At 64.4% G+C, this 56,006-nt stretch carries 53 protein-coding genes and 5 tRNA genes (2 of these 58 only partly in view); 35 read left to right on the top strand and 23 right to left on the bottom strand.

Features of this window, described 5'->3' with window-relative positions:
* The 3 genes from lon to AB0T83_RS06185 form a co-directional block, all read left to right on the top strand.
* Positions 1-574, top strand: partial view of an endopeptidase La gene (gene lon / locus AB0T83_RS06195; RefSeq protein ID WP_366192168.1) — the end only. It extends 1,835 nt beyond the left edge of the window; 574 of the gene's 2,409 nt are visible here — the last part of the coding sequence; the start codon falls outside the window, past its left edge; it ends in the stop codon at positions 572-574.
* Positions 575-731: 157 nt separating this feature from the next.
* Positions 732-806: transfer RNA gene (locus tag AB0T83_RS06190), tRNA-Val, on the top strand.
* Positions 807-868: 62 nt separating this feature from the next.
* Positions 869-944, top strand: a tRNA-Val gene (locus AB0T83_RS06185).
* Between the two features lie 120 nt (positions 945-1,064).
* Here the strand turns inward: AB0T83_RS06185 and AB0T83_RS06180 are convergent.
* Entirely contained in the window at positions 1,065-1,514 is a 450-nt protein-coding gene (locus AB0T83_RS06180; protein WP_366192167.1) for a DUF302 domain-containing protein, read from the bottom strand.
* Between the two features lie 107 nt (positions 1,515-1,621).
* Here AB0T83_RS06180 and AB0T83_RS06175 point away from each other — a divergent pair, with 107 nt between their 5' ends.
* The 3 genes from AB0T83_RS06175 (at position 1,622) to AB0T83_RS06165 (ending at position 3,604) form a co-directional block, all read left to right on the top strand.
* Positions 1,622-3,121 carry a tetratricopeptide repeat protein gene (locus AB0T83_RS06175; protein ID WP_366192166.1) on the top strand — a complete coding sequence of 500 codons (1,500 nt, stop codon included), beginning with the start codon at positions 1,622-1,624 and terminating at the stop codon, positions 3,119-3,121.
* 98 nt (positions 3,122-3,219) lie between these two features.
* Positions 3,220-3,296, top strand: a tRNA-Asp gene (locus AB0T83_RS06170).
* A gap of 231 nt (positions 3,297-3,527) precedes the next feature.
* Positions 3,528-3,604, top strand: a tRNA-Asp gene (locus tag AB0T83_RS06165).
* A gap of 109 nt (positions 3,605-3,713) precedes the next feature.
* Here the strand turns inward: AB0T83_RS06165 and AB0T83_RS06160 are convergent.
* Positions 3,714-5,087, bottom strand: a complete 1,374-nt coding sequence (locus AB0T83_RS06160; protein ID WP_366192165.1) for a M20/M25/M40 family metallo-hydrolase — start codon at positions 5,085-5,087, stop codon at positions 3,714-3,716.
* A gap of 229 nt (positions 5,088-5,316) precedes the next feature.
* Between AB0T83_RS06160 and hemA the strand changes: the two genes are divergently transcribed.
* The 3 genes from hemA (at position 5,317) to ispG (ending at position 9,147) form a co-directional block, all read left to right on the top strand.
* Positions 5,317-6,540, top strand: coding sequence for a 5-aminolevulinate synthase (gene hemA, locus AB0T83_RS06155; RefSeq protein WP_366192240.1), 1,224 nt, complete (start codon positions 5,317-5,319; stop codon positions 6,538-6,540).
* A 194-nt stretch (positions 6,541-6,734) separates the two neighbouring features.
* A complete protein-coding gene (locus AB0T83_RS06150) occupies positions 6,735-7,934 on the top strand; it encodes a helix-turn-helix domain-containing protein (RefSeq protein WP_366192164.1) in 1,200 nt (399 codons plus the stop codon).
* Positions 7,935-8,013: 79 nt separating this feature from the next.
* Positions 8,014-9,147 (top strand): flavodoxin-dependent (E)-4-hydroxy-3-methylbut-2-enyl-diphosphate synthase, encoded by a 1,134-nt coding sequence (gene ispG, locus AB0T83_RS06145; protein ID WP_366192163.1) that lies wholly within the window; start codon positions 8,014-8,016, stop codon positions 9,145-9,147.
* Between the two features lie 7 nt (positions 9,148-9,154).
* On the opposite strand, the gene AB0T83_RS06140 is transcribed toward ispG, so the two are convergent.
* Positions 9,155-9,910, bottom strand: coding sequence for a DsbA family protein (locus tag AB0T83_RS06140; RefSeq protein WP_366192162.1), 756 nt, complete (start codon positions 9,908-9,910; stop codon positions 9,155-9,157).
* A gap of 3 nt (positions 9,911-9,913) precedes the next feature.
* Positions 9,914-11,260, bottom strand: a complete 1,347-nt coding sequence (locus AB0T83_RS06135) for a M48 family metalloprotease (protein ID WP_366192161.1) — start codon at positions 11,258-11,260, stop codon at positions 9,914-9,916.
* A 54-nt stretch (positions 11,261-11,314) separates the two neighbouring features.
* Here AB0T83_RS06135 and AB0T83_RS06130 point away from each other — a divergent pair, with 54 nt between their 5' ends.
* From AB0T83_RS06130 to AB0T83_RS06115, 4 genes are all read left to right on the top strand, one after another.
* Positions 11,315-12,469: a pyridoxal phosphate-dependent aminotransferase gene (locus AB0T83_RS06130; protein WP_366192160.1), complete on the top strand. Its 1,155-nt coding sequence runs from the start codon at positions 11,315-11,317 to the stop codon at positions 12,467-12,469.
* 61 nt (positions 12,470-12,530) lie between these two features.
* Entirely contained in the window at positions 12,531-15,050 is a 2,520-nt protein-coding gene (locus AB0T83_RS06125) for a penicillin-binding protein 1A (RefSeq protein ID WP_366192159.1), read from the top strand.
* 93 nt (positions 15,051-15,143) lie between these two features.
* Positions 15,144-16,271, top strand: coding sequence for a peptide chain release factor 2 (gene prfB, locus AB0T83_RS06120; RefSeq protein ID WP_366192158.1), 1,128 nt, complete (start codon positions 15,144-15,146; stop codon positions 16,269-16,271).
* 96 nt (positions 16,272-16,367) lie between these two features.
* Positions 16,368-17,150, top strand: a complete 783-nt coding sequence (locus AB0T83_RS06115) for a DUF2189 domain-containing protein (protein WP_366192157.1) — start codon at positions 16,368-16,370, stop codon at positions 17,148-17,150.
* Between the two features lie 75 nt (positions 17,151-17,225).
* Here the strand turns inward: AB0T83_RS06115 and AB0T83_RS06110 are convergent, their stop codons facing one another.
* The 4 genes from AB0T83_RS06110 to bcp all read right to left on the bottom strand — a co-directional run bounded on the left by AB0T83_RS06110 (position 17,226) and on the right by bcp (position 20,512).
* Positions 17,226-17,738, bottom strand: a complete 513-nt coding sequence (locus AB0T83_RS06110; RefSeq protein WP_366192156.1) for a bactofilin family protein — start codon at positions 17,736-17,738, stop codon at positions 17,226-17,228.
* Complete coding sequence (locus tag AB0T83_RS06105; RefSeq protein ID WP_366192155.1) at positions 17,728-19,062, bottom strand: DUF5930 domain-containing protein; 1,335 nt, start codon at positions 19,060-19,062, stop codon at positions 17,728-17,730. The genes AB0T83_RS06110 and AB0T83_RS06105 overlap by 11 nt, the downstream gene beginning before the upstream one ends.
* Before the next feature lie 149 nt (positions 19,063-19,211).
* Positions 19,212-20,048: a ferritin-like domain-containing protein gene (locus AB0T83_RS06100; RefSeq protein ID WP_366192154.1), complete on the bottom strand. Its 837-nt coding sequence runs from the start codon at positions 20,046-20,048 to the stop codon at positions 19,212-19,214.
* Positions 20,045-20,512, bottom strand: coding sequence for a thioredoxin-dependent thiol peroxidase (bcp, locus tag AB0T83_RS06095; RefSeq protein WP_366192239.1), 468 nt, complete (start codon positions 20,510-20,512; stop codon positions 20,045-20,047). Before bcp ends, AB0T83_RS06100 begins: the two co-directional genes overlap by 4 nt.
* A gap of 112 nt (positions 20,513-20,624) precedes the next feature.
* On the opposite strand from bcp, the gene AB0T83_RS06090 reads away from it, so the two are divergent.
* From AB0T83_RS06090 to AB0T83_RS06070, 5 genes are all read left to right on the top strand, one after another.
* The gene (locus tag AB0T83_RS06090) at positions 20,625-23,915 is read left to right on the top strand and encodes an AsmA-like C-terminal region-containing protein (RefSeq protein ID WP_366192153.1); all 3,291 of its coding nucleotides are present in this window, start codon (positions 20,625-20,627) and stop codon (positions 23,913-23,915) included.
* Between the two features lie 21 nt (positions 23,916-23,936).
* Entirely contained in the window at positions 23,937-24,998 is a 1,062-nt protein-coding gene (gene queA / locus AB0T83_RS06085; RefSeq protein ID WP_366192152.1) for a tRNA preQ1(34) S-adenosylmethionine ribosyltransferase-isomerase QueA, read from the top strand.
* 206 nt (positions 24,999-25,204) lie between these two features.
* Positions 25,205-26,545: an MFS transporter gene (locus AB0T83_RS06080; RefSeq protein WP_366192151.1), complete on the top strand. Its 1,341-nt coding sequence runs from the start codon at positions 25,205-25,207 to the stop codon at positions 26,543-26,545.
* Between the two features lie 52 nt (positions 26,546-26,597).
* Entirely contained in the window at positions 26,598-27,185 is a 588-nt protein-coding gene (locus AB0T83_RS06075) for a DUF924 family protein (protein WP_366192150.1), read from the top strand.
* Between the two features lie 63 nt (positions 27,186-27,248).
* A complete protein-coding gene (locus AB0T83_RS06070; protein ID WP_366192149.1) occupies positions 27,249-27,755 on the top strand; it encodes a GNAT family N-acetyltransferase in 507 nt (168 codons plus the stop codon).
* Between the two features lie 7 nt (positions 27,756-27,762).
* Here the strand turns inward: AB0T83_RS06070 and ptsP are convergent, their stop codons facing one another.
* From ptsP to AB0T83_RS06050, 4 genes are all read right to left on the bottom strand, one after another.
* The gene (ptsP, locus tag AB0T83_RS06065; protein ID WP_366192148.1) at positions 27,763-30,003 is read right to left on the bottom strand and encodes a phosphoenolpyruvate--protein phosphotransferase; all 2,241 of its coding nucleotides are present in this window, start codon (positions 30,001-30,003) and stop codon (positions 27,763-27,765) included.
* Positions 30,004-30,012: 9 nt separating this feature from the next.
* On the bottom strand, positions 30,013-31,254 hold the full coding sequence (locus AB0T83_RS06060) for an aspartate kinase (protein WP_366192147.1): 1,242 nt from the start codon (positions 31,252-31,254) through the stop codon (positions 30,013-30,015).
* 101 nt (positions 31,255-31,355) lie between these two features.
* Positions 31,356-31,826: a DUF1178 family protein gene (locus AB0T83_RS06055; protein ID WP_366192146.1), complete on the bottom strand. Its 471-nt coding sequence runs from the start codon at positions 31,824-31,826 to the stop codon at positions 31,356-31,358.
* A 52-nt stretch (positions 31,827-31,878) separates the two neighbouring features.
* Positions 31,879-32,355 (bottom strand): NUDIX hydrolase, encoded by a 477-nt coding sequence (locus tag AB0T83_RS06050; protein WP_366192145.1) that lies wholly within the window; start codon positions 32,353-32,355, stop codon positions 31,879-31,881.
* Between the two features lie 146 nt (positions 32,356-32,501).
* Between AB0T83_RS06050 and AB0T83_RS06045 the strand changes: the two genes are divergently transcribed.
* The 4 genes from AB0T83_RS06045 to AB0T83_RS06030 all read left to right on the top strand — a co-directional run bounded on the left by AB0T83_RS06045 (position 32,502) and on the right by AB0T83_RS06030 (position 34,982).
* A complete protein-coding gene (locus AB0T83_RS06045) occupies positions 32,502-33,020 on the top strand; it encodes a glutathione peroxidase (protein ID WP_435891146.1) in 519 nt (172 codons plus the stop codon).
* Complete coding sequence (locus AB0T83_RS06040) at positions 33,010-34,128, top strand: acetoin utilization protein AcuC (protein ID WP_366192144.1); 1,119 nt, start codon at positions 33,010-33,012, stop codon at positions 34,126-34,128. The genes AB0T83_RS06045 and AB0T83_RS06040 overlap by 11 nt, the downstream gene beginning before the upstream one ends.
* A gap of 112 nt (positions 34,129-34,240) precedes the next feature.
* Positions 34,241-34,774: a CBS domain-containing protein gene (locus AB0T83_RS06035; protein ID WP_366192143.1), complete on the top strand. Its 534-nt coding sequence runs from the start codon at positions 34,241-34,243 to the stop codon at positions 34,772-34,774.
* Between the two features lie 10 nt (positions 34,775-34,784).
* On the top strand, positions 34,785-34,982 hold the full coding sequence (locus AB0T83_RS06030; RefSeq protein ID WP_366192142.1) for a hypothetical protein: 198 nt from the start codon (positions 34,785-34,787) through the stop codon (positions 34,980-34,982).
* A 15-nt stretch (positions 34,983-34,997) separates the two neighbouring features.
* Here the strand turns inward: AB0T83_RS06030 and nqrM are convergent, their stop codons facing one another.
* Positions 34,998-35,261, bottom strand: coding sequence for a (Na+)-NQR maturation NqrM (nqrM, locus tag AB0T83_RS06025; protein ID WP_366192141.1), 264 nt, complete (start codon positions 35,259-35,261; stop codon positions 34,998-35,000).
* Between the two features lie 21 nt (positions 35,262-35,282).
* Positions 35,283-36,302, bottom strand: coding sequence for an FAD:protein FMN transferase (locus AB0T83_RS06020; protein WP_366192140.1), 1,020 nt, complete (start codon positions 36,300-36,302; stop codon positions 35,283-35,285).
* 301 nt (positions 36,303-36,603) lie between these two features.
* Here AB0T83_RS06020 and AB0T83_RS06015 point away from each other — a divergent pair, with 301 nt between their 5' ends.
* From AB0T83_RS06015 to nqrF, 6 genes are read left to right on the top strand one after another with little or no spacing between them, the layout of a single operon-like run.
* Complete coding sequence (locus tag AB0T83_RS06015) at positions 36,604-37,953, top strand: Na(+)-translocating NADH-quinone reductase subunit A (RefSeq protein WP_366192139.1); 1,350 nt, start codon at positions 36,604-36,606, stop codon at positions 37,951-37,953.
* Positions 37,954-37,955: 2 nt separating this feature from the next.
* Positions 37,956-39,152, top strand: a complete 1,197-nt coding sequence (locus AB0T83_RS06010) for an NADH:ubiquinone reductase (Na(+)-transporting) subunit B (protein WP_366192138.1) — start codon at positions 37,956-37,958, stop codon at positions 39,150-39,152.
* Positions 39,145-39,957 (top strand): Na(+)-translocating NADH-quinone reductase subunit C, encoded by an 813-nt coding sequence (locus AB0T83_RS06005; protein WP_435891145.1) that lies wholly within the window; start codon positions 39,145-39,147, stop codon positions 39,955-39,957. The genes AB0T83_RS06010 and AB0T83_RS06005 overlap by 8 nt, the downstream gene beginning before the upstream one ends.
* Positions 39,957-40,610 (top strand): NADH:ubiquinone reductase (Na(+)-transporting) subunit D, encoded by a 654-nt coding sequence (locus AB0T83_RS06000; RefSeq protein ID WP_193142190.1) that lies wholly within the window; start codon positions 39,957-39,959, stop codon positions 40,608-40,610. Before AB0T83_RS06005 ends, AB0T83_RS06000 begins: the two co-directional genes overlap by 1 nt.
* The gene (gene nqrE / locus AB0T83_RS05995; protein WP_366192137.1) at positions 40,610-41,218 is read left to right on the top strand and encodes an NADH:ubiquinone reductase (Na(+)-transporting) subunit E; all 609 of its coding nucleotides are present in this window, start codon (positions 40,610-40,612) and stop codon (positions 41,216-41,218) included. Before AB0T83_RS06000 ends, nqrE begins: the two co-directional genes overlap by 1 nt.
* A 12-nt stretch (positions 41,219-41,230) precedes the next feature.
* On the top strand, positions 41,231-42,451 hold the full coding sequence (gene nqrF, locus AB0T83_RS05990) for an NADH:ubiquinone reductase (Na(+)-transporting) subunit F (protein WP_366192136.1): 1,221 nt from the start codon (positions 41,231-41,233) through the stop codon (positions 42,449-42,451).
* Between the two features lie 36 nt (positions 42,452-42,487).
* Here the strand turns inward: nqrF and AB0T83_RS05985 are convergent, their stop codons facing one another.
* Complete coding sequence (locus tag AB0T83_RS05985; protein WP_366192135.1) at positions 42,488-43,291, bottom strand: hypothetical protein; 804 nt, start codon at positions 43,289-43,291, stop codon at positions 42,488-42,490.
* Positions 43,292-43,563: 272 nt separating this feature from the next.
* On the opposite strand from AB0T83_RS05985, the gene AB0T83_RS05980 reads away from it, so the two are divergent.
* A complete protein-coding gene (locus tag AB0T83_RS05980) occupies positions 43,564-45,417 on the top strand; it encodes a Na/Pi cotransporter family protein (protein ID WP_366192134.1) in 1,854 nt (617 codons plus the stop codon).
* 35 nt (positions 45,418-45,452) lie between these two features.
* Positions 45,453-45,701 carry a hypothetical protein gene (locus tag AB0T83_RS05975; protein ID WP_366192133.1) on the top strand — a complete coding sequence of 83 codons (249 nt, stop codon included), beginning with the start codon at positions 45,453-45,455 and terminating at the stop codon, positions 45,699-45,701.
* A gap of 33 nt (positions 45,702-45,734) precedes the next feature.
* On the opposite strand, the gene AB0T83_RS05970 is transcribed toward AB0T83_RS05975, so the two are convergent.
* Positions 45,735-45,811, bottom strand: a tRNA-Ile gene (locus AB0T83_RS05970).
* A 131-nt stretch (positions 45,812-45,942) separates the two neighbouring features.
* On the opposite strand from AB0T83_RS05970, the gene purM reads away from it, so the two are divergent.
* From purM to rnd, 3 genes are all read left to right on the top strand, one after another.
* Positions 45,943-46,992, top strand: coding sequence for a phosphoribosylformylglycinamidine cyclo-ligase (purM, locus tag AB0T83_RS05965; protein ID WP_366192132.1), 1,050 nt, complete (start codon positions 45,943-45,945; stop codon positions 46,990-46,992).
* A complete protein-coding gene (gene purN / locus AB0T83_RS05960) occupies positions 46,989-47,594 on the top strand; it encodes a phosphoribosylglycinamide formyltransferase (RefSeq protein ID WP_366192131.1) in 606 nt (201 codons plus the stop codon). Before purM ends, purN begins: the two co-directional genes overlap by 4 nt.
* A gap of 95 nt (positions 47,595-47,689) precedes the next feature.
* A complete protein-coding gene (rnd, locus tag AB0T83_RS05955; protein ID WP_366192130.1) occupies positions 47,690-48,847 on the top strand; it encodes a ribonuclease D in 1,158 nt (385 codons plus the stop codon).
* Positions 48,848-48,921: 74 nt separating this feature from the next.
* On the opposite strand, the gene infC is transcribed toward rnd, so the two are convergent.
* The 6 genes from infC to AB0T83_RS05925 all read right to left on the bottom strand — a co-directional run bounded on the left by infC (position 48,922) and on the right by AB0T83_RS05925 (position 53,799).
* A complete protein-coding gene (infC, locus tag AB0T83_RS05950; RefSeq protein ID WP_366192236.1) occupies positions 48,922-49,467 on the bottom strand; it encodes a translation initiation factor IF-3 in 546 nt (181 codons plus the stop codon).
* A 255-nt stretch (positions 49,468-49,722) separates the two neighbouring features.
* Positions 49,723-50,562: a ferredoxin--NADP reductase gene (locus AB0T83_RS05945; protein WP_366192129.1), complete on the bottom strand. Its 840-nt coding sequence runs from the start codon at positions 50,560-50,562 to the stop codon at positions 49,723-49,725.
* Positions 50,563-50,629: 67 nt separating this feature from the next.
* On the bottom strand, positions 50,630-51,049 hold the full coding sequence (locus AB0T83_RS05940; protein ID WP_366192128.1) for a DUF934 domain-containing protein: 420 nt from the start codon (positions 51,047-51,049) through the stop codon (positions 50,630-50,632).
* Positions 51,046-51,828 carry a phosphoadenylyl-sulfate reductase gene (locus AB0T83_RS05935; protein ID WP_435891144.1) on the bottom strand — a complete coding sequence of 261 codons (783 nt, stop codon included), beginning with the start codon at positions 51,826-51,828 and terminating at the stop codon, positions 51,046-51,048. Before AB0T83_RS05935 ends, AB0T83_RS05940 begins: the two co-directional genes overlap by 4 nt.
* Positions 51,791-53,467, bottom strand: coding sequence for a nitrite/sulfite reductase (locus AB0T83_RS05930; protein ID WP_366192126.1), 1,677 nt, complete (start codon positions 53,465-53,467; stop codon positions 51,791-51,793). Before AB0T83_RS05930 ends, AB0T83_RS05935 begins: the two co-directional genes overlap by 38 nt.
* A gap of 23 nt (positions 53,468-53,490) precedes the next feature.
* Positions 53,491-53,799: a DUF2849 domain-containing protein gene (locus AB0T83_RS05925; protein ID WP_366192125.1), complete on the bottom strand. Its 309-nt coding sequence runs from the start codon at positions 53,797-53,799 to the stop codon at positions 53,491-53,493.
* Positions 53,800-54,093: 294 nt separating this feature from the next.
* Here AB0T83_RS05925 and AB0T83_RS05920 point away from each other — a divergent pair, with 294 nt between their 5' ends.
* Positions 54,094-54,588, top strand: coding sequence for an Lrp/AsnC family transcriptional regulator (locus AB0T83_RS05920; protein ID WP_366192124.1), 495 nt, complete (start codon positions 54,094-54,096; stop codon positions 54,586-54,588).
* Here the strand turns inward: AB0T83_RS05920 and AB0T83_RS05915 are convergent.
* Positions 54,561-55,736 (bottom strand): cytochrome P450, encoded by a 1,176-nt coding sequence (locus AB0T83_RS05915; RefSeq protein WP_366192123.1) that lies wholly within the window; start codon positions 55,734-55,736, stop codon positions 54,561-54,563. The genes AB0T83_RS05920 and AB0T83_RS05915 overlap by 28 nt on opposite strands.
* Positions 55,737-55,828: 92 nt before the next feature.
* On the opposite strand from AB0T83_RS05915, the gene AB0T83_RS05910 reads away from it, so the two are divergent.
* Positions 55,829-56,006 carry the 5' portion of a sensor histidine kinase gene (locus tag AB0T83_RS05910; protein WP_366192122.1) on the top strand. 1,643 nt of this gene lie beyond the right edge of the window, so the window shows 178 of its 1,821 coding nt (coding positions 1-178); it begins with the start codon at positions 55,829-55,831; the stop codon falls past the right edge of the window.

Below are 56,006 nucleotides of genomic sequence, written 5' to 3'. Positions count from 1 at the left end.
GCTGCGCCTGCCGGGCAAGGGCCGGATGAAGACCACCGGCAAGCTGGGCGACGTGATGAAGGAATCCATCGACGCGGCCTCCAGCTTCGTGCGCTCCATCGCGCCCGAGATCGGGGTGAAACCGCCCAAGTTCGACAAGATCGACATCCACGTCCATGTGCCGGAAGGGGCGACGCCCAAGGACGGCCCGTCGGCGGGGGTGGCCATGGTGACCTCGATCGTGTCGGTGCTGACCCAGATCCCGGTGCGCAAGGACATCGCCATGACCGGCGAGGTTACCCTGCGCGGCAATGTTCTGGCCATTGGCGGGTTGAAGGAGAAGCTTCTGGCGGCCCTGCGCGGCGGCATCACCACGGTGCTGATCCCAGAAGAAAACGCCAAGGATCTGACCGAGATCCCCGACAACGTGAAGGAAGGGCTGGACATCATCCCCGTCAGCCATGTGCGCGACGTGCTGAAGATGGCGCTGGTGGATACGCCCGAGCCCATCGAATGGGATGAGGAAGCCGAAGAGGCCGCGGCCAAATCGGCGCTGGAACGTGGGGGCGACACCGTCGCGGCGCGCGCCCACTAACTGGAGTTCATCCGACCCAAGGCATCGGCCCGCATGGCAATCCCATGCGGGCCTTTTTCTTGGTCCGACCCAGGCAGTTCCTGAACCGCCAGACGCGCGAAAAACCCGGAAATTTGGTCTTGCACCTTGTGTCGGGCAGGGCTACACACCGCGCCACGGGTGATTAGCTCAGTGGTAGAGCGCTTCGTTCACATCGAAGATGTCAGGAGTTCAAATCTCTTATCACCCACCATTTCCCCCTGTCTGATACGGGCGGAAGACCCAAAGCGCGCTGTCGCGCCGCGACCCTTGCGTGGGTGATTAGCTCAGTTGGTAGAGCGCTTCGTTTACACCGAAGATGTCGGGAGTTCGAGTCTCTCATCACCCACCACGCAAGCCCTGCGTCTGCGGTTGGATACATGCTGTCTTCAGCATCTCGCGCCGCGCTCATGGGCATCAGCCCCCAGCCGAACCGGATCGGCCCGACCGGGGGCAGGATGAAGAATGCCGTTCAACTCCCTGTCGCGATGGCCGAAAACCTTGACAAGGCGGCCTGCATTCTCTGGATGGCGGCATTGTCGGCGGCAATGCCATGCGACGGCGCAACGGCGGTGGGATCGTCATAGGTTGCCCATGTCTGTCCGCTGGCATCTTCGAAAAACAGGATCCGCAAAGGCAGGTACAGCGCCATCGTCTGGCCTTCCTGCAGCGCGGTGGAGCCGATCTTGGGGCTGCCGAAAATCACCACCGTGGTGGGCCGCAGGGTTTCGCCCATCGTGGCGGCGCCCTGCGCGAAGTCTACCCTGGCAAACACCCGCGCGCCCGCGGCCTCGACCGCAGTAACAAGGCGGTCAACCGAGGTGGTCACATCGGCGTTGCTGGTGATGTTGATGCGCTCGGCCAGGGCCGGGGTGGCCGACAGGCCGATGACGGCGGCGGCAAGAGTTTTCAGGCGGGTCATGAGGGGTCTCCTTCCATGTGGTTGATGAAACAGGTTTGCCTTGTCCGCGCCCTTCGTGCTGGAGTGTGCCAAGGGCATTTCTGGAGGATTTCGGGAGGATCCGGCGCATGGCGCAGCACATCGGGCGGATCTGGCGGTTTGGTCCCTTCACCTTCGATACCGCGCGGGCAGAACTGACCCGCGACGGGGCGGCGGTGGAGATCGAGCCGCAAAGCCTGCGCCTTCTGGATCATCTGATCCGCAACCGCGACCGTGTGGTCAGTCGCGACGATCTGATAGACGCGCTGTGGCAGGGCCGGGCGGTGTCGGATTGGGCGGTGTCGGCGGCGGTCAAGGCGCTGCGCAGGTCACTGGGCGATACCGTTGTCCCCCGTCTGTATGTGCGCACGGTGCATTCACGCGGGTTTCGTTTCGTAGCCGAGGTGGAGGGTGAATTGTTGCCAGACGCCCAGGCGCGTGAGGGTCCGACAATTCTGGTGCGGATGTTTCGTTGCCCGCAGGCAGAAGAAGCCTACTTGGCCGACGGGTTGACCGAGGATCTGATCACCGATCTGTCGCGGCATCCGGCGCTGACCGTCCTGTCCTATCACACCAGCCGCGCACTGGGGCAAGAGGCGGTGCCGGCCAATCTGGGCGTATCGCGCGTGATCGGTGGCAGCCTGCGGCCCGTTGGAGCGCGGTACCGAATTACCCTGACCATCGAGGATACCAACGATGGCCGCCAGATCTGGGCCGAACGGTTTGACGTCGACCGGGCACGGCTTCTGTCGGCGCAGGACCAGATCTGCAACCGGCTGACAGGGGTGCTGATGCCCGGAGGTGCAGCGGTGGACAAAGCCTCGCACACGGCGCGTCCCTTCGAAGCCTATGACCACTATCTGCAAGGGCGCTATGCCTACTATCGTTACGATCCGGCGGGATTTGCCGACGCCCTGGCACATTTCGAGGCGGCCGCGCGCTGTGATCCGGGCTATGCCGAGGCCTATGCCCAGCAGGCCTATTGCCGAACCTCGCTGTTCGTCTTCGCGCGTCCGGATGGCGATGCGACGCTGGATCCGGCCGAGGCGCTGGCGCGCAAGGCGATTGCGCTGGATGCAGGCTCGGCGCTGGCGCATGCCCGATTGGGCTGGGTGCTGGGATTTCGGGATCGGCCCGACGCCGCAATCGCGGCCTTCGAGCAGGCCTTGGCCCTGTCCCCCGACAACGCCGAAGCGCTGGTGGCCTATGGCGAGACCCTGAACCGGCTGGGCCGCCCGGCACAGGCGCAACCGCTGCTGGAGGCCGCCATGGCGGGCGAGAGCTTTTGCCCGCCAAGCTGGGAATTTCCCCGTGGCCACAGTCTGGTGCTGCTGGGGGCACAAGAGGAGGCTGTTGTCAGGTTCCGAGCGGTGCTGGCGCGGGTGCCGGGCTTTGTTCCGGCGCGGGTGCAAATGATCCGGGCGCTGGTGGAACTGGGCCAGACGGAGGCGGCTTCGGGCGAGGTGGCGCATCTGCGCCGGCTGGCCCCGCGATATGGTCTGGTACAGGCTGCGCGCATGTTTCCCTATCCTGACCTGCAGGAGCGCGACCGCCTGCAAACGGCGCTGTCAGATGCTGGGATGACCTAGGCCGTGGGCCCCCAGCGCGTGATCTCGATTTCCTGAAACAAGCGTTGGATTGGCGCTTGACGGTCTGCGAAGTGGACCATAAACAGACACTCCATCGCGCGGTTGTAGCTCAGTTGGTTAGAGTACCGGCCTGTCACGCCGGGGGTCGCGGGTTCGAGTCCCGTCAACCGCGCCATGGCTTTCCCTCTCTTCGTGATCAGAGATTCCCTGCCTCGGGCGGGGTGTGTTCCGTGACTTTGGATCATTGTGAAAACCCGTGTTCTGCGGAGGGTCCCGGGCGCGATGCAGCGCCTTTCCCGCTGCCCGGATTTTTTGATTGCGGCGCGTGGAAACTGCTTGACGGCTCTGCCGTGGAGACTTAGACACCGCCCACGCCTAGGGACACAGCGTCCCGAACGCGAAAAGCGCGGTTGTAGCTCAGTTGGTTAGAGTACCGGCCTGTCACGCCGGGGGTCGCGGGTTCGAGTCCCGTCAACCGCGCCACTTTCTTTCCCTCATGAATTGATACAGACAATCCTGCCTTGGGCAGATATCTGTCTGCACCCATGAACCATGGGGGCGGCCCCGCAGGACGCGGGGCCGGGGGATGGGATCAGCCGTTCAGCCGGTCAAGGATACGAGCCCAGCTGCGGATGCCCTTGTGAAAGCTCTCCACATCGTATTTCTCATTCGGGGAGTGGATCTGGTCGTCATCCTTGGCGAAGCCGATCAGCATCGAATCCATCCCCAGCAGCGTCTTGAAGTAGCCCGCGATCGGGATTGAGCCGCCGCAACCGACGAAGGCCGCCGCATCGGGCCATTCATCGCTGAGGGCTGCGCGGGCCTGCTCGAAAGCCGGATGGTCGGTGGACATCTGGCTGGCGGGCGAGGCACCATGCGGGGCGAAGTCCACCGTGCAATCCTCCGGCAGGCGCGCCGTCACGAAGTCGTGGAAGGCCGCGCGGATGCGGTCGGGATCCTGCTGGCCCACAAGGCGGAACGACACCTTGGCCGAGGCCTTGGACGGCAGCACCGTCTTGAACCCGGCGCCGGTATAGCCCGACCACATGCCGTTGATCTCGCAGGTCGGTTCCGACCAGATCATCTCGACCGGCATCTTGCCGGTCTCGCCCGCAGGCACCGACAGGCCGACGCCCCCCAGGAAGGCGGCATGGTCGAAGTCCAGGCCCTCCCACTGCGCGCGCAGATCGTCGGGCAGGGGCGGCACCCCGTCATAGAAGCCCGGCAGGGTGATGCGCCCGGTGTCATCGTGCAGATCGGCCAGGATGCGCGTCAGCACCCGCGCGGGGTTGATGGCGATGCCGCCGAACATGCCCGAATGCAGATCCTTGTCGGGACCGGTGATGGTGATCTCTTCGCCTACCAGCCCGCGCAATTGGGTGACGATGGCCGGCACGCGGTCCGCGAACAGACCGGTGTCGCAAATCAGGGCGATGTCGGCAGTCAGTTCCGGCGCGTTTGCTTCCATGAAGGGCACCAGCGAGGGCGAGCCGCTTTCCTCTTCGCCCTCGAAGAAGATGGTGATCGGGCCGGGCAGGGTGCCATGCACCGCTTTCCAGGCCCGGCAGGCTTCGACAAAGGTCATCAGTTGGCCCTTGTCATCCGAGGCACCGCGGGCGCGGATCACCGGGCCGGTCGCGGTCTGTTCGATGCGCGGCTCGAACGGCGGGCGGTCCCACAACTCCAGCGGATCGACGGGCTGCACGTCATAATGGCCGTAGAACAGCACATGCGGACCAGCGCCGTCGGATTTGGCCACCACCATCGGGTGACCGGGTGTCGGGCGCTTTTCCGCCTGAAAGCCCAGTCCGGCCAGATCCGCCACCAGCCAGTCGGCGGCGGCATCGCAATCGTCCTTGTGGGCGGGATCGGTCGAGATGGACTGGATCTTCAGCAGGTCGGTCAGACGGTTCAGCGCAGCATCCAGGTTCGTGTCGATATGGTCGAGAACGGAAGCGAGGGTCATGGGGACTCCATTGATTGACGCGCGCCACCCTATCACCGGGGATCGGCGCGTCCAGATCAGCTGCCGCTTGCCGTAAAACGGAGTTTGACTTACATCAAAACGCGCCGGGACAGTATGCGCCATTAAGACTATTGCGTGGGGCAGCTATTCTGTGACACGCATATAAAAAACGCGATAGCCCGCCTGCGGGCCCGGACAGAACATGTCCACCATGTTGGAGGAAGACACGTTGGATTACTCTGCCAAGATCGATGCGGCGATCCAGAAATTGCACGACGAGGGACGCTACCGGACCTTCATCGACATCGAACGCCGCAACGGTCATTTCCCTCACGCGGTCTGGACTCGCCCCGATGGCACCCAGCAGGACATCACCGTGTGGTGTGGCAATGACTATCTTGGCATGGGCCAGCATCCGGCGGTTCTGGCCGCCATGCACGAGGCGGTGGACGCCACCGGCGCAGGGTCGGGCGGTACGCGCAACATCTCGGGCACCACGGTCTATCATCGCCGTCTTGAAGCCGAACTGGCCGATCTGCACCGCAAGGAAGCCGCGCTGGTGTTTACCTCGGCCTATATCGCCAACGAAGCAACGCTTTCGACCCTGCCCAAGCTGTTCCCCGGCCTGATCATCGTTTCGGACGAGTTGAACCACGCCTCGATGATCGAAGGCATCAAGCACGGCCGGTGCGAGAAGAAGATCTTCCGGCACAACGACGTGGCGCATCTGCGCGAGATCCTCGAGGGGCTCGATCTCTCGGCGCCCAAGCTCATCGCCTTCGAGTCCGTCTACTCGATGGACGGCGATTTCGGTCCGATCCGCGAGATCTGCGACCTGGCCGATGAATTCAACGCCCTGACCTATCTGGACGAGGTGCACGCCGTCGGCCTGTACGGGCCGCGCGGCGCCGGTGTGGCCGAACGCGACGGGCTGGCCGATCGGATCGACATCATCAACGGCACGCTGGGCAAGGCCTATGGCGTCATGGGCGGATATATTTCCGCCTCGGCCCGGATGGTGGATGCGATCCGCTCCTATGCGCCCGGTTTCATCTTCACCACCTCGATCCCGCCAGCCATCGCCGCCGGGGCCGCCGCGTCGATCCGCTTCCTGAAAGAGGATCAGAGCCTGCGTGCCCGGCATCAGACGCAAGCCCATATCCTGAAGACCCGTCTTAAAGGTATCGGCCTGCCGCTGATTGACTTCGGCTCGCACATCGTGCCCGTTCCGGTTGGCAACCCCGTGAAATGCAAGATGATTTCGGATCGCCTGTTGCAGGACGACGGCATCTACGTGCAGCCGATCAACTTCCCCACCGTGCCGCGCGGCACCGAGCGTCTGCGGTTCACCCCGTCGCCGGTGCACGGGCCCGACGATCTGGATCGGCTGGTCAGGGCGCTCGACAAACTGTGGTCGCATTGTGCACTGAGCCGCGAGTCGCTCTCGGCCTGATTTCACCCCTCCAGCCCTGAAACGGCCCCGGTGTGACCGACAGGTCCTGCCGGGATCCTTTATGTCTCGTTAAGTCACAGATGGGATGGTGCGTGCGCTTATCAGCGCATTGTGCTACGACTTTGGCAGCAAACCTTGCGCATCGAATCGCGGGGATGCGACGGGGATACGGGCAGGGCAGACAGGATTATTCCATGACGGGGCGTAGTCACGAACCCGGACAGACCGAGAACGTCAAGCTGAAGAGCTTCGACGATTTCGAACTGACCTTGGGCGACATCATGCGCGGAGAACGGGCCACGCTGGGCAAGTCCCTGCTGGACGTTCAGCGTGATATCAAGATCAAGGCGGAATACATCGCCGGGATCGAGGATACCGATCTGTCCGTCTTCGAAACGCCGGGCTTCATCAACGGATATGTCCGCGCCTACGCGCGCTACCTGGGTATGAATGCCGATTGGGTCTACCAGCGCTTCTGCGAGGAAAGCGGGTTTTCCCATGTGGCGGGGCTTGAGGCGCAGGTCTATACCAAGACAGCCCGCGGGGGCACGCGTCCGGCGCGGCGCAAGACCTCCAGCGTGGGCGACGACGTGTTGTCGCGCAGCCCGATCAGTTCCGCGCCGACCCACGGCCCTTTCCACGGTTTGCAGGCCAGCGCCATCGGCTCGCTGGCCGTGCTGTGCCTGCTGGTGGCGGGTCTGGGCTATGGCGGCTGGTCGCTTCTACAGGAAATCCAGCGTGTTACCCTGACCCCGGTCGAAACGCCGCTGACCGTGGCGCTGTCGCCCACCGAAGCGGTCGAAGGCGTGGGGCTGGCCATCGACAATGCCGCGCCCACTCCGGCTGCGCTGGAGCGTCTGTATCGCCCCAAGGCGCTGGACACCCCGGTACTGGTGCCGCGGGACGGTCCCATCGCCATGCTCGACCCGGATGCCCAGGGCGTCTATGCGCCGAAGTTCGAAAGCCCGCTGCTGGTGGCCGCATTCCCCGAGGTCGCGCCCGAGGTGGATGCGATTGCCGAACCGGAAGTTCAGGTCGTGGCGCAGGCCGCACCGGAACTGGTGCTGTTTGCCCGCCGCCCGGCCTGGGTGCGGGTCCGCGCCGCCGATGGCAGCGTGCTGCTGGAAAAGATCATGGAGCAGGGGGAGCGTTTCGTCCTGCCCGCCACCGAAGAACCGCCGACCCTTCGGGCCGGCAATTCCGGCTCGGTGTACTTCGCGGTCAACGGTGAAACGCTGGGTCCGGCCGGACCCGGCACCTCGGTGGCCAAGAACGTGGTGCTGTCGGCCGAGGCGCTGAGCACCTCTTACCAGGTCGCCGATCTGAAGGCGGACCCGGAACTCGCGCGCCTGGCCGAACTTGTGATCGTGCCCGAAGCCAGCCCCATCGAGTAGGTCACGCCGACCACGGTTGCAGCGTCGGCACCACGGGGCTATCTGTCACGCAACCGGATCGCAGCAACGGACGCCCCCCATGTCGCACAATCCCATCCGCCCCTGGCGCAACATCGACCGGCGCAGGTCGCGCCAGATCCACGTGGGCAAGGTGCCGGTGGGCGGCGACGCGCCGATCAGCGTCCAGACCATGACCAACACCGACACGTCGGACGTGAAGGCCACGGTTGCCCAGGTGCTGGCCTGCGCCGAGGCCGGGGCGGACATCGTGCGCATCTCGACCCCGGATGAGGCCGCCACCCGCGCCCTGAAAGACATCGTGGCAGAAAGCCCGGTGCCCATCGTCGCCGACATCCATTTCCACTACAAGCGCGCCATCGAGGCCGCCGAGGCCGGGGCCGCCTGCCTGCGGATCAATCCCGGCAACATCGGCGACGCCACCCGCGTGCGCGAGGTTATCAAGGCTGCCCGCGACCACGGCTGCTCGATCCGCATCGGGGTCAATGCAGGCTCGCTGGAAAAGCACCTGCTGGAAAAATATGGCGAACCCTGTCCCGAGGCGATGGTGGAATCCGGGATGGAGCATATCCGCATCCTGCAAGACAACGACTTTCACGAATTCAAGATTTCGGTGAAAGCCTCGGACGTCTTCCTGGCCGCCGCCGCGTACCAGGGCATTGCCGAGGCGACTGACGCCCCGATACACCTGGGCATCACCGAAGCGGGCACCCTGAACGCGGGCACCGTCAAATCCTCGATCGGGCTGGGTAATCTGCTGTGGGCCGGGATCGGCGATACCCTGCGTGTCAGCCTGTCCGCCGACCCCGTGGAAGAGGTGCGCGTCGGTTTTGAGATCCTGAAGTCGCTGGGCCTTCGGCACCGGGGCGTCAACATCATCTCGTGCCCGTCCTGCGCACGGCAGGGGTTCGATGTCATCAAGACTGTCGAGATCCTGGAACAGCGGCTGGAGCACATCAAGACGCCCATGAGCCTGTCGATCATCGGCTGCGTGGTGAACGGGCCGGGCGAGGCACTGATGACGGACGTCGGCTTTACCGGCGGCGGTGCCGGGTCGGGTATGGTCTATCTGGCGGGCAAGCAAAGCCACAAGCTGTCCAACGACAAGATGATCGACCACATCGTCGAACAGGTCGAAGCGAAGGCTGCCGAGATCGACGCGGCGGCCGCCGCAACAGAGGCCGCCGCCGAATAGACTTGGGTCAGTCGGCGGTGCGCGCCTGCGCCACCAGGTCCCGCATCTGGGCCAGTGGAACATAGCCGCGCAACATATCGCCCTGAAGGATGAAGGTCGGCGTGCCCGAGATTTCCAGCTTCTGGGCCAGTTCGCGGTTGCCGCGCAGTTCTTCCACCACCTTGTCGTCGTTCATCGCCGCCATCACCGCTTCCTGATCCAGATCCAGATCGCGGGCCAGACGGCTGAGAGCCGCATCATTGACGCCGCCGGTCATGGTGATCAGGCGGTCATGGGCGCGCTTGTAGGCGTCGTTGCCGTGGATCATGCGGGTGGCGATGGCAAAGCGCGAGGCCATCAGCGAGTCTTCGCCCAGGATCGGGAATTCCTTCATGATCAGCCGGATGTTGCCATCGCTGGAGACCAGTTCGGCCACTTCGTCATGGGCCTTGCGGCAGTAACCGCAGCGGTAATCCACGAATTCCACCAGCGTGATATCGCCGTCGGGGTTGCCGCCTTCCCACGACCAGCCGTCGTTATAGATCTCGTCCTGAAGGCCGGACATCATCTGCTGTTCCGCTTGGGCCTGCTCGGCGGCCTGACGCTGTTCCAGAATGCCGATGGCCTCCATCAGCACCTCCGGGTTGTCCAGCAGGTAGGCGCGCACCTCGGCGCGGAACGCGGTCCGCTCGGCCTCGGACAGATCCTTCAGGTCCAGCGCCGATGCCGGCAGGGCAAGGGCTGCGACCGCAAGGGCCGGGGCAAGCAGGTGTCTCAGGAACATGGGCTATCTCCGTTTGTTTTGATTGGCGGCATGGATCACATCCTGCGCCCGTGACCATCCCGGCGATCCCGTGGGCAGCGCGCCGGCGGCCCGGTGGGCGTGGATCGCCGCATCTTCAATCTGTCCATATAGGGCATAGCGCTCTGCCGTCGCCAGCGAGGCCATGCCCGGATTTCCAGTGCGGGCATAGGCGACCGACAGGTCGCGCAGCATCCGCGTGTCGTATTGATCGCGCGCGCGCGCTTCTTCCAGAACTTCCAGCGCCTCCAGATCGCCGGCCTTGGTGTTCTGGGCCAGCAGGGCGCGGCCATAACCGGCAAGGATCAGCGGCTCCCGGGGGGCCAGTTCGGCGGCGGTGGCATAGGCCTCGATGGCGCGCTGCACATGGCCCGATTCCAGCTCGATCCAGCCGCCGAGATCCTGCGCATAGGGATCGTCGGGACGGCGTTCGACAAGTATCGCCACCTGTGCCCGCGCCGCTTCTAGGTCGGATTTCTTGTAATAGGCCAAGGCCCGGCCAATCGCCGCCGCATCCGAGGTGTCGGAGGCCTTGGTGCGGGTCAGCGTATAGCTGGGCGACCGCAGATAGGCCGACAGCAGCGCCTTGGCGCGCCCGAACCAGTATTCGGCGTCGCCCCGGTCCACCTCAAGCGGTGAAAGAGCGTCCACCGTCATGCGGATCGCGCGCACCCGGTCGCGGGACAACGGGTGGGTGCGGGCATAGGGATCCTGCCGCCCCGGCAACAGGTCTTCCTGTCCCTTGAACAGCTCCATCACCTCTGCCAGGGCCACCGGGTCGATCCCGGCGCGCGCAAGAAACCGCAGGCCGGATTTGTCGGCGGCGGCTTCTTCCTCGCGGGTGTGGGCAAACAGGGTGCGCCGGGCCGAGGAATGAATGCCCATGATGACACCGGCCCCGGCGCCGGGATTGTTGGACGCGGCCCCTGCGGCCACTCCGACGAGGGCGCCGATGGCCGTGGCGCGCTGCATCGCCTGGGCATTCAGGCCGCGCCGCGCAAAATGGCCGTTGGCGATATGGGCGACCTCATGCGCGATCACCGCCTGCAATTGGTCGGCATTCTGCATCCGCAGCAGCAGGCCGGCGTTGATGAAAATGGTGCGGCTGTTGGCGACAAAGGCGTTCAGCCCCATCTCGTTGACCACCATCACCTTGGTGCGGTTGGCCGGCAGGCCGGCGGCGGTCAGCAGCGGGCGGGCCAGGATGTTCAGCGCATGTTCCATGCCGGCGTCGCGCAACAGCCCTTGTGCCATTGCCGGACCACTGGCCAGAATCGCCAAAAACGCCGTGAAAACACCGCCAAGGGCGGTACGACGCAGCAGGGTCAGCATTGACCTCGGGTTCCGCGGATGCAATCGCATGTGGGTCCGGTTTGGGAGAGTTTGATGAAAACTTCAAGGCGCAGTTCGGTCGATCCCTTCATCGTGATGGACGTGGCCCAGCAGGCCGCGCGCATGGAGGCAGAGGGCCGCCATGTGATCCATATGGAGATCGGCCAGCCCGCCACGCCTGCGCCCCGTGGCGCGCGTGCGGCCCTGTCACGGCAACTGGACGGCGATCCACTGGGTTACACCGTGGCGCTTGGCCTGCCGGCCCTGCGGCAAGGCATCGCCGATCTGTACCGCCGCTGGTACGGGGTCGATCTGGATCCCGCGCGGATCATCGTCACCTCGGGCTCGTCGGGCGCTTTCCTTCTGACCTTCACCGCGCTGTTTGACACCGGCGCGCGGGTCGGTGTGGCGGCCCCCGGCTATCCTTCGTACCGGCAGATACTGAAGGCGCTTGGCCTGACGCCGGTGGATATTCCCACCGATGCCGCCCATGGCCACCACATGCGGCCCGAGGATGTGCCCGCCGATCTGGACGGTCTGATCGTGGCCTCGCCCGGCAACCCCACCGGGACGATCCTGGATACGCCGCATCTGCACGCCCTGATGGACCATTGCGACGCCCATGACATCGCCTTCATCTCGGACGAGATCTATCACGGGCTTCACTATGACGGTCAGGCGGTCTCGGCGCTGGAACTGGGCGCGCCCTATGTCATTAACTCGTTTTCCAAGTATTTCTCGATGACCGGCTGGCGCGTCGGCTGGATGGTGGTGCCCGAGGATCATGTGCGCACCGTCGAACGATTGGCGCAGAACATGTTCATCTGCGCCCCTCATGTCAGCCAGGTGGCCGCACTGGCCGCGCTGGGGTGCGAGGCCGAGGTGGAAGACAACCGCGCCGTCTATGCCGCCAATCGAAAATTGTTGCTGGAGGGGCTGCCGAAGGCCGGTTTCGACCGGTTTGCACCGCCCGACGGGGCCTTCTACATTTACGCCGACGTGTCGCATCTGACCGACGACAGCCGCGCCTTTGCCGCGCGGATCCTGTCCGAAACCGGGGTCGCGGTGACGCCGGGGCTGGATTTCGACCCGGCACGCGGCCATCACACCTTGCGTTTTTCCTATGCCGGGGCCACATCGGACATGGCGCTTGGGCTGGAACGCCTGGCCGATTTCACGGCCCGGCAACCGGCGCTGGCCAAGATGTGATTTTGACCCCTGGGCGCGCCCGGCGTATAGAACGGCGCAAACAGGCCTTCGGGAGTCCCCCTTGCTTCGCTTCATTCTTGGCATCTTCGGCGCGTTCTTCAGCTTCCTGACGATCGGCGCGGTTCTGGCGGCGCTCGCTGTCGGCGGCGTCTTCTGGATGTATGGGCGCGATCTGCCCAATCACGAACAGCTGTCGCAATACACCCCCGCCACCATCAGCCGGGTCTATTCCGACGAGGGTGAGCTGATCGACGAATTCGCGCACGAGCGGCGGTTGTTCGCGGCCTCGTCCGAAATCCCCGATCTGGTGAAAGAGGCGTTCATCTCGGCCGAAGACAAGAACTTCTACACCCACGGCGGCTATGACCCCTTGGGCATCGCGGCGGCGGCCCTGAGCATGGCACAGGGCGGGGCGCTGCGCGGGGCATCGACCATCACCCAGCAGGTGATGAAGAACTTCCTGCTGTCCTCGGACCGCTCGGCGGAACGCAAGATCAAGGAACTGATCCTGGCCACCCGTCTGGAAGCGACGCTGAGCAAGGAACAGATCCTGGAACTCTATCTGAACGAGATCTACCTCGGCCAGAACTCCTATGGCGTGGCGGCAGCGGCACAGACCTATTTCAACAAGAAGCTCAGCGATCTGACCATCGAAGAGGCGGCCTATCTGGCGGCCCTGCCCAAGGCGCCCTCGACCTACCACCCGGTGCGAGAGCGCGAGCGGGCCACCGACCGCCGCAACTTCGTGCTGCGCGAGATGTACGAAAACGGTCATATCACCGAGGCCGAGTATACCGAGGCAAGGGCGCAGCCGATCCGCTCGGTGCAGGGCGGGGAATACGAGAGCTTCCGCCGTTCGCTGCCGCCCCGCAACTATTTCACCGACGAGATCCGCCGCCAGTTGAGCCGCGATTTCGGCGAGGCCGAATTCTTCACCGGCGGTCTCAGCGTGCGCTCGACGCTGGAGCCCGACTTGCAGGCCCATGCCTCTACCGCCTTGCGGCGCGGGCTTGAGAAATACGACCGCAGCCGGGGCATCTATCGTGGCAACAACCTGTTCGTCCCGCCCGAGCGGCTGGAGAACGAGATCGACTGGCGGATTTCGCTGGAAGAGGCCGACCTGCCGCGCGACATCGACGGCTGGGCGCTGGCCGTGGTGCTGTCGCTGACCGAGGACCGCGCGGTCATCGGCGTCGAGGGGCAGGAAGTTTCCGAGACCGACTTCATCCCGCTGTCCGAACTGACCTGGGCCGCGCGCCGAGGCCAGCCACGTCCGCGCGTGCCCGACGATCTGCTGCGTCTGGGCGAGGTGGTCTACGTCAAGCCGGTGGTCGGTGACGACGGCGGCATCAGCCATTGGTCGCTGCGCCAGATCCCCGAGATCCAGGGCGCTTTCGTGGCCATGGACGTGAACACCGGTCGGGTGATCGCCATGCAGGGCGGCTTCAGCTACCAGAAATCCGTGTTCAACCGGGCCACGCAGGCAACCCGTCAGCCGGGGTCGTCCTTCAAGCCCTTCGTCTATGCCACAGCGCTCGACAACGGCTATACCCCCGCCACCATCGTCGTGGATGCGCCTATCGAGGTGAACATCGGCGGCGAGATCTGGCGGCCCAAGAACTATTCCAACAAGTTCTACGGCCCGACGCCGCTGCGCACCGGCATCGAACGGTCGCGGAACCTGATGACCATCCGTCTGGCGCAGGCCGTGGGCATGAACAAGGTGGCCGAACATGCCGAGGCCTTCGGTGTCTATGACGACATGAAACCCTATCTGGCGAACTCGCTGGGGTCCGAGGAAACCACGCTGTACCGCATGGTCGCGGCCTATGCCATGTTCGCCAATGGCGGTGAGCGGGTCGAGCCGACGCTGGTGGACCGCATTCAAGATCGCTTCGGCCGCACCATCTATCGCCACGACCAGCGCCAGTGCCTGGACTGTGACAGCCTGGTGGTGCCGGCGGGCCTGTCACCCAAGATCGTGTCGGACCGCGAACAGGTCATGGATCCGATCACGGCCTATCAGATCACCTCGATGATGCAGGGGGTGGTCGAGCGCGGCACGGCGGCGCGCACGGTGAACCTGCCGGTGCCCACGGCGGGCAAGACCGGCACCACCAACGATGAAAAGGACGTCTGGTTCGTGGGCTTCACTTCGAACATCGTGGCGGGCTGTTACATGGGCCATGACAATCCACGCTCGCTGGGGCGCGGGGCCTCGGGCGGCGGCATGTGCGGGCCGGTGTTCAACGAATTCATGCAGGAAGCCGTGAAGGTCTATGGCGGCGGCCCGTTCGAAGTGCCGCCCGGCGGCTATTTCCTGAAGATCGACCGGGTCACCGGCCAGCGTCTGCCCGACACAGCCACTGGCGCCAATGTGGTGGCCGAATACTTCCGCGATGGCGTCGATCCGGTGTTCGGCTACGCGGTGGATGGCGGTTTTGCCATGGGCGGCAACCTGCCGCTATTCTCGCGGGACGAAGCGCTGAGTGCCACCGAGGTCACCACCTCGACCGGAGAGGTCAAGAAGATCCCGCAAAAAGCGGGCTTCGGCACCATCAGTTCGGGCGGGCTCTACTGAACCGCCCGGCTCCCTTGCCAGTGGCCGCGCCGCTGATATAACCAGCCTTCCAACGCGGGAAACGCCCGCCGATGCAGGACGGACAAAACAGCTATGCGCGCGGAAATTCAGAACATCGTGGCCGAGGTCGAGAAATCGTTGAACCTGCTGGCGCAGCGGTTGGACTGGGAGACAGCGCCGCACCGCCTGGAAGAATTCAACGCCATGGCCGAAGATCCCGACCTGTGGAACGATCCCACACGGGCGCAGAAGCTGATGCGCGACCGCCAGATGCTGGTCGATGCCATGGACACCTACAAGACCATCAAGCAGGAGCTGTCCGACAACGTCGAGTTGATCGAATTAGGCGAGATGGAAGACGACGCCGAGGTCGTGGCCGAGGCCGAGACTGCGCTCAAGGCGCTGGCCGAAACCGCCGCCCAGAAAGAGCTCGAGGCGCTGCTGGACGGCGAGGCCGACGGCAACGACACCTTCCTGGAAATCAACTCTGGCGCCGGCGGCACCGAAAGCTGCGATTGGGCGTCGATGCTGGCGCGGATGTATGTCCGCTGGGCCGAAAAGCACGGCTACACCGTGGAGTTGCAATCGGAAAGCGCCGGCGAAGAAGCGGGCATCAAGTCGGCGGCCTACAAGATCAGCGGCCCCAATGCCTATGGCTGGCTGAAGTCCGAAAGCGGCGTGCACCGGCTGGTGCGCATCTCGCCCTATGACAGCGCGGCGCGGAGGCACACCTCGTTCAGCTCGGTCTGGGTCTATCCGGTGGTGGACGACAATATCGAGATCGAGGTGAACCCCTCGGACATCCGGCTGGACACCTATCGGTCGTCGGGTGCGGGCGGTCAGCACGTCAACACCACGGATTCCGCCGTGCGGATCACCCACCTGCCCACCGGCATCGTCGTAACCAGTTCCGAGAAATCCCAGCACCAGAACCGCGACATTGCCATGAAGGCCCTGAAATCGCGCTTGTACCAGATGGAGCTGGACCGCCGGAATGCCTCGATCCAGGAGGCGCATGAGAACAAGGGCGACGCGGGCTGGGGAAACCAGATCCGCTCATACGTTTTGCAGCCCTATCAGATGGTCAAGGATCTGCGCACCAACGTGGAAACCTCGGACACCCAAGGCGTGCTGGACGGCGATCTGGACAAGTTCATGGCAGCCACTTTGGCGATGAATGTATCCGGCAAAAGCCGCTCCGAGGCGCAATCGGACACCTGATCGTGTCGCCCTGCGGTTGCAAGGTGTTTTGCGATTGCCAAACATCTGCAATTCGGCATTCTTGAAGCCTCGTCTGAGCAAGGAGGAGGCCCAGCGATGACCGATACAACCGCCCCCGATGCGTCCCCGATCCCCAAGATCGCCCGGATCACAATGTCCGATCTGCGCGAGGTTCTGGTGCTGGGCTGGCACGACTTCCGCCGCGCGCCGACCTATGGGCTGATCTTCAGCGCGGTCTATGTGCTGGGCGGGCTGTTCCTTGCCTTCGTGTCCAGCGGTTTTGTCTGGAGTACGGTGATCCTCGCCCTTGGCTTTCCCATTCTCGCGCCCTTCGTGGCGGTGGGGCTGTACGAGGTCAGCTGGCGGCTGGAAGACAATCGCCCGCTGGATCCCAACCAGATATTCGGCGCGGTCTGGCGCGAGAAGGATCGGCAGATCCCCTGGGCCGGGGCGATCATCGTGGTCTACTTCCTGTTCTATACGTTTCTGGCGCACATGATCTTTGCCCTCTTCATGGGGCTGTCTGTGATGACAAATATTTCAAGCTCTTACGAGGCGTTCTTCACGACAAACGGACTGACCATGATCGCCATCGAACTGCTTGTGGGCGGTGTGCTGGCGTTCATCCTGTTCGGTCTGACGGCCTTCAGCCTGCCGCTGCTGCTGGAGAAGGAGATCGATTTCATGACCGCCATGCTGCTCAGCTTCAGGGCGGTGCAGGAGAATATTCCGGTCAGCCTGGCCTGGGCGGCGATGATCGCCGGGCTGGTGCTTCTGGCAATGATCCCGGCGTTCCTGGGGCTGTTCGTGGTGCTGCCGGTGCTGGGCCATGCCACGTGGCATCTGTATCGCCGGGTTCTGGTGCATCCCGGCGGCTGAGTTTCGCCCCCTGCATCTGCCACGAAAAAAGCGGGCCCAAGGCCCGCTTTGCTGTCTCACGCTGTGTGCTGCGGCTCAGCCCTCGGCGACAGGCGCCTGCTGTTTCTGCGGGACGGGGCGCTGCTGGCCCTTGCCTTCGTTCAGCGGGTCTTCCTTGCGCTGAACCGAGCCTTCGAAATGGGCGCCGCTCTCGATCGCGATGGTCTTGTGAATGATGTCGCCTTCAACCTTGGCGGTCGAGGTCAGCCGCACTTTCAGGCCGCGCACGCGTCCGATCACATGGCCATTGACCACGATGTCATCGGCCACGACTTCGCCGTTGATGGTGGCGGTTTCGCCGACGGTCAGCAGATGCGCGTGAATGTCGCCTTCGATCTGGCCTTCCACCTGAACGTCGCCACTGGTGCGGATGTTGCCGGTGATGGTCAGATCGCTGGACAGCACCGATGCCGGCGGTTTGGCGCGCGGGGCCGGGGCGGGCGTTGCGCCGGTCGGGGGCTGCGGTGCCGCAGTCGGGCGCGGGTCCGGTGTCTTGTCGGTCTCGCCCGGCTTTTGTCCCGTTTCAGGTGTCCTGTTCTTAGAAAACATCGCGTCCAGCCTTGATATACTTCATCGGATTGACCGGTGTGCCACTGTCGCGCACTTCGTAATGCAGATGCGTGCCGGTGGACCGGCCGGAATTCCCCATAGCACCGATCTTGTCCCCGCGCGAGACCCTTTGGCCCTTCTTCACCGTGATTTTGGACAGATGCGCATAGCGGGTTTCAATGCCGAAGTCGTGCGAGATGGTCACCATCCGGCCATAGCCCGATTGCCAGCCCGCTTGGGTCACAACCCCCTCGGCGGTGGCATTGACGGTGGTGCCATAGGCCCCGGCCCAATCCATGCCCGCGTGCAGACGCGTGCCGCCCTTGATCGGATCGCGGCGATAGCCGAAGCCCGAGGTGCGGCGCACGGCGGCGGAAACCGGCTCTGCGAAGGGCACCTTGTCGGCGGCCATGCGGTACAGGTTCAGTTCGTCCATATGGGCGAGGATCGCCTCGGCGCGCTGCGAGTCCGGATCGCTGTCGTAACTCTTCGTGGACAGGGAAATCGGGGTCAGCGGTCCACCCTGGCCGGAATACTGGTCGCGCATCTGGCGCAGGATCGCCGACGGCGGCAGGCCGACCTCGGTGAACATCTTGCCCAGCGGTTCCATCGCCAACACCACGGCTTCTTCCAGTTGCGAGAAGATCCGCTCGTTGGCGCGGTTGCGGGTGTCCAGGTCGTTGCTGATCGCGGCCAGTTGCACGCGCGCCGCATCGGCCTCGGCTTCAAGACGGTCGCGATCCTCGGCGGTGCGGCCAAGGGCGCGGGTCAGGAAGGCAACGGTGCGTTCGGCCTCGGCCCGGCTGCGATCCAGGTCGGCCAATGTGGCATCGCCGGAGTCGGCGGTCAGCGTGTCGAGACGGGCCTGCAGCAGATCGCGTTCGGTCAGCGAATCCCGCAGCAGGCGACGCAGGGCGTCCTGGCGCGCGGCGTATTCCTGACGGCTGAGGGCCGCATCGAAGATTGTGTCCTGGAAATTGCCGATCTCGTCCAGCGCGCGGGTGAAATTGGCCTGTGCCTCAAGGGCTGCCAGTCGATAGGTGTCGCGCTCTTCGGCCATGGCGTTCAGGCGCGTCTCGTAGACGGCCTTTTCCTGCGCGGCCTGCTGGCGTTCGCCGCTGCCCTTCACAAGGTCGATGACCAGAAACGACGTGGCCGTCACCGACCACAGCACGATGGCAGTGCCGCCGAACAGGGCCACAAGATGGTGACGCGGTCCCAGCCGAACGAAGCGGGTGCCATTGTCCGATTTTACGAAGATGCGCTTTTCCGGGAAGATCCGGTGAAGCAGCGATTGTCTTTCGGTGCCGGTGCGGGTCGTCACGAAGCGCCTCTGTTCTTGTTGGGCGGATCATCCGCCACGCGTAGTCACGAGGATGCGTTAGCGCGGACCGGGCGTTTTGACAAGAAAATGAAACTGTCGCGGCGATGGGGCATCATTGCTGCCCCAAAACCGGCAAAAATCCGCTGATTCTAGCGGTCGGCGCCCTCGGCCAGCGGCCAATAGAAGTCTGGCGGGATGCCAGCCTCGGCGCGCTTTTCCTCGTTGAAGGGCGGTTTCAGGGCGCCGTGGAAATAGCGCCGGACCAGATGGTGAAAAACCTGCTTGGGATCGCTGTCGGCGCGGCCGCACAGGAAATGGAACCATTTCGAGCCATAGGCGACATGGCCAACTTCCTCGGCGTAGATGACGTCCAGCGCCGCGACGGTCTCGGGATCCTTGGCCTTGCGGAATATCTCGATCATGCCCGGTGTCACGTCCAGACCGCGGGCTTCCAGCACCATGGGCACCACGGCCAGCCGTCCCATCAGGTCATCTGCCGTATCCTCGGCGGCGCGCCACATGCCAGCATGGGCGGGCAGGGCGCCATAGGTGCTGCCCATGGCCTCCAGCCGGTCGCAGACCAGATTGAAATGCTTGGCCTCCTCGTCGGCGGCGCGGACCCAATCCTCGGCGAAGCCCGGCGGCATGGGGGTGTCGGCAAAGCGGGCAAGGATGTCCCAGTGCAGATCGACGGCGTTCAACTCGATATGCGCGATGGCGTGCAGAATCGCGATGCGCCCTTCCGCAGATCCCGGTCGGCGGCGCGGCACATCGCGCGGCGACAGCAGTTCTGGTTTCTCGGGCCGGGCCGGGCGCAGCGGCGGGTTGGCGCGGCCCATGGGCATCGGTGTGCCCGCATCGCGCGCCGCCCGCCAATGGGCGGCGTAATCGCGCGTCATGGCCGCCTTGCGACGGCCATCGGCGCAGGTCAGCACCGCCAGGGCGCAGTCGGCGACGGTGCCGGGCGGGTCGAACGTGTCGGTCATGATCCGAGTGCGCGCACCGCGTCCAGCACGGCCTCGACATGGCCCGGCACCTTCACCTTGCGCCAGATCTGCTGCACCGTGCCGGTGCCGTCGATCAGGAAAGTGGCGCGTTCGATGCCCATGTATTTGCGGCCATACATGGATTTCTCGACCCAGACGCCGTATTGCTCGCAGACATCGCTTTCGGCGTCTGACAGCAGATGCACGCCCAGATCATGCTTGGCACGGAATTTGCCATGCTTGGCGACGGTATCCTTGGACACCCCCAGCACCACGGCGCCCGCCGCTTCGAACTCGGCCAGTTGCTCGGTAAAGCCGATGGCTTGCTTGGTGCAGCCGCTGGTATCGTCGCGCGGGTAGAAATACAGAACCACCGTCTTGGGCTGCAATTTCGACAGGGTCACATCCGCGCCGCCGTCCTGGGGCAGGGTAAAATCCGGGGCGGTCTGGCCGGTCTCGATCATCGGGTTTCCTTCCGGTTTCAACAGTTCAGCCCGTTAGTCTAGAACGCCTGCGGCAATGTCCAGCGGCAGAGCCTGCTTGGTGCCGATTTGGCGGCGCGCTAGGGTGGCGGCGATGAAACTTCTGTTGCGATGGCTTGGAACGGTCCTGCACTGGGCGATGCGGTGGACGTGGCGTCTGGCGCTGATCGTGGTTGTCGTTCTGGCAGTGCTGTTGTGGGGCGCCCGCAATGGGTCGGTACCGGCGCCGGACTGGCTGGCCGGAATGGTGGCCGAGCATCTCAGCACCCAATCCGCCGCACTGGACCTGGACGCGCATATCGACAGCCTGGCGCTGGACCTGCGCGAGGGGTTCGTGCCGGTGGTGGTGGCCTCGGGCGTGGTGTTTCGCGATCCCGAGCAAACCGACGCCCTGTCGCTGGACCAGTTGGAACTGGTGCTCAGCCGGGACGACCTGCTTCAGGGGCGGCCGCGGATCAAGGCGGTGCGGGCCAGCGGGCTGGCCGTCGCCCTGTCGCGCGATGCCGACGGCGTTCTCAGCCTGTCGCTGGGCAATCGCGAGGTGGTCACCGGCGCCCTCAATCCCGATGCGATGCTGGCGGAGGTGCGGCGCCTTCTCGACCTGCCGGTGTTCACCGGGCTGCAGTCGCTGGGGGTCGAGGAGGTCGGCTTCACCTTCGCCGATGCCCTGCGCGCCGAGGTTCTGGAAAGCCGTGGCGGCTATCTGCGTCTCACCCTCGACGGCGAAAGGCTGGCGCTGGATCTGGATCTTGGCCAGGTGGGGGACACCGATGGCGGCGCGCTGGCGCAACTGAGCAGCCAAAGCCCCGCCGCCGGTTTGGAGGCGCGCTTGCTGCTGCGCGGGATCGTGCCTGCGCAACTGGCCGGTCTGGCCGGGCAGACCCCGCTGTCGGAAACGCTGGCGCGTTTCGATGCGCCGGTGTCCCTGACCCTCAGCGGTGGCACCGACGGGCAAGGGGGGATGCGCGCCGCCATTGGCGAGTTGACCGTGGGCGAAGGGCGCTGGATGATGCCGGGCCGCGCCGAGGGGCTGCCGCTGGACTGGCTGCGGGCGCGATTGGCGCTCAGCCCGGACACCGCGCATCTGGAGGTTTCCGATCTGGATCTGTCCTCGCCCGCTGTCAGCCTGACCGGACACGCCGATCTGTACCGCATCGGCGATGGTCCCAAGGGCGGTCCCCGGTTCGGCGCACAGGTGGCCTTGACCGCGCTGGCGGTGGATCTGCCGGATCTGTTCGACACGCCGCGCCGGTTTGACGGGGTCTGGGCGACGCTGGCCTATGCCCGCAACGACAATGTCCTGCGGTTGTCGGACCTGTCGATCCAGATGGCGGATCTGCTGATTTCCGGCGACGGACGGGTGTCGGGGCTGGCGGGGCCGGATCAGAAGATCGCCCTGAACCTGACCGTGCCGGACTTGCAGCCCCGGGCGCTGCTGGAGCTTTGGCCGCTGACCGTCGCCAAGGGCGGGCGCAAATGGGTCGATCTGAACCTCAAGTCCGGGCATGTGCACGACGTGCACGCGGCGCTGCGCTTTGATGGCACCGGACGGCCCGATGTTGCCCTGACCTTTGCCTTCGACAAGGGGCAGATGACGCCGACCCCCCGGATGCCGCTGATCACCGACGCCTCGGGTCATGGCGAGATCGCGGGCGACCAGTTCGAGGTCTGGGTCGACGGCGGCACGGTCACGCCCGAGGACGGCGCGCCGGTCGCCCTGTCGGGTGGCCGGATCGTCATCGCTCCGCTCTATTCCCGCGCCCGGATCCTGTCGGCCAGTTTTCAGGCAGACACCGATGTGACCGGGGCCTTGTCGCTGATGGGGTCGCCGGGCTTTCGCAATCCCAACCACCCGCCGCCGACAGCGGCCCCGCTGCTGAAGGCGGGGGATGCGACGGGTGCGGTGCAGGTCGGGATCGACCTCTCTTTGCCGCTGAAGCGTGGGCTGAAGATGCCCGATGTCAGCCTGGCGGTGGATGGCACTGTGCGCGGTTTTGCCACCGATGTGCTGATCGGAGGCCGGGCCGTCGCGGCGGACCGGCTGGCCTTGAACGCCACGCCGCAGGCGTTGACCCTCTCGGGGCCGATGACCGTCGAAGGCAACCCGCTGGCCATCACCTACACGCGGCCGTTTCGTCAGCCGGACGGCACCCGCGCCGCAGCGCAGGTGGAGGCCGAAGGCGCATTGACGGCGGATCTTGCGGACACCTTCGGCCTCAAGCTGCCCGGCAACGCGGCGCGCGGCGCAGGCACGGTCTATGCGCGCGTCGATCTGCCGGAAGGCGCGCCACCGCAACTGGCGCTGGACGGCGATCTGCAGGGGCTGACGATCTCGATCCCGGCGCTGGGAGTGCGCAAATCCGCCGGTCAGGCCGGCACCCTGACGCTGGCCGGGTATCTCGGCCCCGAGGGCGTTCTGGAGACAATCCGTCTGCGCATGCCCAGCCTGACATTGGACGCGCGCGCGCCGCTGCGCGCCGGGGGCGGTGTCGGTACGGTCAGCCTGCGCCAGCTCAAGCTGGGCAACTGGCTGGACGCCGCCGGTCGGCTCTCGCCATCGAACGGATCGGGCGGGATGCGGGTGGCGCTGACATCGGGGCAGGTGGACCTGCGCCGCAGACCGCAGGGCGGCGGCAATGGTGGCGCGACCCTGTCGGGGCTGGATCTGTCGCTGGATGCGATCCATGTCACCGACACGCTGGTGCTGCGCAATGCGAAGGGCAAGCTGACCGGCCGCGCCCATGGCACGCTGACCGGCAGTCTGAACGGGCGCGTGCCGGTGACGGTGAAACTGTCGGCTTCGGCCAAGGGCACCCAGATACAGATCAACTCCAACGACAGCGGCCAGGTGTTGCGCGCGGCACAAATCGAAGAGGGCTTCCGGGGCGGGTCGCTGGACCTGCGTCTGGTGCCGACCGGCGCGCGCGGCACCTATACGGGCCGTTTGCGGGTCAAGAACACCGCCCTGCACGACACCTCGCCGGCGATGCGCATCGTCTCGGCGCTCAGCGTCATCGGTGCGTTCGAGCAGATGTCGGGATCCGGCATCAGTTTCACCGACATCCGCTCGGACTTCCGGCTGGCACCGGGGCGGGTCGAGATCGCCGCCGGCAGTGCCGTGGGACCGTCACTGGGCATGTCCTTCGAGGGCATCATCGATCTGGCCGGCAAGCAACTGGGGCTGCAGGGCGTGGTCTCGCCGGTCTATTTCCTGAACCAGGCCGGACGCTTCATGACCCGGCGCGGCGAGGGGCTGTTCGGCATGACCTTCACCGTCTGGGGCACTTTCGACGCGCCAAAGGTTGCGGCCAATCCCCTGTCGATGCTAGCGCCGGGCATCATTCGCGAGATCTTCCGCGGCGCCCCGCCGAAGGTCGCGCAATAACCCCAGCAAGAGGTGCCCCGCGTGCATCTGGACGACTTCGATTTCGACCTGCCCGAAGACCGTATCGCCACTCGCCCGGTGCGCCCGCGCAGTGCCGCGCGCCTGCTGGTGGCCGATGCGCGCGGCGAGACCGACGCCATCGTGCGCGACCTGCCGCATTTCCTGCGCCCGGGCGACCGGCTGATCCTGAACGACACCAAGGTTCTGCCCGCGCGCCTGTTCGGCCTTCGGCACCGCCAGACGGCGTCCGGCAGCGGCACCGCCAAGATCGAGGTCACGCTGCTGGAACCGCAGACCGATGGCACCTGGACGGCGCTGGTCAAACCGCTGCGCAAGCTGGCCGAGGGCGAAGAGATCGTCTTTGCCGAGGGCTTCGCGGCGCGCTTTCTGGGACGGCTGGAAGACGGCACCGCACGGCTAGCGGTCAACCAGACAGGCGCGGCCCTGCAAGAGGCGTTGGAGGCCTCGGGCGCAATGCCCTTGCCGCCCTATATTGCCGCCAAGCGCCCGGCGGATGCGCAGGACAAGGAAGATTACCAGACGGTGTTTGCCCGCCGCACCGGAGCTGTGGCGGCGCCGACGGCTTCGCTGCATTTCGATCCACCCTTGCTGGCCGCACTTGCGGCCCATGGCATCTTGTTCAGCCATGTGACGCTGCATGTGGGCGCCGGGACGTTTCTGCCGGTGAAGGTCGAAGATCCGCGCCAGCACAAGATGCATGCCGAATGGGGTGATGTCAGCGATCAGGCCGCCGAAGAGATCGCCGCGACGCAGGCAGCGGGCGGGCGCATCGTGCCGGTGGGCACCACCGCCCTGCGCCTGATCGAAACCGCCGCGCGCGAGACCGGCACGGTGCGCCCCTGGGCGGCCCCCACCGACATCTTCATCTATCCCGGCTTCCGCTTCCACGCCGCCGATGCGCTGATGACCAATTTCCACCTGCCCAAATCAACCCTGATGATGCTGGTCTCGGCCTTCATGGGCACCGCGCGCATGCGGCGGGTCTATGCCCATGCGATCGACACGGGCTACCGGTTCTTCAGCTATGGCGACGCCTCGCTTCTGATCCCGGACCGGGACTGACCCGACGCGGCTCCGGTCAGCGGGAACCCGCCGAGCCGCCCCCCGCAAGGTCGGGAAACCCTGCCGGAACGTCGCCAATGGATCACGCTTTGTGACATGCCGGTCACGATCCATCCATCACGGCGTTTTCAGCATGACCGCGCAGAATTTAACGCGTTAGGGAGCGGGCAACCGCGCCTTCCGAGTCGCCCATGCCGAGTAGAACCATGATTGAAACGCTTTCCCGCACCTGGGCCCTTCTGCTGGGCATGATGCTTCTGATGGTGGGCAACGGCATCCAGGGCACGCTGCTGGGTATTCGCGGCGCGCTGGAAGAGTTTTCGACCTTCGAGATGTCGCTGATCATGTCGGCCTACTTCCTGGGATTCCTGGGCGGGTCGCGCTATGCGCCGGACCTGATCCGGCGCGTGGGCCATGTGCGGGTCTTCGCGGCGCTGGCCTCGTTGATCTCGGCGATCCTGATCCTGTTCCCTTCGGTCACGATCCCGGCGGTCTGGATCCTGCTGCGGGTGGTGATGGGGTTCTGTTTCTCGGGCGTCTATGTGACCGCAGAAAGCTGGCTGAACAACGCCGCCACCAACGAAAACCGTGGCATGACCCTGTCGCTGTACCTTGTGGTGCAGATGGTGGGCATCGTGTCGGCGCAGGGGCTGCTGACCCTGGCGGATCCGGGCGGGTTCGTGCTGTTCGTCATTCCTTCGGTGCTGGTTTCCATCGCCTTTGCGCCGATCCTGCTGTCGGCCTCGCCGACCCCGGCGCATGAAATGACCAAACCCATGGGCATCCGCGAGATCTTCCAGCGCGCGCCGCTCAGTTGTGTCGGCGTCACCCTGCTGGGCGGCGTGTTCTCGGCCATCTTCGGCATGGCCTCGGTTTACGGCGGGCAGGCGGGCCTGACCGTGACGCAGATCTCGATCTATGTGGCGGTGATCTATCTGGGCGGGCTGTGCCTGCAATTCCCCATGGGCTTCCTGTCGGACCGGATGGACCGGCGCAAGCTGATCGTGGTCATGGCCGGCGTTGGCGCGCTGGCCAGCGTGGTGGGCTTTGTGGGTGGCAGTTTCCAGGTGATTCTGGTGGCGGCCTTCCTGATCGGTGGCACCGCCAACCCGCTGTACGGCATGGTTCTGGCCTATGCCAACGATCACCTGCATGTCGAGGACATGGCCGCCGCCTCGGGCCGGCTGATGTTCCTGAATGGCTGCGGCGCCATCGGCGGCCCGCTGCTGACCGGCTGGTTGATGGAAGGTATCGGACCAAAAGGGTTCTATGTTTTCATCGGTGCCCTGATGACCACCCTGATGTTTTATGGCGTTTACCGGACGTTCCGGCGTGCGGCGCCCGCCGCCGATGACTCCGGCACCTATGTTGCGGTGGGGCTTGGATCCACGGCCGTGGCGATGACGGCTGCGCAGGACTACTACGTCGATCAGTCCGACGAAGAGCCGTCGGTCTTCGACGTCGCGCCGGAAGGCGAGGAAGAACCCGAGGAGCTTCCCGAACCCCTTGAAGACGAAGAAGTAACCCTTCATCCGGTAAAATCTTGACCAAACCGGATTCACTTGTAACGCTGATGTCACACAAATTGGGAAAACGACCATGACACGCGAGGCAGCCCCGGCAGAGGAAATTCTGCGGTTCTGGACCGAAGAGATCAGCCCTGAGAGCTGGTATCGTCAAAGCGATGATCTTGACGCGGAAATCCGGAAACGATGGGAAAGCATGTGGACCGAAGTGCGCGAGCATGGCTGGCCGGGCTGGACACCGACGCCGCGCAGCACGCTGGCGTTCCTGATCCTCACCGACCAGTTCCCGCGCAACATGTTCCGCAATGACGCTCGTGCCTTCGCCACCGATGCCATGGCCCGTGCGCGCGCCAAATGCGCCATCGACAAGAATTGGGATCTGAAGGTCGAAGGCCCGGTGCGGCAGTTTTTCTACCTGCCGCTGCGCCATTCGGAATGCCTTGTGGATCAGGATCGCGCCGTACGCCTGGCCATCACACGGATGCCGGACTCCACCGAGGGGCTGGTTCATGCCCGTGCGCATCGCGAGGTGATCCGTCGCTTCGGGCGCTTCCCGCATCGCAACACCGATCTGGGCCGGGCCACGACGGAAGTTGAAAAAAGCTTCCTGAAGTCGGGCGGCTACGGGTCCGTCGTGGACTCTCTGAAAGCCAGCGCGTAATCACCCCGCACATTTGACTGCAGGCCACGCCGTGGCCTGCGTCAATAGCGGGGGCGGGGTGCCGTGTATCAACTCAACAGCGAAACACCGGCCGACTGGTGGGAGGTCGAAGCTTTGTATGACCTGTGCTTCGCGCCCGCGCGCGAGGCGCTGTCGTCCTACCGGCTGCGCGACGGGGTGCCGCCGGTACCGGGACTGTCACTGCTGGCCCGCGATGGCGACGGCATCCTGGCCGGTGCAATCCGCTATTGGCCGGTCCGCATCGGCACCCGCTATGCGGTTCTGCTGGGGCCGGTGGCCGTGCACCCCACCCGGCAGGGCGAGGGGCTGGGCGGCGTCCTGATCCGCGACGGAAATGCCGCCGCCGCTGCCCAGGGCTGGAGCCGGGTCCTGCTGGTCGGGGACTATGATTATTACCGCCGCTTCGGCTTCGAACGGCTGAGGGGTGTCGCGATGCCGCCGCCCACCAACCCCGAACGGGTGCTGGGCCTGCCGCTGGTGGACGGAGCCTGGAGCGGTGTGACGGGCAAGGTCGAACGCGCGCCCGAGGCGATCTATCCGGCGGGTTAGGGCAACATCAGGCGTTGCTGAGGTATTCGGTCACTGCCGGACGCACCGACTGGTCGCCCTGGGCACGGGCCATTTCGATCACCCGCCGCACATCGTGCAGATCCGATTGCCGCAGCAGGTGCTTCACCGGCCCGACCGACGCCGGCCGCATCGACAGCGCCCGCAGGCCCATGGCGGCAAAGCACAGGGCCTCGACCGGGCGGCCCGCATCCTCGCCGCAGAAAGAGACCGGGGTGCCGGTGTCGCGGCAGCGGTTCACGATCTGCTCGATGAAGCTGAGAAAGCTGACGTTCAGCGTGTCATAGCGCCGCCGCACCCGTTCGTTCTCGCGGTCGGCGGCGAAAAAGAACTGCTTCAGGTCATTGCCGCCGATCGAGATGAAATCGGCCATGGCGAAGAACTGGCGCGGCGCGAAGGCCAGACTGGGTGTTTCCAGCATCGCCCCGATCTCCAGCTTCTCAGGCAGGGTGTGACCCAGGCGGTCCTCTTTCTCCATCTCGTCCAACAGGATCTGGCGGGCTTCGCGGAATTCCGAAAACTGGGCGATGAAAGGAAACATCACCGTCAGCGGGCGGCCCTTCGAGGCGCGGATCAGCGCCTGAAGCTGCATCCGCATGACGCCCTTCTTGTCCAGCCCCACCCGGATCGCCCGCCAACCGAGCGCCGGGTTGGGTTCTTCGGTGGGCTTCATGTAGGGCAGCACCTTGTCCGAGCCGATGTCGAGGGTCCGGAAGGCCACGCGGCGCCCGTCGGCGGCATCCATCACCCGCGAATAGAGCGCGGCCAGGTCGCCGCGGCGCGGCACTTTCGAGCGGATCAGGAACTGCAATTCGGTGCGAAACAGGCCGACGCCCTCGGCCCCGGAATCGCGAAGGCTGGGCAGATCGGCCATCAGCCCCGCGTTCATGTCCAGCCGCACCACCGCGCCGCATTTGGTTTCGGCCTTGCAGTCCCGGATCGAGGAATAGCGCTCCTGCGCCTTGGCCTGCATCGCCAGCTTGTCGCGGAACGCGCTTTTCACCGAGTCGTCGGGGCGCAGATGCACGACCCCCTGATCGCCATCCACAAGGATCTGATCGCCGTTCAGCGCTTCGGTGGTGATGCGGTCGGCGTTGATGACCAGCGGCACCGCCCAGGCGCGGGCGATCACGGCGGCATGGCTGCCGACCGAGCCCTCTTCCAGAACGATGCCCTTCAGGGTGCGGCCGTATTCCAGCAATTCACCGGGACCGATGTTGCGGGCCACCAGTATGGCATCGTCGGGCCGTGCGGCGCCGGTGTCGCGGCCCTGACCGGTCAGGATGCGCAAAAGGCGGTTGGACAGGTCGTCCAGATCGTGCAGCCGTTCGCGCAGATAGGCATCGGGGACCGAGCGCATCCGGGCCTGCGCGGTGGATTGTTCTTTCTCCACCGCCGCCTCGGCCGACAGGCCGCGCGCGATGTCCTCGTCCATGCGGCGCAGCCAGCCCTTGGAGTTGGCGAACATACGGTAGGCTTCCAGAACCTCCAGATGCTCGCCGCCGCCGGTCTTGGCGGTGGCCAGCATGTCGTCGACAGACACCCGCAGGGTCTCGATGGCATCGCGCAGCCGCTGGGCCTCGACCTCGGGATCGTCGCCGATGGGATTGGTGACCACGACGCGGGGATCGTGCAGGAAGACCCGGCCCTCGGCGCTGCCCTCTTGCCCGACCACGCCGCGGAAGACCTGTGCGCGCTTGTGCAGCGGTGTCAGGCTGTCGCTGTCGCCCAGGATCGCGCCCAGTTCGGTCATCTCGGCCAGAACCATGGCCACGACTTCCAGCGCGTAAACCTCGTCGTCGGAGAAACTGCGCGCCTCTTTCGACTGCACCACCAGCACGCCGACGCGCTGGCCCAGTCGCTGGATCGGAACCCCCAGGAACGAGCTGTACACCTCTTCCCCGGTTTCCGGCATGAAACGGAACCCCGGCGCCTGCGGGGCATTTGCCGTGTTGATCGGGTTGGACGTGGCCGCGACCTTGCCGACCAGACCTTCGCCCAGCCGCATCCGTGTCTTGTGCACCGCGTCGGGCTTCAGACCCTCGGTGGCGCACAGTTCCAGCGTGTCATTGTCGCGGAACAGGTAGACCGAACACACTTCGGTCCGCATCGAATCCGCGATCAGATGCGTGACCCGGTTCAGACGTTCCTGTTCTCCACCGTGGGAGGCCAGCGTCTCGCGTAGCCTTCCCAGCAGTTTCCGGCTTTCGGATTCTGATGTCTGAACCATGGTCTCCGATCAGGAGTCGTTGCCCTGCAAGTCGAAGGCATCATGGAGAGCCTGCACCGCAAGTTCCATATATTTCCGGTCAATCAGCACGGAAATCTTGATCTCGGAGGTGGAGATCACCTTGATGTTGATGTTTTCATCGCGCAGCGCCTTGAACATCTGCGCGGCGACGCCCGCATGGCTGCGCATGCCGATGCCCACCACCGACACCTTGCAGACCTCGGTATCGGCGATCAGCTCGTGGAAATTGATCTCGCCGCGTTCCTTGGCCTCGGTCATGGCGCGTTCGGCGCGCAGCACCTGGTCAGTGGGGCAGGAGAACGTCATGTCGGTGCGGCCATCGTCACTGATATTCTGCACGATCATGTCCACATTCACGCCGGCTTCGGACAGCGGGCCGAAGATGGCCGCGGCGATGCCCGGACGGTCGGCGACCGAGACCAGGGTCATCTTGGCTTCGTCACGCGAATGGGCGACACCCGAGACGACATTGCTTTCCATGATTTCCTCCTCGTCGCACACCAGCGTGCCGGACGTTTCCGTATTCTGTTCGAAAGATGACAGCACCCGCAGGCGCACCTTGTACCGCATGGCCAGTTCGACCGAGCGGGTTTGCAGAACCTTGGCGCCCAACGAGGCCAGTTCCAGCATTTCCTCAAGCGCGATCCTGTCCAGCTTGCGCGCCTTCTTGGTGATGCGCGGGTCGGTGGTGTAGACGCCGTTCACATCGGTGTAGATATCGCAGCGCTCGGCGGCAAAGGCGGCGGCAAAGGCCACCGCCGTGGTGTCCGATCCGCCCCGGCCCAGCGTGGTGATCCGGCCCTCGTCACTGATGCCCTGGAAACCCGCGATCACCGCCACGCGCATGCCTTCGGCAAACTTCTGGTCGATGTGATCGCGCGGGATATCCTCGATCCGCGCGGCGGAATGGGCCGAGGTGGTTTTCACCGGAACCTGCCAGCCTTGCCAGCTGCGCGCCGGGATGCCCATTTCCTGCAGGGTCAGGGACATCAGTCCGGCGGTCACATTCTCGCCCGAGCTGACCACCGCGTCGTATTCGCGGGCGTCAAACAGCGGCGAGGTGCCTTCCACAAGGCCGACAAGCTCGTTGGTCTTTCCCGACATCGCGGAAACGATCACGATGACGTCATAGCCGCGCTCGACTTCGGCGCGGACCTTTTCAGCGGCGTTGCGGATGCGGTCCAGGTCCGCAACCGATGTGCCGCCGAATTTCATTACGAGGATCGGCATTGTGTCCCCTTCTGCCTCGGGTCCATGGTCCGCCGTCTCTTAAGCAAGCCTGTCCGCCGCCGCAAGGGCAGGGCGGTCGCGGTTGGTCGCAATTGACGGGGTCAATTGGTCTTTTTGGGATCCGAGAAGGGCAGCGGCAGGACCGGGATGCCGTCATCGATCAGCGACTTGGCATCCTTGGCCGTGGCCTGGCCGCGAATGGCGCGTTCCGGCGAAGTGCCTTCATGGATGCGTCGGGCCTCGGTGGCGAACTTCTTGCCGACATCCTCGGTATTGGCCTCGACCGCGCGGCGCAGCTTGTCGATGGCCTCGGCAACCTCGCTGTTGGCGGGCGCCGAGAGGGCCGGTGCGGTGGGGGCCTCGGGAACCTCGGGCGCGCCTGCGTCGGGGGTGGCGGCCTTGTGGCGGGCCGGGCGCACGCGCGGCGCCATCAGTTCCTTGCCCACATCGCTGCCGCCGCAGGACGGACAGGTGACCATGCCCGCGCCCTTCAGCTTGTCGAAGGCGGCGCCCGACTGGAACCAGCTGTCGAACCGGTGCCCGCACGAGCATTTCAACGCATAGGAAATCATGCAGGGCCACCCTCCGGACTGGAAACTTCGGACTGTCTACAAGCGCGTAAATCTAGCGGGTCAGAACCTTCGGGTCAAACCGTCGAATGATCTGCTGCAACTCGTCCTCATCGACCAGTGCGGCCGCGCGTTTGGGCGAGAACCACTTGCGCTTGCGCTGATCGTCCTCGGGATATTTCGGCAGCAGGCGTTTGACCTTGATGGCAAACAGCGAGACCACGCAGGGCAGATCCTCGCCATCCTCGATCACCTTGGTATAGGAGTAGATGCCCAGGCACTGGGGGTGGGCGTCGCCCTCGACCCCGGCTTCCTCATAGGCTTCGACCGCCGCAGTCCCGGCGGGGGTCTGTCCCGGCATCGGCCATCCCTTCGGCACGATCCAGCGCCCGGTGCCACGGCTGGTCACCAGAAGCACTTCGGGCTTGCCGCCATCCATGCGATAGCACAGCGCGCCGAACTGGGATCGCACGTCCCCCTTGCGCACGGCGCCCAGCGTCAGTGGAACCTGAGGGAATTTCTGGATGGACATGACGGGTGGACAGGCCTTTCGGGGTGTTTCAGAGTCTTCGGAATATGGGGCGTTGTGCCGCTCCTGTCCATGGCTTTGCGGGCGCGCACAAGGCTCTTGATTGCCGGGGGTGCCGAAATAGCTCTGACAAAAGAGGAGATGTCGCCATGAGACCACACCTTGCACTGACCTTCTGCGCCAGCCTGGGGATGGCCGCCGCCGCAGGGGCCTTTGAGTTCAACGCCATCGAAGGCGGCACGCTGGATCTGGACGATTGGATCGGACAGCCGGTTCTGGTGGTCAATACCGCGTCCTTGTGCAAGTTCACACCGCAATACGACGGGTTGCAGGCGCTGTTTGATCAGTATCGTGACGCCGGTCTGGTGGTTCTGGCGGTGCCATCGGATGATTTCCAGCAAGAACTGGACGTTGCCGAGGAGGTCAAGGAATTCTGCGAGATCAACTTTGATCTGGATCTGCCGATGACCGACATCACCCATGTGCGCGGGCAAGAGGCGCATCCGTTCTACAAATGGGTGGCCCAGACCGAAGGATTCACGCCAAGCTGGAATTTCAACAAGATCCTGCTGGCCCCGGATGGAACCATCGCGGCCACCTTCGGGTCGCGCATCGAGCCCCAGTCGCAGGCCATCACCGGGCGGATCGAGGCCATGATTGCCGACTGACCCGCCGGTTTTCATCGGGTCCGAGGTTTATCGCGGGTCTTCTTACGGGCGCTGGCATCCGCTGGCGGTGCCGCGCGTGCCACAGGTAATGGACCTGTGCCGCGCCCTGGGCTGGCTGATGCCCGGCCAGTACCGGACCAGCCCCCGCGCCAAGCCCGATGTGCTGACCTGGTGGCACACGCCGGAGTATATCGCGGCGCTGCAACGGGCCGAAGCCACACAGCAGGTGTCCGAGGCCGACCGTGACCGGCACCATCTGGGCACCACCGCCAACCCCATCTACCCCGAGATGTTTCGCCGTCCCGCGACCTCGGCCGGGGGCGTGATGCTTGCAGCGTCCCTGCTGGCACAGGGCGGGGTGGTGCATTGTCCGGGCGGCGGCACCCATCACGGGTTTCCGGATCGCGCCAACGGGTTCTGCTTTCTCAACGATCCGGTTCTGGCGATTCTCGCGCTCAAGCGGCAGGGCGCCGCGCGGGTGGCCTATGTGGACATCGACGCGCATCATTGCGACGGGGTGGACCACGGGTTCAGGGCGGATCCCTCGGTGCTGGTGGTCTCGCTGCACGAAGCAGACCGCTGGCCGCGCACCGGCGCGCTGTTCGACCGGGGGCTGGGCAACCTGGTGAACCTGCCGGTGCCGGCGGGGTTCAACGACAGCGAATGCGCCTTCCTGCGCGATGCGGTGATCCTGCGCCGGGTGGCGGATTTCCGGCCTGATGCCGTTGTGCTGCAATGCGGGGCCGATGCGCTGTTGGAAGATCCGATGTCGCGGCTGGCCCTGTCCAACAACGCGCATCTGGCGATTCTCGACGGGTTGCGCCCACTCAGCCCGCGCCTGATGGTTCTGGGCGGCGGCGGCTACAATCCGTGGTCCGTGGGGCGGCTGTGGACGCGGGTCTGGGGACGGCTGGCCGGGCATGAGGCCCCCGAACACCTGCCAGACGCGGCAGAACGCATCCTGTCGGCCCTGCGCTGGACCGGCCTGCGCGCCAGCCGCACGGTCGAACCGCATTGGCGGACAACCCTTGTGGATGCGCCGCGAAATGGCCCGATCCGCCCCGAAATCCTGCAAATGGCAGCGACATATTCAACCACGATGGTGTGACACGATCCCACGGCGCAACAAGACTTGCGAGCCGCCGGACGCTGTGCCTACCATCGGGGCAGATGACGGGGCGCCCAACGGCCGCCCCTCGGAGGACCGGAGGAAATTCCAAATGAGCCCAACATCCTATCAGGGACCGCGCGCCAGCGACATGAAACGCGTGCGCACCTATACCCAGAACCAGGCATCGAACCTGGGACGGCCGGACAATCACGCCACCGTGGCGGATATCCTGGCCGAAAAGGGCGGTGACGTTTTCACGGTTTCACCGGGCGATACCGTGGCCAAGGCCCTGGGCGTGCTGAAGGACAATCGCATTGGCGCCGTGGCTGTCGTCGGCGAAGGCAATGATCTGCGCGGCATCCTGTCGGAACGCGACATCATCGCCACGCTCGACATGGACAGCACCGACTGGCTGGGCGGCACCGTCAAGGACGTGATGACCGCCGACCCGATCACCTGCAAGCCCGACGAGGTGCTGCTGTCGGTGCTGCGCACCATGACGGACGGCAACTTCCGGCACATGCCGGTGGTCGATGGCGACGGCAAGATGGTCGGCCTGATCTCGATTCGCGACGTGGTGCGCAAGCGCCTGAGCGAGTTGGAATATGAAGCCCTGCGCCTGAAGCAGATGATCGTGGGCTGAGGCCCGCACCATGTTTCAGGATCTGACCCTGTCCCCGCTGCTGGCGGTGGGTCTGGTGGTGGTCATGGCCCTGTCGGGCCAGGCCTTCCGCTCGAACTGGAAGCTGCAGGCGGACGGCTGGGTTCTTCGGGCATGGCTGTTCGCCGTGCCCGCGCTGCTGGCGTTCTCGGCGCTGGCGTTTCTTCCAATGCGCGGCGTTGGGCCCTAGACCCCGGTCCCGTTGTCAGGCTTTGGAGTCGTCGATCCCGGCCTCGATCTGGGCGCGCATGGCCTCGGCCTTCTTGCAGGTGCGCTTGCAGTCCAGCTTGTCACGGATCGGGCTGTCGGGGTCGATGGGCTGCGAACAGACGACGCATTTGTCGGTGCCCGCGATGGCGTTCAGCCCGCCGCAACTGCCCTTGATCGTCTTGCCCATCAGCATGACCCCCAGCGACATGGCGACCACGACGGCAAGCAGCAGCAGGAAGGCGAATGCGAAAGTGGCCATGGGGCGCGTCTCCGGTTTGGGTCAGTCGTTCTTGCCCACAAGGGCGTCGAAGGCGGGGCTGGTCCGGCTTACAAACTGGTCGTTGTTGCGATCGATGGCAAGGACAGCGACGCCGGCCTGCGCGGCAATGTCGAACGCGGTTTCGCTGCCGACCACCAGAAGGGCTGTCGCCCAGGCATCGGCCAACATCGCAGTTTGGGCAATCACGGTGATCGACGCGGTCTGATGGGTGACCGGCTTGCCGGTGGTCGGATCAATGATGTGCGAATAGCGCACGCCATCCTGTTCGAAGTAGTTGCGGTAGTCCCCCGAGGTGGCCAGCCCCTTGTCCGAGATCTGCACGATCTCTTCCACAGTGCGGCTGGCTGCATCGGGACGTTCGATGCCGATCGACCACGGCGCATCCTCGGCATTCAACCCACCGGCGGCCAGGTCGCCGCCGATTTCGACAAGATAGCGGTCGATGCCATCGGCGCGCAGGGCCGCCGCGATCTGATCGACGCCGTAGCCCTTGGCGATGGCCGACAGGTTGACCGACACCTCGGGCTGCACCTTGCGCAGGGTGGTGCCGTCCAGCTCCAACAAGGCGGACTGGCCGACGGACTTCAGGGCCTGGGCGATGTCTGCGTCCGACGGGATCGGATCGCCGGGCTTCTTGGCGCCGAACCCCCACAGGTCGATCAACGGCGCGAGGGTCACGTCGAATTTCCCGCCGCTGAGTTGGTGAATGTCATTCGCCGCACTCAGCACCTGCGCAAAGGGGGCCGAGACCGTGACCGCTTCGGTCGACAGTGCCGCGTTGAACAGGCTGACTTCGGAGTTGGGATCCCAGTTCGACATCTTGCCGTTCACATCGGCCAGAACGGTCTCGATGCGGTCGACAAGGTCATCGGTGGTGGTGCCGTCCGGCGCATCCACGACCGTGATGTTATAGGTCGTGCCCATGGTCTTGCCGCTGATCTTCAGGGTCTCGGGGGTGTCGTCGAACAGGCAGCCTGCCAGCGGCAGGGTGGCGACGGCAAGAAGCAGGGCCGGGCGCATGGGAGAGCTCCGCGTTGGGGTTTTGCGCGATGTGTCACCAGACCCCTTGCAAGTCAAGCGGTTGAAATGTCCCGATCCGCGCCACTGGACCCGCGCCCAAGCCGGGCAAGTTGAAAATCATGCGGCTTTGGTCGCCATCGTCGCATGTTCAAATCCAAATGAGTCTGAAAGTATGGCAACTTGAAGCACGGACCCGCCCTTGCGGTCGGATGTTTCGCCACATACACGCCTCGACGGGTTTGCCGTAAGGGTATACCCGAGTATACAATAACGACGTAGCAATAGGTTCAGCCCGCCGAAAATGCCTCATCATGTGCTGAAGAAAGGTCTCGACCTGCCCATCGAGGGCGCGCCCGAGCCTCGTATCGACCTTGCCTCGCCCCCGACGGCCGTTGCCGTCATCGGGGATGACACCATTGGCCTGAAGCCCAAGATGCTGGTGGCCGAGGGCGACGAGGTTTCCCGTGGAACTCCGCTGTACTGCCACAAGGACAGCCCCGATGTGGTCTTCACCGCGCCGATGAGTGGCCGCGTGCGCGCCATCAATCGCGGCGCGCGCCGGGTGCTGCAAAGCGTGGTGATCGACGTCTCGGACGCCGAGGACACCGGGATTGACTTCGGGGCGGCCGATCCGGCCACGCTGGACCGCGATGCGGTGGCCGGCAAACTGCAGGCCTCGGGCCTGTGGACCTCGTTGCGCACGCGGCCCTATTCCAGGATCCCTGCTGCCGATACCACGCCTGCGGCGATCTTCGTGACCGCCATGGACAGCGAACCGCTGGCGCCCGACGCCCGGCTGGTGCTGGAGGGCGCGGTCGAGGATTTCCAGCGCGGACTGGTGGCGCTGACCCGGCTGACCGAAGGTCCGACCTATCTGTGCCAGGATCCGGGCGAGGATCTGTCCGGCGGCGTGGCCGGTGTTGAAACGCACGAGTTTTCGGGACCGCATCCGGCTGGGCTGGCCGGAACCCATATGCATTTCCTGATGCCGCCCAGCAACGACCGCGTGGTCTGGAGCATCGGCTATCAGGATGTGGTCGCCATCGGGCGGCTGTTCGCGACCGGCTTTCTCAACCCCGAGCGGGTGATTTCGCTGGCCGGACCGCGCGCCAAGGCGCCGCGGCTGCTGCGCACCACCATGGGCGCGGCGCTGGCCGATCTGATCGACGGCGAAATCGCGGGCGATGAGCCGGTGCGGGTCATTTCCGGATCGATCCTGACCGGGCGTTTGGGCGAGGGGCCTTTTGCCTTCCTGGGCCGCTATGCCCGTCAGGTGACGCTGATCACCGAAGATACCAAGAAGATGGTGCTGGGCTGGATCACACCGCAACCCACCAAATACGCAGTCCAGCCGGTGCTGGCCTCGGCGCTGGCGGGGGCGGGCAAACTGTTTGACCTGACCTCGAACATGAACGGTGGCCGCCGCGCCATGGTGCCCACCGGCACCTTCGAGACGCTGATGCCGCAGGACTTCCTGCCGACGCAACTGCTGCGCGCGCTTCTGGTCATGGACACCGACACCGCACAGCAACTTGGTGCACTGGAGCTGGACGAGGAAGACCTCGCGCTGTGCTCCTTTTCCTGCCCGGCCAAATATGAATACGGGCTCGCGCTGCGCGACAGTCTGGTCAAGATCGAGAAGGAGGGCTGAGCATGGGCATCCGCGCATACTTCGACCGGATCGAGCCGCTTTTCGAGAAGGGCGGCAAATACGAACGCTACTACCCGGTATTCGAAGCGATCGAGAGCTTCGCCTTCACCCCCAAGACCGTCACCACCGCCGCGCCGCACGCGCGCAGCTTCGTGGATATGAAGCGGATCATGACCTATGTGGTCATCGCCACGATCCCCTGCATCCTGATCGGCCTGTGGAACACGGGCTATCAGGCCAACGCGGCCATCGCATCGGGGCTGGACCCCAGCGGCTGGCGCGCCGCCATCGCCGGGATCTTCGGCTATAACCCGTCAAATCCGCTGGCGAATTTCGTCCACGGGCTGATGTACTTCCTGCCGATCTATATCGTCACGCTGGCGGTGGGTGGTTTCTGGGAGATCCTGTTCGCCACCGTGCGCCGGCACGAAGTGAATGAAGGTTTTCTCGTTACTTCAATGCTTTACACGCTGATCCTGCCGGCCTCGGCGCCGCTGTGGCAGGTCGCCCTGGGGATTTCCTTCGGGGTGGTGATCGGCAAGGAAGTCTTTGGCGGCACCGGCAAGAACTTCCTCAACCCTGCGCTGGTCGGGCGCGCCTTCCTGTATTTCGCCTATCCGGCGCAAATGTCGGGCGACTCGGTCTGGACCCCGGTGGACGGCTTCTCGGGCGCAACGGCGCTGGCGGTGTCGGCCTCGGAAGGCTACCAGGCGCTGGTCGGACACGGCATCACCTGGATGGACGCCTTCATCGGCACGATCCAGGGCTGTCTTGGCGAAACCTCGACCCTGGCGGCGATGCTGGGGCTGGCCTTCCTGCTGGCCACGCGGATTGCCAACTGGCGGCTGATCGTCGGCTGTCTGGGCGGCATGATCGCGTTTTCGACCCTGCTGAACCTGATCGGATCGGACAGCAACCCGATGTTCGCGATGCCGTGGTACTGGCATCTGGTGCTGGGCGGCTATGCCTTCGGTCTGGCCTTCATGGTGACCGAACCGGTCTCGGCCAGCCACACCAACATGGGCCGCTACATCTATGGCGCGCTGATCGGCTTCATGGTCGTGATGATCCGCGTCGTGAACCCGGCCTTCCCGGAAGGCATGATGCTTGCCATCCTGTTCGCCAACATCTTCGCGCCGCTCATCGACCACTTCGTCGTGCGCGCGAATATCGCAAGAAGGGCCAAGCGCCATGTCTGACATGTCCAATGACCCCAAGGGCGGATTCATCGCCCGGTTCAAGGCTCTGCCGACGGATTCCATTCCCAAGACCATCTTCGTGGCGGTCGCGGTCTGTCTTGTGGCCTCGATGATCGTCTCGGTCGCGGCGGTGTCGCTGCGCCCTGTGCAAGAGGCCAACAAGCTTCTCGACAAGCAGAAGAACATCCTGCAGGTCGCCGGGCTATACGAGGACGGCATGAACGTCGCCGACGCCTTCAGCCAGTTCGAACCGCGCGTGGTCGAGATCGAAACCGGCACCTACACCGATGTGGTGGACGCCACGACCTTCGACGACATTGGCGCGGCCTCCGATCCGGCCATGTCGGTGGAATTGGACGACGATCCGGCCGGCATTGGCCGCCAGGGCAAATACGCCACCGTCTATCTGCTGAAAGACGACGCCGGGAACCTCGACAAGGTGATCCTGCCGATCTACGGCTACGGCCTGTGGTCGACGCTGTACGGTTTCATCGCGCTGGAAGAGAACGGCAACGACATCTACGGCCTGCAGTTCTATGACCACGCCGAGACCCCCGGTCTGGGCGGCGAAGTGGACAACCCGCGCTGGAAAACCCAGTGGAGCGGCAAGAAGCTGCGCGACGACCAGGGCGATCTGAAAATCACCGTCTCCAAGACCACGGCCACCGGCCAGGAAGACTATCACGTCGATGCATTGGCCGGTGCGACGCTGACCTCGGTCGGTGTGGACAATCTGGTGCGCTTCTGGATGGGGCAGCAGGGCTTTGCGCCCTACCTTGAAAATCTGGCCGGGGGGAACGTGTAATGGCCCAGAAGACAAAGGAACTCCTTGTCGATCCGTTGGTCGACAACAACCCGATCACCCTGCAGGTTCTGGGCATCTGTTCCGCTCTGGCGGTGACGTCCTCGCTGCAGGTGGCCTTCGTGATGACCTTGGCGGTGACGGCTGTGACCGGCCTGTCGAGCTTCTTCATCTCGACCCTGCGCAATCATATCCCCAGTTCGATCCGGATCATCGTGCAGATGGTCATCATCGCCTCGCTGGTGATCCTGGTGGACCAGATCCTGAAAGCCTATGCCTTCCAGATCTCGAAAACCTTGTCGGTCTTCGTGGGCCTGATCATCACCAACTGCATCGTGATGGGCCGGGCCGAGGCCTTTGCCATGAAGAACCCGCCGGTCGCCTCGCTGATCGACGGCATCGGCAACGGGCTGGGCTATGGCCTGATCCTGATGCTGGTCGGCGTGATCCGCGAGTTGTTCGGCTCGGGCAGCCTGTTTGGCGTGACCATCCTGCAGACCGTGAACAACGGCGGATGGTATGTCCCCAACGGCCTGCTGCTGCTGCCGCCGTCGGCCTTCTTCGTCATCGGTCTTCTGATCTGGGCCTTCCGCAGCTGGAAGCCGGAACAGGTCGAGGCGCGTGAGTACAAGATCCAAAGCGTGGAGGCCCACTGATGGATGGCCTGTTGTCACTCGCCGTAAAGGCGATTTTCGTTGAAAACCTGGCGCTTTCCTTCTTCCTGGGCATGTGTACCTTCATCGCCGTGTCGAAGAAGATCACGACCGCTTTGGGACTTGGCATCTCGGTTATCGTCGTGCAGGCGATCACGGTGCCCGCCAACAACCTGATCCTGACCTATCTGCTGGCCCCCGGTGCCCTTGGCTGGGCCGGATTTCCGGATGTGGACCTGACCTTCCTTGGCCTGATCTCCTATATCGGCGTGATCGCGGCCATGGTGCAGATCCTTGAAATGGTGCTCGATCGCTTCTTCCCGCCGCTCTACAACGCGCTGGGGATCTTCCTGCCGCTGATCACGGTGAACTGCGCCATTCTGGGCGGCTCGCTGTTCATGGTGGAACGGGACTACAACTTCCCGGAATCGGTCACCTACGGCATCGCCTCGGGCATCGGCTGGGCCCTGGCCATCACCGCCATGGCCGGGGTGCGCGAGAAGCTGAAATACTCCGACATTCCGGACGGGCTTCAGGGCCTTGGCATCACCTTCATCACCGCGGGATTGATGGCCATGGGCTTCATGTCCTTCTCGGGCGTCAAACTGTAAGGAGCGGCGCAGATGGCAACGTTTACTCTCGGCGTTTTCCTGTTCACCATCATCGTGCTGGGGCTGGTGTCGGTCATCCTGTTCGCCCGGTCGCGGCTGGTGTCCAGTGGCAACGTCAACATCACCATCAACGGTGAAAAGACCATTTCCGTGCCCTCGGGCGGCAAGCTGCTGCAGACCCTGGCGGCGGAAAAGCTGTTCGTCCCCTCGGCCTGCGGCGGCGGTGGCACCTGTGCCCAGTGCCGGGTGAAGGTGCATTCCGGAGGCGGGTCGATCCTGCCCACGGAAGAAGGCCATATCACCAAGCGCGAGGCCGCCTGCGGCGACCGCCTGTCGTGCCAGGTGGCGGTCAAGCAGGACATGGACATCGAGGTTCCCGAAGAGGTCTTCGGCGTCAAGAAATGGCGCTGCAAGGTGCGGTCCAACGACAACGTCGCGACCTTCATCAAGGAATTGGTGCTGGAACTGCCCAGCGGCGAACATGTCAACTTCCGCGCCGGGGGCTACATCCAGATCGAATGCCCGCCCTACGAGCTGTCGTACAAGGAATTCGACGTCGCCGAGGAATACCATCCCGACTGGGACCGGTTCAAGATCTGGGACGTGACCTCGAAGGTCAACGAGACGGTCGAGCGCGCCTATTCGATGGCCAACTATCCGGAGGAAGAGGGCATCATCATGCTCAACGTCCGGATCGCCTCGCCGCCGCCGGGCTCCACCGGCATTCCGGCGGGCAAGATGTCGTCCTATATCTTCAACCTGAAACCCGGCGACGAGGTCACCATCTCGGGTCCGTTCGGCGAATTCTTCGCCCGCGACACCGAGAAGGAAATGATCTTCGTGGGCGGCGGCGCCGGCATGGCGCCGATGCGCAGCCATATCTTCGACCAGCTCAAGCGTCTCAAGACCAAGCGCAAGATCAGCTTCTGGTATGGCGCGCGGTCCAAGCGCGAGATGTTCTATGTGGAGGATTTCGACGGTCTGGCAGCCGAGAACCCGAACTTCGAATGGCATGTGGCCCTGTCGGACGCGCTGCCCGAGGACGAATGGACGGGCTACACCGGCTTCATCCACAACGTTCTGTTCGACGAGTATCTCAAGAACCATCCGGCGCCCGAAGATTGCGAATACTACATGTGCGGTCCGCCCATCATGAACCAGTCGGTCATCAACATGCTGCTGGATCTGGGTGTGGATCGCGAAGACATCATGCTGGACGATTTCGGCGGTTGAACATCAAAGGCGCTCCGGATCGGAGCGCCTTTTTCTTTATTCGGCGGCCTGGGCATGGCGGTGTCGGCGCAACACCCCCAAGCCGATCAGTGCGGTCAGAAGAAGCGCGGCGGGCGCGGGCAGGGGAACTTCCGACACCCCCAGTTCCAGACCTTCGGCATCCCCCGAGATCGACAGCGGCGTGTCATACGGGTAGGGCGACAGGGTTTTTACGACACCGTGGCCCGATGACGTGGTGACAGTCTCCAGCCCGAGCGCCGCCAGAACACCTGTATTTGTACTGAAATAGTTCTCGAACAGCGCCGTCGCCTGCGCCCCGGTGGTGCCCGGCGTCAGCGAAATTGAATGGCTGATCGACCCCAGATAACTGGTGAACCCGACGCTTGCCAGATAACCTGTCACCACATTCTCGGTAAACCGATAGCTCAACTTCTGCCGCTTGGTCTCTTTGCCGAACAGATCGCGGCTGATCTGGGTCATCGTATCGGATTCTTTGAGCTTGATGGATTTGAACTTCAGGATCTTTGCGCCCGGTGCATGCATTTCGACCTTGTCGCCGTTGATCGTGGCGGTCACGCCCACCGGTTTGGTTCCCGACGGAAACCTCTTTGCGGCGTCGATGGCGTCTTTCACGGCCTTGGCCTTTTCAGCCTTGGTCATGCCGGTATCGATTGGCGCCGTCCCCTTGTAGCGTTTCTTTAGGTAGCGAAACTCGATCAGTACGGTTCCGTTTGCGCCTTTACCGGCTTCTGTCGGCACTTCGGCATCAATTTCAATGTTGTGATTGTCGGCGAAGGCCATTGTTGTGCACAGCCACGTCACGGCCAGCACAGCGAGCACGGTTTGGTGTTTTGACATGATTTTTCCCCCACAAGCTTTTGCGCATTCAATCGGGCCTGTTGCTTGGTCCGACAAGCATACCACAACCGGAGGTACGATGTTGCAGTGCCGTGCAATGGCGCGTTCCAGGGTGGGCGTTCGGCACGCCGGTCCATCATCAGCGTAGCGGGCCTTTGGGCCGGACTGTGGCCTATTGGCGCCGGGGTGGCTTGCGGCCCCAAGCCGATGCTATGCTGGCTGTAACTCTGTTGCCCTGGGCAAAAGGTTAAATCGTGAAACGCCTGTTCCTGCCGGTCGCCCTTCTGGTCCTGATCTTCGCTTTCTGGCAAAGCTCGGACGTTCAGACCATCGCCGCAGGCGTGGCGATCTTCCTGTTCGGCATGATGATGCTGGAGGACGGCTTCAAGGCGCTTGGCGGTGGTATGCTGGAACGGATGCTGGCCGGGGCGACCAGATCCACGCCACGGGCGCTGCTGTTCGGCATCGTCTCGACCACCCTGCTGCAATCCAGCTCGCTGGTGTCGGTGCTGACGATTTCCTTCCTCAGCGCCGGGCTGATCTCGCTGATCGGCGGGGTGGGGATCATCCTGGGCGCCAATATCGGCACCACCACCGGCGCCTGGCTGGTGGCGGGACTTGGGCTGAAGGTCAATATCTCGGCCTATGCGATGCCGATGCTGGCGATCAGCATCGTGCTGGTGTTCCAGAAGAACAAGCTGCTGCGCGGGGGCGGCTATGTGCTGGCCGGCATGGGGTTCCTGTTTCTCGGCATCCACTACATGAAAGAGGGCTTCGACGCGGTCAGCGCCCAGATCGACCTGTCGAAATTCGCGCTGGCCGGGGTGCTGGGGTTGGCGGTCTATACGTTGGTGGGCACGGCGGCGACCGTGGTGATGCAGTCCAGCCATGCCACCATGGTGCTGATCCTGACGGCCCTGTCGGCGGGGCAGATTACCTATGACAATGCCCTGGCGCTGGCCATCGGCTCCAACATCGGTACCACGATCACGGCGGTGCTGGGGGCGCTGGGGGCCAATTACCAGGGGCAACGCCTGGCACTGGCGCATCTGATCTTCAACGTCACCACGGCCATCGTCGCACTGGCTCTGATTGTACCCCTGCGCGAAGTGGTCGATGCCATCGCGGGGCTGGTCGGGATCGCCGAAGATGACTACGCGCTGAAATTGGCGGTGTTCCACACGATCTTCAATGTCATGGGCGTGGCGATGACGCTGCCGCTGCTGCACCAACTTGTGCGGTTCCTGGAGCACCGCATTTCGGACAAGATGCCCGGCGTCAGCCAGCCGCATTTCCTGAACGCCTCGGTGGCGGAGTTCCCGCAGACCCTGGAACCCGCCCTGCGCAACGAGATCATCCACCTGTACGACAATGCCGTGTCGCTGATCCTGAAGGGGCTGAACCTGCCGCGGGACGAGGTGTTCGCCAACAAGGACCTTGAGGCCGTGGTGCGCGACAACCGCACCCAGGTCGATCTGGACCTGGCATTGGATTACGAGCGCCGGATCAAGACCCTGCATGCGGCCATCGTCGACTATGCCTCGCGCGCGGGCGAGGACAACACCAACCCGGCAATGACCGACAAGATCCAGTTGCTGCGCGAGGCGGCCAACAGCATCGTCGCCGCAGTCAAATCGGTCAAACATCTGCACAAGAACATCGACCGCTACACCACTCACCCTCAGGGCACCGTGACCACGATCTACGACGGTTTGCGGGCCGAGATCGCCCGGATTCTGGTGGAAATCGACGCGCTGGCCAAATCGGAGCCGGGCGAGCGAAGCTCGCTCTGGCTGGATCAGGAGCGTGCCGAGATCGAGGAGGACGCGCGCTCGCGCACCCTTCGCGTCGACGCGCTGATCCGCAGCCGGCAATTGGCGCCGCTGGCGGCCACGTCCTTCCTGAACGATTCGACCTACGCCTATGACGCCATGCGCGAGTTGATTGCCGTGGCGCAGGGTCTGTATGCCGAACAGGATTCCGCCCTGGCCGAGGTCGAGGGGCTGCTGGTTCTGGAAGACGACGAACTGGACGAGTCCGATACAGACGATACCTTGTCGCAGGATGAGGGCGACGGGACCAACAAAACTGTCACAGAACCCGGCTAGACTGTCAGCGGGGAGTTCTGGTCGGGAGAAAGATCATGGGGCTCAAGAAACTTGCCGGACGGGTCGAAGACTATCGCGACCGCGTCAAACAGGGCAAGGCGGACAAGATCAAGCCGCAACACGTTGAACATGTTCTGGATCGTCTGCGCCGCAAGGAAGCCGATCTGACGGACAAGCTGGATCATGCCCACGGCACGCATGACAAGGACCGGTTGAAGCGCAAGCTGCGTGTCGCCCGCAAGCATATCGAGCGGGCCGAATGGTTGTTGAAGGAAGTCACCTGACATCTGGCACGGCCATCGGCGGTGCGGTGTCGATGGTAGGCCCGGCAGGACTTGAACCCGCAACCAAAGCGTTATGAGCGCTCTGCTCTAACCAATTGAGCTACAGGCCCCCAATGGCGAGGCTATCCCTAGCAGATGGCGATGCCGCGTCAAGCGGTGCGCGGGGGCGGTCTGTGGCTTTCCTTTTCGGTCCCGTTGCGGTACGGGCAGGCGCAGAAAACGCCTTGAAAGGATCACGGATATGAGCGCTGGCAAAGAGGCCCTGACCTATGCGCAGGCTGGTGTGGATATTGACGCCGGAAACGCGCTGGTCGAACGGATCAAGCCCGCCGCCAAGGCCACCAACCGCCCCGGCGTGATGGCGGGGCTGGGCGGCTTCGGCGCGTTGTTCGACCTCAAGGCCGCGGGCTATTCCGACCCGGTGCTGGTGGCGGCCACCGACGGGGTGGGCACCAAGCTGCGGATCGCCATCGACACCGGGATGGTCGACACCATCGGCATCGATCTTGTGGCGATGTGCGTCAACGACCTGGTGTGCCAGGGGGCCGAGCCGCTGTTCTTCCTGGACTATTTCGCCTCCGGCAAGCTGGACACCGATGCGGCGGCCACCATCATCGAAGGCATCGCGGCGGGCTGCAAGGGCTCGGGTGCGGCGCTGATCGGCGGCGAGACCGCCGAGATGCCGGGCATGTATGCGGCGGGCGATTTCGACCTTGCGGGCTTTGCCGTGGGCGCCATGGAGCGCGGCCAGAGCCTGCCTGCGGGTGTGGCCGAGGGCGACGTGTTGCTGGGGCTGGCCTCGGATGGGGTGCATTCCAACGGCTATTCGCTGGTGCGCGCCATCGTGGAACGCGCCGGGCTGGGCTGGGACGATCCCGCCCCCTTTGCTCCCGACCTGTCGCTGGGCGAGGCGCTGCTGGCGCCGACGCGCCTGTATGTGCAGCCGGCGCTGGCCGCGATCCACTCGGGCGGTGTGCATGGGCTGGCCCATATCACCGGCGGCGGCCTGACCGAGAACCTGCCGCGGGTGCTTCCCGACGGGCTGGGGGCCGAGGTTGACCTGTCGTCCTGGACCCTGCCGGACATCTTTGCCTGGCTGGCCGCCGAAGGACGGATCGAGATTTCCGAGATCCTGAAGACCTTCAACGCCGGGATCGGCATGGTTCTGGTGGTGGACAAGGATCAGGCAGAGACTCTGCAAGCGGTGCTGACCGGTGCGGGCGAAGCCGTCTCCCGGCTGGGCCATGTCGTGGCGGGTACGGGTGTGCGCTATACCGGGACGCTGGCGTGACCCGAAAGGTTGCCATCCTGATTTCGGGCGGCGGCTCCAACATGGTGTCGCTGGTCCGGTCCATGACCGGCGATCATCCGGCGCGGCCCTCGCTGGTGTTGTCGAACCGGCCTGATGCGGGCGGCTTGCTCAAGGCGGCCGATCTGGGGGTCACCACGGCAGTAGTGGATCACAAGCCCTATGGCTCCAACCGCGAGGGTTTCGAGGCCGAGTTGATCGCCGCGATCGAGGCCTCCGAGGCCGATCTGGTCTGCCTGGCCGGTTTCATGCGTGTGCTGACGCCCTATTTCGTCGGGCATTGGGCCGGGCGGATGCTGAACATCCATCCTTCGCTGCTGCCCAAGTACAAGGGTCTGCACACCCATGCGCGCGCGCTGGAGGCCGGCGATACCGAGCACGGCTGTTCGGTGCATGAGGTCACCGCAGAACTCGACGGCGGCCCGATCCTGGGGCAGGCGCGCCTGCCGATCCTGTCCGGTGACACCCCCGACACGCTGGCGGCCCGCGTTCTGCCGCTGGAACATCGGCTCTATCCGGCGGTCCTGCGCCGCTATGCCACCGGCGACCGCACCCCGATCCTGCTGACGACCGCCGACGCCTGAGCGGCCAATGGTTACCGGCGCAAGCGTGACGCATTGCCATTGTGCAATGACGCACTATGCTGGCGGGTCTGTAACCAGGGACCAGACTGCCAGTAATGAGAACACTTCTGACGACGCAAGAGCTGGCCGACTTCTGCAAGGAAGCCGCGCAGCACCCATATGTCACCATCGACACCGAGTTCCTTCGCGAACGGACCTATTATTCCCAGCTGTGCCTCGTGCAACTGGCCTATCCGGGCGAGGGCGACGAGAACGCGGTTCTGGTGGATCCGTTGTCGAAGGAACTTTCGCTGGACCCGCTGTACGATCTGTTTCGCGACACCTCGGTGGTCAAGGTGTTCCACGCGGCGCGGCAGGATCTGGAAATCTTCTGGTTCGACGGCAAGGTGTTCCCCGATCCGCTGTTCGACACACAGGTCGCGGCCATGGTCTGCGGCTTCGGCGAGCAGGTCGGCTATGAGACGCTGGTCAAGAAGATTGCGCGGGACTCGGTAGACAAGTCCTCGCGCTTCACCGACTGGAGCCGCCGGCCCCTGTCAGAGGCCCAGAAGACCTATGCCCTGGCCGATGTCACCCATCTGCGGGTGATCTACGAGGAACTGGCCGCGCAACTGAAGAAGAAGGGCCGCGAGGCCTGGGTGACTGAAGAAATCACCACGCTGACCCAGCCCGAAACCTATGAAATCCAGCCGTCCGAGGCCTGGCGCAGGGTCAAGACGCGCACCACCTCGGGGCGGTTCATGGCCATCGTGCAGGCGCTGGCCGAATTCCGCGAAACCTATGCACAGACCAACAACGTGCCGCGCAACCGGGTGTTCAAGGATGACGCGCTTGTGGAACTGGCTTCGGCCAAACCGCAGTCGCCGGGCGATCTCTCGAAACTGCGGCTGCTGCTGCGCGATGCCCGCAAGGGGCCGATTTCCGAAGGGATCATCGCGGCGGTGAAGAAGGGGTTGGAGATGGCCCCTGAGGACGCCCCCAAGCCCGATCGGTCGCGCGAAAAGCTGCTGGTCAACCCGGCGGTGGCCGATCTTCTGCGGGTTCTGCTGAAGGCCAAGTCCGAGGCTGCGGGCGTGGCCCAGAAGATGATCGCGACCACATCCGACCTGGACCTGATCGCCGCGGGCGAGCGCGACGTGGGCGCTCTGCGTGGCTGGCGCAACGAGGTTTTCGGCAAGGATGCAATGCTGCTGTGCGACGAGAAGATCGCGCTGACGGCCAAGGGCACCACAGTGAAAATCATCGCGCTCTGACGCCCGCGACATTGTCCTACACATGAAAAAGCCCGGCGATTGCCGGGCTTTCCTGTCTGGTCAGGGGGCCAGGATCACTTGGGCAGCGGCCCGATCATCATGACCATCTGGCGGCCTTCCATCTTGGGCATGTTTTCGACCTTGCCCAATTCCTTGACGTCTTCGGCCACGCGATGCAGCAGTTCACGGCCAAGGTTCTGGTGCGCCATTTCGCGGCCCCGGAAGCGCAGGGTGATTTTCACCTTGTCGCCGTTTTCCAGAAACTTGAAGACGTTGCGCATTTTCACGTCATAGTCGTGCGTGTCGGTGTTGGGACGGAATTTGACTTCCTTGACCTCGATCACCTTCTGCTTCTTGCGCGCTTCGCTCTCACGTTTCTGCTGTTCATATTTGAACTTGCCGAAATCCATAATCTTGCAGACCGGCGGCGTGGCATTGGGGGAGATCTCGACCAGATCCAGACCGGCACGGGCGGCCAGTTCCATCCCGCGCGTGGGTGTGGTCAGGCCCACGTTCTCACCTTCGGCTCCGATCAGTCGTATTTCGGCTGCACGGATGCGGTCGTTTACGCGGGGGCCAGTGTCACGTTGCGGCGGGGCGTTGTGGGGTCTGCGGGCTATTTTGTTGTTCCTTCAACAGCTCAAATGCGAGGTCGCAGATTACGTCCCAAGCCCCAATGACGCAAGGATCATTTTGGCCCGAACCCCTTGGGAAACACGGGGTCTGGCAGCTTTCTGGTGCGGGCGTGGCGGAAAACCCCGACGCAGGCTGTCGCCCAGCCCTGAGGGGGGCTGTTCAAGCCCTGCGCGAATCGTCGGGACACGGAAAGGGGCGCCCCGCCGGGACGCCCCTGAGGTCGTGAATTGTGGCCTGGATCAGCCGACGAAGGCCTTTTCGACCACGTATTCGGCGGGTTCGGAATTGGCGCCCTCGCGCAGGCCGTGGCCCTCAAGGATGCGCTTGATGTCCAGGTTCAGGCCCATCGAGCCGCAGACCATGGCGCGATCGGTCTCTGCCGAGATGCCGTCGATGCCGAGATCCTTGAACAGTGTGCCGTTTTCCAGCAGGTCGGTGATCCGGCCCATCTTGGGGCTGTCCTCGCGGGTGGTGGTCGGATAGTAGACCAGCTTTTTCAGACCGTCGCCCAGAAGTTCCTGCATCATTTCGTCTTCGTGCAGATGCTGGATCAGGTTCTTCGAATAGGTCAATTCGGCGGCTTCGCGGCAGGTATGAGTGACGATGACCTGGTCATAGTCCTCATAGGTCTGCGGATCGCGCAGCAGCGAGGCGAAAGGCGCAAAGCCGGTGCCTGTCGAGAAGAACCACAGCCGCTTGCCGGGCAGCAACGCATCATGCACCAGCGTGCCCACGGGCTTGGGCCGCAGGATGATCTCGTCACCCTTCTTGATGTGTTGCAGCTTCGAGGTCAGCGGGCCGTCCTGCACCTTGATCGAATAGAACTCCAGCTCGTCATCCCAGGACGGCGAGGCGATGGAATAGGCGCGCAGCAGCGGCTTCTGGCGGCCGGTCTTGGGGTCGGGATCGCCCATCAGGCCGATCATCACGAATTCGCCCGAGCGGAAGCGCAGGGTCGGCGGCCGGGTCACGCGGAAGCGGAACAGACGGTCGGTGTAATGCTCCACATCCAGAACGGTCTGGGCGTCGGGCAGGGTTTTGATCGGTGTGGCGTCGGTCACTTTGGTCTGTTCATTCATTACTGTCGAAGCCGGGCAATGGCCCGGCTCTCCCATAACCGTTTTGCGATATGTTTCCTAGGGCGGATCAGGCGCGCAGGCGCGACTGATAGTCGTGGGCGGTCCAGTCGGCGCGGAAAGCCCATTGGTCTGCCGGCTGGCGTTCGGCCAGCGCGTCGTCGATCTCGACCTCGTCGAACCCGGACCGGCGAGCCATGGCGTATTGATCGGCCAGCACATGGCCCCTGGCGCGCAGACGGCCCGCAAACCCCATGTTGCGCAGACGCCTCGCCAGGGTGAAGCCCCGGCCATCGGCGAAGCTGGGAAAATCCACCCGGATCAGGTCGATGGTGGCCAGATGCGGACGCAGCTCTTCGGGGTTGGCATCGCTGGACAGGTCCACGGCCAGGGAGGCGGCCGCATGCCGGTCTTCCAGATCGGCGGCGGCGACAAAGCCATGGGTCCAGTCTTCGCCGGCAAAGCCGGTGTCGGTGACGATCACGCTCATGCGACGTTTCCTTCCTTCAGGGGGCCCCGGACGAACTTGCCGTCCACGATATGGATCCCGCATTCTTCCTTTTGCTCACCGCGCCAGCGCCCCGAACGGGGATCCTCGCCGGGTTTGACCGGGCTGGTGCAGGGGGCGCAGCCGATCGAGGGATAGCCCCGCGCCACCAGCGGATGCCGGGGCAGGCGGTTGTTGATCATGTAGTCCTGCACATCACCGGGCGCCCAATGGGCCAGCGGATTGATCTTCAGCCGCGTATCGCCGTCGGCCTCGAAGAAGTCCAGCGCCGCGCGGGTGCCGGACTGAAACCGCTTGCGCCCGGTGATCCAGGCGTCGAACCCGTCCAGCGCGTTTTCCAGCGGCTGGGTCTTGCGCAGGTCGCAGCAGGCGTCGGTATCGCGCGTGTGCAGGGTGTTGTCGCGGTCATGGGTGGCCAGGTCGACGGCCCGCGCGCGGATGATGCGCAGATCGGTCAGGCCCAGCTTTTCAGCCACCTCGCGCTGATACTCCAGCGTTTCGGGAAACAGCATCATCGTGTCGATGAACAGCACCGGCGTGGTGCGGTCGATCACCGCCACCAGATGCAGCAGCGCCACCGATTCCGCGCCGAAGCTGGAGACCATGGCCACGCGCCCGACCTGCGGGTCGGACAGGGCGCGCTCCAGCACGGCGGTGGCCGAGTGGTGCTTGTAGCGTCGGTTCAGATGCGCGACGCGTTCGGCCACCGGGGCGAGGGGGGCTTCAAGCGGCACGCGCCCGTCCCCCTTGTTCCTCGCCATATAGCGCAGTCTTGAAGGGCGCCATGCCAGTGCGGTTGTAGGTCTCCAGGAAGGTTTCCTCGGGGGATTCCCGCTCTTCCAGATAGGCCAGCAGCAGGCGTTCGATGGCCGGGACGATCTCGTCATAGGCGAAACCGGGGCCGGTGCGGGTGCCGATGGCGGCGGTCTCGGTGCCGTCGCCGCCCAGCGTGATCTGGTAGTTTTCGACACCGGCGCGGTCCAGACCCAGAATGCCGATGTGGCCCACATGGTGATGGCCGCAGGCGTTGATGCAGCCCGAGATCTTGATCTTCAGCGCGCCCACTTCGTGTTCGATCTTCAGCGCGTCCACGCGTTCGGCGATCTTCTGCGCAACCGGGATCGAGCGGGCTGTGGCCAGCGCGCAGTAATCCATGCCGGGGCAGGCGATGATGTCCGAAGCCAGCCCGACATTGGCGGTGCCCAGACCGGCGCCGCGCAGGGCGGCGTGCAGGGCGGGCAGGTCGGACTTGTGCACGTGCGGCAGCACCACGTTCTGTTCGTGGCTGATGCGCAACTCGTCATGGGCGTATTGCTTGGCCAGATCGGCCAGCAGGCGCATCTGGTCCGAGGTCGCGTCGCCCGGCGTTTCGCCGTGGGCCTTCAGCGACACGGTGACGATGGCATAGCCTTCGGCCTTATGCGCGGTCAGGTTGGTATCGGCCCAGGACCGGAACACCGGGTCGGCGTCGTAGGCCTTGTCGAAAGCCTCGGTTTCGGCCTGCTTGAACGCGGGGGCCGCGAATTGTGCTTCGATCGCCGCCAGATGCTTTTGATCGACGCCCGAGAAGGCCGGGCGGATCTCGGCGAAACGGGCCTCGACCAACTCGCGGATCTTGTCCAGACCGTTTTCATGGACGGTGATCTTGATGCGCGCCTTGTACTTGTTATCGCGGCGGCCCAGCAGGTTGTAGACGCTGACGATGGCCTCGCAATAGGGCAGCAGGTCGGCTTGCGGCAGGAAGTCCCGGATCACCTTGCCGACCATCGGGGTGCGGCCCAGACCGCCACCGACGATCACTTCGAAACCCGCTTCGCCGGCGTCATTGCGCACCATGCGCAGCCCGATGTCATGGGCCTTGGTGACGGCGCGGTCGGTGGGGCTGCCGGTGATGGCGATCTTGAACTTGCGCGGCAGGAACTGGAATTCCGGGTGGTCGGTGGACCACTGCCGCAGCAGCTCGGCCACCGGGCGCGGGTCGGCGATCTCGTCGGCGGCAGCGCCGGCGAAATGGTCTGAGGTCACGTTGCGGATGGTGTTGCCGCTGGTCTGGATGGCGTGCATTTCCACATCGGCCAGCGCCGACAGCATGTCCGGCACATCGCCCAGCTTGGGCCAGTTGTACTGAATGTTCTGGCGGGTGGTGAAATGGCCATAGCCCTTGTCATAGGTGTCGGCCAGATAGGCCAGCTGGCGCATCTTGGCGCTGTCCAGCGTGCCGTAGGGAATGGCGACCCGCAGCATGTAGGCGTGCAGTTGCAGGTACAGGCCGTTCATCAGGCGCAGCGGGCGGAATTCATCTTCGGTCAGCGATCCGTCAAGGCGGCGTTCCACCTGTCCGCGGAACTGGGCCACCCGGGAGCGCACGAAGGCTTCGTCGAACTCGTTGTAGGTATACATCTGGGACTCTCCTGGACGGTGGCTCAGGCGCGGGCTTCGGAAGCCTGCTTGCCGTGGCGATAGTTGGACGGACCCTTGGCGCGGAACACTTCGCGGAAGTGCACAGGCTCGGGACCCTTGGCGCCGGGGCGGGCATCGGCCAGATAGGCGCCGACGATGATGTCGCCCTGACGCGAGGCCTCGATCAGGCGGATCTCGGCATGGGCCTCGTCCTCGATCAGTTCGGCCTCGGCGTGGTCGCGGCTCCAGCGGTCATCAGCTGTCAGATAGACCACGTCGCCATCGCGCAGATCATTGGCGGTGACGACCTTGGGGGTAAACTTGCGGCTCATTGGATCATGTCCTTCTGAGTAATCTTCAACTTTGCGGCGCGGAGGCCTGTGCAATAATCGGGGCGGATCGGGCAACATCGTCCCGACGGCGCGGCCCGACCGTGCAGCGCACGGCGCGTCTGGGCAGGCTCTGGGATCGGGCAATGATGCATCTGGCGTCCGGGTTCAAGGGTTTCTGCGGTGCAATATAGAATAATGTTCTTGGTTTTGGATAGATATCGCGGATAATAAGAACGTGTGTCCTTTGATCCTGCGATCCATGGACCATTGGTTCGGAAAATGAGGGTGTGCAGAATGTCGGTCCGTCTGGATGAGCTTGATCGGAAAATTCTTGCCGAACTGCAAGAGGATGCGTCGCGCACGCTGGATGAAATTGCCCGCCGTGTGGGGTCGTCCAAGACCCCGGTGTGGAACCGCATCCGCAAATTGCGCGAGGCCGGGGTGATCGGCAAGACCACCGCGATCCTGGACCCTGACGCCCTGGGGCTTGAAGCCTGTTTCTTCGTCCTGATCCGCACGTCCGAGCATGAGGCCGACTGGCAGCAGAAGTTCCTGGCCACCCTGCGCGCGCGCCCCGAGGTGATGGAAGCGCATCGGCTGGCCGGGGACATCGACTATATCCTCAAGGTGCAGGTCGCCAACGCCCGCGCCTATGACGTGTTCTATCAGGCGCTGATCTCCGAGGTGAAAATCTTCAACGTCACCGCCCTGCTGTCGATGGAGCGGATCAAGGACACCACGGCCTTGCCGGTGTGGCCGGCTCAGACCGAGACCAGCAGCGACGGGTAGCCGTGGAAGTGATAGCTGTCGGCGTAGCGCGGTAGCGCGGCCAGGGTCAACTTGGGACAGCGGGCAAACAGCACCTCCAGCGCGATGCGCATTTCCAGCCGGGCCAGCGGCGCCCCCAGACAGAAATGCACCCCGGCGCCAAAGCTGGTCAGAAGCGGCCCTTTCCGGCCGGGGCGAAATTCGGCCGGGGCGTCATAGGCCGCCGGGTCGCGATTTGCCGCGCCCAGCACGCAGGCGATCTCATCGCCCGGCGCCAGGGTCGCGCCGCCGATCTCGACCGGGCACTGGGCATAGCGGGTGAAGATGTGCAGGGGCGGATCGATGCGCAAGCATTCCTCGACCATGGCTTCCGAGGTCTCGGGCCGCGTCCAGACGCCCGGTTGGCCGGTGGCCAACAACGTCGTCACGGCGTTGCCCAGGGCGCTGACCGTGGCCTCGTGCCCGGCGTTCAGCAGCAGGATGGACAGGGCGACGATTTCGTCGGCGCTCAGATGGTCGGCATCCTGCGCTGCGCAAAGCGCGCTCAGCAACCCGCCATCAGGCTGCGCGGATTTCCCGGCCAGTACGTCCCGCAGCCAAGCTGAGAACTCCGCCGTGGCGGTATTGGCCGCGTCCTCGGCCACGCGGTCGACACGGGCCTGATACATGGCCACCATGGCATGCGACCAGTCCAGAAGCTGGCCGCGATGGGCCGGATCAATGCCCAGAAGCCGGGCAATCACGATCACCGGCACCTGGCTGCAATAGGTCGCCATCAGGTCAAAGGGCTGGTCCGGGAAACGGTCGATCAGATCGTGACACAGGGCGGTGATCTCGGGCGCCATGCCCCGGATGCGCCCGGTGGTGAAGGCGCGCAGCACCAGCTTGCGCAGGCGGGCATGGGCCGGGCCTTCGAGGCTGAGCAGGGAGTGCCGTTCGACGGCGGCGAAATCATCCAGATGCGGCGCAAAGCCCGGCAGGCCATCGGGCGGTACCCGCGCAAGATCGGGATGCTTCAGCGCCGCCATGACGCTGTCGTGGCTCAGCAGCGCTGGCATTTCGTAGTCGTCCCACCAGATCGCCGATCCGGTGGCGCGGGCCCGGTCATAGAACGCATAGGGATTCTGCACGAAATCGGGATCGCGGGGCGATTGGGAAAAGCTGTGCATCGGGCCTCCGGTCTGGCTGCCGTCCTGTTTGCTGGGCCTTGCGGCGGGGCGCAAGTCCTGCTTCCCTTTGGCAACCACACTTGGGGCGGTCCATGAAACCGAAGTCTCTGACGCGCATCGTGATCTTCGTGCTGTTCCTACTGGGCGGCGCGGCCACGGGGCTGAGCGTCTGGTGGCTGTCCTACGAGGCCGCCCTGCGCGGGGTCGCGGAACGGGGCGAGGCGGATCTGGCCCTGGCCTCGGGTCGCTTCATCGGGCAATTGCAGCGAT

Source organism: Meridianimarinicoccus marinus (assembly GCF_040689105.1).
Taxonomy (GTDB): domain Bacteria; phylum Pseudomonadota; class Alphaproteobacteria; order Rhodobacterales; family Rhodobacteraceae; genus Meridianimarinicoccus; species Meridianimarinicoccus marinus.
Note: the sequence above shows the minus strand (reverse complement) of the source record. Positions and strands in the feature narration are given on the sequence as shown.

What these genes read in the sequence shown, in the direction of transcription:
- AB0T83_RS06180 (WP_366192167.1), bottom strand. Translation starts at nt 1,514, where the DNA reads ATGACCCGCCTGAAAACTCTTGCCGCCGCCGTCATCGGCCTGTCGGCC.
- AB0T83_RS06175 (WP_366192166.1), top strand. Translation starts at nt 1,622, where the DNA reads ATGGCGCAGCACATCGGGCGGATCTGGCGGTTTGGTCCCTTCACCTTC.
- AB0T83_RS06160 (WP_366192165.1), bottom strand. Translation starts at nt 5,087, where the DNA reads ATGACCCTCGCTTCCGTTCTCGACCATATCGACACGAACCTGGATGCT.
- AB0T83_RS06150 (WP_366192164.1), top strand. Translation starts at nt 6,735, where the DNA reads ATGACGGGGCGTAGTCACGAACCCGGACAGACCGAGAACGTCAAGCTG.
- ispG (WP_366192163.1), top strand. Translation starts at nt 8,014, where the DNA reads ATGTCGCACAATCCCATCCGCCCCTGGCGCAACATCGACCGGCGCAGG.
- AB0T83_RS06140 (WP_366192162.1), bottom strand. Translation starts at nt 9,910, where the DNA reads ATGTTCCTGAGACACCTGCTTGCCCCGGCCCTTGCGGTCGCAGCCCTT.
- AB0T83_RS06135 (WP_366192161.1), bottom strand. Translation starts at nt 11,260, where the DNA reads ATGCTGACCCTGCTGCGTCGTACCGCCCTTGGCGGTGTTTTCACGGCG.
- AB0T83_RS06130 (WP_366192160.1), top strand. Translation starts at nt 11,315, where the DNA reads ATGAAAACTTCAAGGCGCAGTTCGGTCGATCCCTTCATCGTGATGGAC.
- prfB (WP_366192158.1), top strand. Translation starts at nt 15,144, where the DNA reads ATGCGCGCGGAAATTCAGAACATCGTGGCCGAGGTCGAGAAATCGTTG.
- AB0T83_RS06115 (WP_366192157.1), top strand. Translation starts at nt 16,368, where the DNA reads ATGACCGATACAACCGCCCCCGATGCGTCCCCGATCCCCAAGATCGCC.
- AB0T83_RS06110 (WP_366192156.1), bottom strand. Translation starts at nt 17,738, where the DNA reads ATGTTTTCTAAGAACAGGACACCTGAAACGGGACAAAAGCCGGGCGAG.
- AB0T83_RS06100 (WP_366192154.1), bottom strand. Translation starts at nt 20,048, where the DNA reads ATGACCGACACGTTCGACCCGCCCGGCACCGTCGCCGACTGCGCCCTG.
- bcp (WP_366192239.1), bottom strand. Translation starts at nt 20,512, where the DNA reads ATGATCGAGACCGGCCAGACCGCCCCGGATTTTACCCTGCCCCAGGAC.
- AB0T83_RS06090 (WP_366192153.1), top strand. Translation starts at nt 20,625, where the DNA reads ATGAAACTTCTGTTGCGATGGCTTGGAACGGTCCTGCACTGGGCGATG.
- AB0T83_RS06080 (WP_366192151.1), top strand. Translation starts at nt 25,205, where the DNA reads ATGATTGAAACGCTTTCCCGCACCTGGGCCCTTCTGCTGGGCATGATG.
- AB0T83_RS06075 (WP_366192150.1), top strand. Translation starts at nt 26,598, where the DNA reads ATGACACGCGAGGCAGCCCCGGCAGAGGAAATTCTGCGGTTCTGGACC.
- ptsP (WP_366192148.1), bottom strand. Translation starts at nt 30,003, where the DNA reads ATGGTTCAGACATCAGAATCCGAAAGCCGGAAACTGCTGGGAAGGCTA.
- AB0T83_RS06060 (WP_366192147.1), bottom strand. Translation starts at nt 31,254, where the DNA reads ATGCCGATCCTCGTAATGAAATTCGGCGGCACATCGGTTGCGGACCTG.
- AB0T83_RS06055 (WP_366192146.1), bottom strand. Translation starts at nt 31,826, where the DNA reads ATGATTTCCTATGCGTTGAAATGCTCGTGCGGGCACCGGTTCGACAGC.
- AB0T83_RS06050 (WP_366192145.1), bottom strand. Translation starts at nt 32,355, where the DNA reads ATGTCCATCCAGAAATTCCCTCAGGTTCCACTGACGCTGGGCGCCGTG.
- AB0T83_RS06045 (WP_435891146.1), top strand. Translation starts at nt 32,502, where the DNA reads ATGAGACCACACCTTGCACTGACCTTCTGCGCCAGCCTGGGGATGGCC.
- AB0T83_RS06035 (WP_366192143.1), top strand. Translation starts at nt 34,241, where the DNA reads ATGAGCCCAACATCCTATCAGGGACCGCGCGCCAGCGACATGAAACGC.
- AB0T83_RS06030 (WP_366192142.1), top strand. Translation starts at nt 34,785, where the DNA reads ATGTTTCAGGATCTGACCCTGTCCCCGCTGCTGGCGGTGGGTCTGGTG.
- nqrM (WP_366192141.1), bottom strand. Translation starts at nt 35,261, where the DNA reads ATGGCCACTTTCGCATTCGCCTTCCTGCTGCTGCTTGCCGTCGTGGTC.
- AB0T83_RS06020 (WP_366192140.1), bottom strand. Translation starts at nt 36,302, where the DNA reads ATGCGCCCGGCCCTGCTTCTTGCCGTCGCCACCCTGCCGCTGGCAGGC.
- AB0T83_RS06015 (WP_366192139.1), top strand. Translation starts at nt 36,604, where the DNA reads ATGCCTCATCATGTGCTGAAGAAAGGTCTCGACCTGCCCATCGAGGGC.
- AB0T83_RS06010 (WP_366192138.1), top strand. Translation starts at nt 37,956, where the DNA reads ATGGGCATCCGCGCATACTTCGACCGGATCGAGCCGCTTTTCGAGAAG.
- AB0T83_RS06005 (WP_435891145.1), top strand. Translation starts at nt 39,145, where the DNA reads ATGTCTGACATGTCCAATGACCCCAAGGGCGGATTCATCGCCCGGTTC.
- AB0T83_RS06000 (WP_193142190.1), top strand. Translation starts at nt 39,957, where the DNA reads ATGGCCCAGAAGACAAAGGAACTCCTTGTCGATCCGTTGGTCGACAAC.
- nqrE (WP_366192137.1), top strand. Translation starts at nt 40,610, where the DNA reads ATGGATGGCCTGTTGTCACTCGCCGTAAAGGCGATTTTCGTTGAAAAC.
- nqrF (WP_366192136.1), top strand. Translation starts at nt 41,231, where the DNA reads ATGGCAACGTTTACTCTCGGCGTTTTCCTGTTCACCATCATCGTGCTG.
- AB0T83_RS05975 (WP_366192133.1), top strand. Translation starts at nt 45,453, where the DNA reads ATGGGGCTCAAGAAACTTGCCGGACGGGTCGAAGACTATCGCGACCGC.
- purM (WP_366192132.1), top strand. Translation starts at nt 45,943, where the DNA reads ATGAGCGCTGGCAAAGAGGCCCTGACCTATGCGCAGGCTGGTGTGGAT.
- rnd (WP_366192130.1), top strand. Translation starts at nt 47,690, where the DNA reads ATGAGAACACTTCTGACGACGCAAGAGCTGGCCGACTTCTGCAAGGAA.
- AB0T83_RS05945 (WP_366192129.1), bottom strand. Translation starts at nt 50,562, where the DNA reads ATGAATGAACAGACCAAAGTGACCGACGCCACACCGATCAAAACCCTG.
- AB0T83_RS05940 (WP_366192128.1), bottom strand. Translation starts at nt 51,049, where the DNA reads ATGAGCGTGATCGTCACCGACACCGGCTTTGCCGGCGAAGACTGGACC.
- AB0T83_RS05935 (WP_435891144.1), bottom strand. Translation starts at nt 51,828, where the DNA reads ATGGCGAGGAACAAGGGGGACGGGCGCGTGCCGCTTGAAGCCCCCCTC.
- AB0T83_RS05930 (WP_366192126.1), bottom strand. Translation starts at nt 53,467, where the DNA reads ATGTATACCTACAACGAGTTCGACGAAGCCTTCGTGCGCTCCCGGGTG.
- AB0T83_RS05925 (WP_366192125.1), bottom strand. Translation starts at nt 53,799, where the DNA reads ATGAGCCGCAAGTTTACCCCCAAGGTCGTCACCGCCAATGATCTGCGC.
- AB0T83_RS05920 (WP_366192124.1), top strand. Translation starts at nt 54,094, where the DNA reads ATGTCGGTCCGTCTGGATGAGCTTGATCGGAAAATTCTTGCCGAACTG.
- AB0T83_RS05915 (WP_366192123.1), bottom strand. Translation starts at nt 55,736, where the DNA reads ATGCACAGCTTTTCCCAATCGCCCCGCGATCCCGATTTCGTGCAGAAT.